Genomic DNA, 57671 nt, shown 5'->3' on the forward strand with positions numbered 1-57671 from the left:
GCCTGGCGGCTTTAGCGCGGTGGTCCCACCTGACCCCATGCCGAACTCAGAAGTGAAACGCCGTAGCGCCGATGGTAGTGTGGGGTCTCCCCATGCGAGAGTAGGGAACTGCCAGGCATCAATTAAGAAGAACCCCGTACCGTAAGGTGCGGGGTTTTTTGCGTCCTAAATTTAGGTGGAAATAGCGTGCAGCACGGCGTGTTTACCTATCCTAAAGTCTCCTCCTTTCGTGAAACTTTCTCACCTTTCACCAGCAGACTCGACATTTACGCGATTCCTGGTTATTGTCAGCTATCTGGATGTCTAAACGTTTATACGTATGCTGTGAGGATTTAAGGTTATGCCGATTCGGGTGCAGGACGAGCTACCAGCCGTCAATTTCTTGCGTGATGAAAATGTCTTTGTGATGAAGGCATCGCGCGCTACAGGTCAGGAAATTCGTCCCCTGAAGGTACTTATCCTTAACCTGATGCCGAAGAAGATCGAGACGGAAAACCAGTTTTTACGTCTGCTCTCTAACTCCCCACTGCAGGTTGATATTCAGCTATTGCGTATAGATGCACGTGAATCCCGCAATACCCCATCAGAGCATCTCAACAACTTTTACTGTAACTTCGAAGACATCCGTGAAGAAAACTTCGACGGTCTGATCGTGACAGGCGCACCGCTGGGACTGGTTGAATTTAATGATGTTGCCTACTGGCCGCAGATCGAACAGGTTCTGGAGTGGGCGAAAGATCATGTCACCTCCACGCTGTTTGTCTGCTGGGCGGTGCAAGCCGCGCTCAATATCCTGTACGGCATTCCGAAGCAAACCCGCAGTGAAAAACTGTCTGGTGTCTATGAGCACCACATTGTTCATCCTCATGCCCTGCTGACGCGCGGGTTTGATGACTCCTTCCTCGCACCACACTCTCGCTATGCCGATTTCCCGGCAGGGTTGATTCGTGATTACACCGATCTGGAAATCCTGGCAGAGACAGAAGAGGGCGATGCCTACCTGTTTGCCAGCAAAGACAAGCGAATTGCCTTTGTCACCGGCCACCCGGAATATGATCCCGACACGCTGGCGAGTGAGTTTTTCCGTGATGCAGAAGCCGGATTAAACCCGGACGTACCCTATAACTATTTCCCGCAAAACGATCCTCAGAACAAACCGCGAGCCACCTGGCGTAGCCATGGCAACCTGCTGTTTACCAACTGGCTCAACTACTACGTCTATCAGATCACACCGTTCGATCTGCGGCATATGAATCCAACGCTGGATTAATCTTCTGTCGATCCTCTCCCTGTAGCGTTTCAGCTCTCCAGATAAGGCACCTTCGGGTGCCTTTTTTATTTCCGAAACACACTCCGTATATTGAGTATTTTTTAATAATAGTAAATTCAATCAGTTAAATGTATTTATTATTAAAAATGGAAATAGTTTTTGATTTAATGAAAATGCGAGGTAGTCTTAATCTTGCTGAACGAAAATCACACGACCATTTTTCGTGCGCGTGCGTAAATGCATTCGGATCAATGACGAGGAGCAGTGCAATGAATCAACAGGCAGCCATTATCGATGAATTGACCTTCACCCAACCGCATAATGAGCAGGAAAAGCAGATCCTGACGCCAGATGCCGTTGAGTTTCTTACCGAGCTGGTGACCCGCTTCACGCCAAAACGTAATAAGTTACTGGCGGCACGTATCCGGCAGCAGCAAGACATTGATAGCGGGAAGCTGCCTGATTTTATTTCGGAAACCACTTCCATTCGTGATGGTGAGTGGATGATTCGCGGTATTCCGCAAGACCTGCAGGATCGCCGCGTTGAAATCACGGGTCCGGTCGAGCGCAAAATGGTGATTAACGCGCTGAATGCCAATGTGAAGGTCTTTATGGCGGATTTCGAAGACTCGCTGGCACCTGACTGGAGCAAAGTAATTGAAGGCCAGATCAACCTGCGTGACGCGGTAAATGGCACCATCAGCCACACCAATGAATCAGGCAAAATTTATCAACTTAAGCCCAACCCGGCGGTGCTGGTCTGCCGCGTGCGTGGCCTGCATTTACCGGAAAAACACGTAACCTGGAATCGCGAAGCAATCCCTGGCAGCCTGTTCGACTTTGCGCTCTATTTCTTCCACAACTATAAAAACCTGCTGGCAAAAGGCAGTGGCCCCTATTTCTACCTGCCGAAAACCCAGTCCTGGCAGGAGGCTGCCTGGTGGAGCGAGGTGTTCAGCTACACAGAGGATCGTTTTGATCTGCCGCGCGGTACGATCAAAGCCACACTGTTGATTGAAACCCTGCCTGCCGTTTTCCAGATGGATGAGATCCTGCACGCCCTGCGCGATCATATCGTCGGCCTGAACTGCGGTCGCTGGGATTACATATTCAGCTACATCAAAACCCTGAAGAATCATCCGGACCGCGTCCTGCCAGACCGCCAGGTGGTCACCATGGATAAATCATTCCTCAACGCTTATTCGCGTTTGCTGATCAAAACCTGCCATAAGCGCGGCGCGTTTGCGATGGGCGGGATGGCAGCGTTCATTCCCAGCAAAGACAGCGAACGTAACAGCCAGGTGCTGAACAAAGTGAAGGCCGACAAAGAGCTTGAGGCCTGCAATGGCCACGACGGCACCTGGGTTGCGCACCCTGGGCTTGCGGATACGGCAATGGACGTTTTCAATCGCGTACTGGGTGATAACAAAAACCAGCTGCATGTGACCCGTGAGGACGATGCGCCCATCACCGCGGCTCAACTGCTCGAACCTTGTCAGGGAGAGCGTACCGAAGCGGGGATGCGCGCCAATATTCGTGTCGCTGTGCAATACATCGAGGCGTGGATCTCCGGCAACGGCTGCGTGCCAATTTACGGTCTGATGGAAGATGCTGCTACCGCTGAGATTTCGCGTACCTCTATCTGGCAGTGGATCCACCATCAGAAAACGCTCAGCAACGGCAAACCGGTGACCAAAGACCTGTTCTGTCAGATGCTGTCGGAAGAGATGCTGGCCATTCAGGAAGAGCTGGGCGAGCACCGTTTCAGCAGTGGGCGCTTCGACGCCGCCGCGCGCCTGATGGAACAAATCACCACCTCAGATGAATTAATCGACTTCCTGACGCTGCCCGGCTACCGCCTGCTTGCTTAATCCACCACATAACAATATGGAGAATCTGCACATGAAAACCCGTACCCAACAGATCGAAGCATTACAAAATGAGTGGACTCAAGCGCGCTGGGAAGGCATTGAGCGTCCTTATAGCGCAGAAGAGGTGGTGAAGCTGCGTGGCTCGGTAAACCCTGAATGTACCCTGGCGCAGCTGGGGGCGGCCAAAATGTGGCGTCTGCTACATGGCGAATCGAAAAAAGGCTACATCAACAGCCTCGGTGCCCTGACCGGCGGCCAGGCGTTGCAGCAGGCGAAAGCGGGTATTGAAGCGGTCTATTTGTCTGGCTGGCAGGTCGCGGCGGACGCGAACCTGGCCTCCAGCATGTATCCGGATCAGTCGCTCTATCCGGCTAACTCTGTTCCGGCCGTGGTCGAGCGGATCAATAACACCTTCCGTCGCGCGGATCAGATCCAGTGGGCGTCCGGCATTGAGCCGCAGGATCCGCGTTTTGTGGATTACTTCCTGCCGATTGTCGCCGATGCAGAAGCGGGCTTTGGCGGCGTGCTGAATGCTTTTGAACTGATGAAATCAATGATTGAAGCGGGGGCCGCAGCGGTTCACTTTGAGGATCAGCTGGCGTCGGTGAAGAAATGTGGGCACATGGGCGGCAAAGTGCTGGTACCGACCCAGGAAGCGATCCAGAAACTGGTGGCCGCCCGTCTGGCCGCCGACGTGATGGGCGTCCCGACGCTGGTGATTGCGCGTACCGATGCCGATGCCGCAGACCTGATCACCTCTGATTGCGATCCGTACGACAGCCAGTTTATTACCGGTGAGCGCACCAGCGAAGGGTTCTATCGCACCCATGCGGGTATTGAACAGGCAATCAGCCGCGGGCTGGCCTATGCGCCGTATGCCGACCTGGTGTGGTGCGAAACCTCCACCCCGGACCTGGCGCTGGCGAAACGCTTTGCCGATGCCATCCATGCGAAATTCCCCGGCAAACTGCTGGCCTATAACTGCTCGCCATCCTTTAACTGGCAGAAAAAACTGGACGACAAAACCATCGCCAGCTTCCAGCAAGAGCTGTCGAACATGGGCTACAAATACCAGTTCATCACGCTGGCGGGCATTCACAGCATGTGGTTCAACATGTTCGACCTGGCACATGCTTATGCACAGGGCGAAGGCATGAAGCACTACGTCGAGAAAGTGCAGCAGCCGGAATTCGCTGCCAGCCAACGAGGCTATACCTTTGCCTCGCACCAGCAGGAGGTGGGCACGGGCTATTTCGATAAGGTCACCACCATCATTCAGGGCGGCGCCTCTTCCGTGACTGCACTGACGGGATCGACCGAAGAAGCACAGTTCTGATGTCATTTTCCCCTCTCTCCTTTGGGGAGAGAGCTGGGATGAGAGGGGAATGTATGTCGCGTGGCCTGGAGTTACTGATTGCACAAACCATCCTGCAAGGCTTCGACGCGCAGTATGGTCGTTTTCTGGAAGTGACTGCTGGTGCACAGCAGCGTTTTGAACAGGCGGACTGGCACGCCGTCCAGCAGGCGATGAAGCAACGTATCCACCTTTACGATCATCACGTGGGCCTGGTGGTGGAGCAACTGCGCTGTATTACCGGCAACGCCAGCACCGATGCTGCTTTTCTGCTGCGCGTGAAGGCGCACTACACGCATTTGCTGCCGGATTATCCACGCTATGAGATTGCGGAAAGCTTTTTCAACTCCGTCTATTGTCGGCTGTTTGACCACCGCTCCCTGTCCCCGGAGCGGTTGTTTATCTTCAGCTCTCAGCCGGGGCAACGTTTTCGTACTCTGCCGCGTCCGCTGGCGAAAGCATTTTTTCCCGATCAGGGCTGGGATGCATTACTGACCAAAGTCTTAACCGACCTGCCGCTGCGCCTGCCATGGCAAAACCGGGTTCGTGATGTGCAGTACGTTATTGCCCATCTGACCGAGGCGATGGGTGCAGATAATCTGCAAAACAGCCATCTTCAGATCGCCAACGAATTGTTCTATCGCAATAAAGCCGCCTGGCTGGTCGGGAAGCTGATTACGCCTGACGCAACGGTCCCGTTTTTGCTGCCGATTCACCGCAGCGATGAGGGAGAACTGGTTGTCGATACCTGCCTGACCACCAGCCCTGAAGCCAGCATTGTTTTTGGCTTCGCACGCTCCTATTTCATGGTTTACGCCCCGCAGCCGGGCGCACTGGTGGAGTGGCTGCGCGAGATCCTGCCGGGTAAAACCACCGCCGAGTTATATATGGCAATTGGCTGTCAGAAGCATGGCAAGACCGAGAGCTATCGGGAATATCTGCACTATATCGCCCAAGCGGATGAGCAGTTTATCGAGGCACCCGGCATTCGCGGTATGGTAATGCTGGTATTTACGCTGCCGGGTTTTGATCGGGTGTTTAAGGTGATTAAGGATAAGTTTGCCCCGCAAAAAGAGATGTCTGCCGCCCACGTGCGCGCCTGCTACCAGCTGGTGAAGGAGCACGACCGTGTCGGGCGGATGGCGGATACCCAGGAGTTTGAGAATTTTGTCCTCGATAAACGGCAGATTGCCCCAGAACTGATGGCGCTGCTGCTGCAGGAAGCACCAGACAAAATCACCGATCTGGGCGATAAAATTGCCATCAGTCATCTCTATATCGAACGCCGGATGGTGCCGCTCAATATCTGGCTGGAGCAGTCAGAGGGGCAAGTTTTGCACGATGCGATTGAAGAGTACGGCAACGCAATCCGCCAGCTGGCGGCGGCCAATATCTTTCCCGGTGACATGCTGTTTAAAAACTTCGGCGTGACTCGCCACGGGCGGGTGGTGTTCTACGATTACGATGAAATTTGCTATATGACGGAAGTAAATTTCCGCGATATCCCGCTGCCGCGTTATCCGGAGGATGAACTGGCCAGCGAGCCGTGGTACAGCATATCGCCTGGGGATGTGTTCCCGGAAGAGTTTCGTCACTGGCTATGCGCCGACCCACGTATCCGACCGCTGTTTGAAGAGATGCACGCCGATCTGTTCCGTGCTGACTACTGGCGAAGCCTGCAAACGCGCATCCAGAACGGGTATGTGGAGGATGTCTATGCTTACCGCCGCAAGCAGCGGTTTTGTATCAGGTATGCGGCTTAACGCCCGGTTCACCGGGCATTGAAGACTTAACGCATCCCACCGTACGCCAGCGTCACTTCCTTCGCCGCCTTAATCACCAGCGCACCCAGCTCCGTCACCCGATCGTCGGTAATGCGCGAGATCGGCCCAGAAATGGAGATCGCCGCAAACGGCTCGCGGTGCTCGTCATAAATACAGGCCGCCAGACAGCGCAGGCCGAGGGCGTGCTCTTCGTCATCAAAGGAGTAGCCGCGTTTTCGCGTCAGGGCCAAATCCTCTTTCAGATGCACCGGTGAAACCAGCGTCGCATGGGTATAGGCGTGCAGCCCTTTACGGTGCAGCAGACCGGTAACCTGCTCTTCGCTGAGCTGGGCTAAAAACGCTTTACCCGCCCCGGAGGCGTGCATCGGTAGCTTACCGCCGATGGGCGCCGACATGCGCATCAGCTGCGTACACTGCACCTGATCGATAATGATCGCCTGGTGATCGCTCTGGTCGAGGACCGCCAGATTCACCGTCTCGCCGGAATCTTCCATCAGCGTACGCAGAATGGGATGCACAATGGCAAGCAGGTTGCGGCTCTGTAAAAAGCTGCTGCCGACGATAAACGCATGGGCACCCACAGACCAATGACCAAGCTCACCGACCTGGCGCACAAAGCCCAGCTGCTGCATGGTGGTCAGCAGTCGATGAGTGGTGGAGTTCGGCAAACCGGCCTGCTGAGCCAGCTCCGTCAGCGCCACGCTGCTGTGCGATTCGGCTATCCATTCCAGCAATTTTAAACCGCGCGTCAGGGACTGGACTTGCCCGCCCGGTTGGGGGGTGGTGGTGGCGGGTTTTCTGCCGCGTTTAGCGGGAACGGTGGCGACCATAGCAAGCTCCTTTTCTGTATCGTGGAAATCATTTTCGTTTTATTTGGCTGTTTTGCAACCGTTATCCGCACTGATCGGAGGAGTAATAGTGAACATGTCTCATGTTACCGCGCTGTGACTTCTCCCCTATCAAAGATTATGCCAGTATGGTCTGCTGGCCTTTTGGCCTGGTTGAGCGTCGTCGGGAGCAAGTGTGAGTAGCAAAGTAGATCAACTGCGTGCGCAGTTAAATGAACGCATTCTGGTGCTGGATGGCGGTATGGGTACCATGATCCAGAGCTATCGTCTGAGTGAAGACGACTTTCGCGGCGACCGCTTCGCCGACTGGCCCTGCGATCTGAAAGGCAATAACGACCTGCTGGTGCTCAGTAAGCCAGAGGTGATCGCTGCCATTCATTACGCCTACTTCGAGGCGGGCGCGGATATCGTTGAGACCAACACCTTTAACTCGACAACCATCGCCATGGCGGATTATCAGATGGAATCCCTGTCGGCGGAGATCAACTACGAAGCGGCGAAACTGGCGCGTGCCTGTGCCGATGAGTGGACGGCCCGTACCCCGGACAAACCGCGCTATGTCGCCGGTGTGCTCGGTCCGACCAACCGCACTGCCTCTATCTCACCGGACGTTAACGATCCGGCATACCGTAACGTCACCTTTGACCAGCTTGTCGCCGCGTATCGCGAATCGACCAAAGCGCTGGTGGAAGGCGGTTCCGATCTCATTATGATTGAAACAGTCTTTGACACCCTCAACGCCAAAGCCGCGATCTATGCGGTGAAAGAGGAGTTCGAAGCGCTGGGCGTTGACCTGCCGATCATGATTTCCGGCACCATTACCGACGCCTCGGGGCGAACCCTTTCCGGGCAGACTACCGAAGCGTTTTACAACTCCCTGCGTCACGCTGACGCACTCACTTTCGGGCTGAACTGCGCGCTGGGGCCAGATGAACTGCGCCAGTATGTGCAGGAACTGTCGCGCATTGCTGACTGCTATGTTACGGCCCACCCTAACGCCGGTCTGCCGAACGCCTTTGGCGAATACGATCTCGATGCCAACACCATGGCGGCACAAATTCGTGAATGGGCAGAATCTGGCTACCTGAATATCGTCGGTGGATGTTGCGGCACCACGCCGGAACATATCGCCGCCATGAGCAACGCGGTGGCGGGTCTGCCACCACGCAAGCTCCCCGACCTGCCGGTTGCCTGTCGTCTGGCCGGTCTTGAGCCGCTGAACATTGGCGATGACAGCCTGTTTGTGAACGTGGGTGAACGCACCAACGTCACCGGCTCCGCCAAGTTCAAACGCCTGATCAAAGAAGAGAAATACAACGAAGCACTGGACGTTGCTCGCCAGCAGGTGGAAAGCGGCGCGCAGATTATCGACATCAATATGGATGAGGGGATGCTCGACGCCGAAGCGGCGATGGTGCGTTTCCTCAACCTGATTGCCGGTGAGCCGGACATTGCCCGCGTGCCGATTATGATCGACTCCTCGAAATGGGAGGTCATCGAAAAAGGGCTGAAATGTATTCAGGGCAAAGGCATCGTCAACTCCATCTCGATGAAAGAGGGTGTAGAACCTTTTATCCATCATGCGAAGCTGGTGCGCCGCTACGGTGCTGCTGTGGTGGTGATGGCGTTTGATGAAGTCGGCCAGGCCGATACCCGCGAGCGCAAAATTGAGATTTGCCGCCGCGCGTACAAAATTCTGACTGAAGAGGTCGGCTTCCCGCCGGAAGACATTATCTTCGACCCGAACATCTTCGCGGTCGCAACGGGCATCGAAGAACATAACAACTACGCACAGGATTTTATTGGCGCCTGTGAAGACATCAAACGCGAGTTGCCGCATGCGCTGATCTCAGGCGGCGTCTCCAACGTCTCGTTCTCGTTCCGTGGCAACGACCCGGTGCGTGAAGCGATCCACGCGGTGTTCCTCTACTACGCCATCCGTAACGGTATGGACATGGGCATCGTCAACGCCGGACAGCTGGCGATTTATGACGATCTGTCTGCGGAACTGCGTGACGGCGTTGAGGATGTGATCCTTAACCGTCGCGACGACGCCACCGAGCGCATGCTGGAGCTGGCCGAAAAATACCGCGGCAGCAAAGCCGATGAAAGCGCCAATATCCAGCAGGCTGAATGGCGTTCGTGGGACGTTAAAAAGCGTCTTGAGTATTCGCTGGTGAAAGGCATCACCGAGTTTATCGAGCTGGACACCGAAGAAGCGCGTCAGCAGGCGGCTCGCCCCATCGAGGTGATTGAAGGCCCGTTGATGGACGGTATGAACGTGGTCGGGGATCTGTTCGGCGAGGGCAAAATGTTCCTGCCACAGGTGGTCAAATCTGCCCGCGTGATGAAGCAGGCGGTGGCTTACCTCGAACCCTATATCGACGCCAGTAAAGAAAAAGGCTCCAGCAACGGTAAGATGGTGATCGCCACCGTGAAAGGCGACGTGCACGACATCGGCAAGAATATCGTCGGCGTGGTGCTGCAGTGTAATAACTACGAAATTATCGATCTGGGCGTGATGGTTCCGGCAGATAAAATCCTTAAAACCGCGCGCGAAGTGAATGCCGATCTGATTGGCCTATCCGGGCTGATTACCCCGTCGCTGGATGAGATGGTCAACGTGGCGAAAGAGATGGAGCGTCAGGGCTTTACCCTGCCGCTGCTGATTGGCGGTGCGACAACCTCCAAAGCGCACACGGCGGTGAAGATCGAGCAGAACTACAGCGGACCAACGGTGTACGTGCAGAACGCCTCGCGCACGGTTGGCGTGGTGTCGGCGCTGCTGTCGGATACCCAGCGCGACGATTTTGTCGCCCGAACCCGCAAAGAGTACGAAACGGTGCGCATTCAGCACGCCCGTAAAAAACCACGCACTCCGCCGGTGACGCTGGCAGCGGCGCGCGACAACGATCTGGCCTTCGACTGGCCAAGCTATACGCCACCGGTTGCCCACCGTCTGGGCGTGCAGGACGTGACCGCCAGCATCGAAACGCTGCGTAACTACATCGACTGGACGCCGTTCTTTATGACCTGGTCGCTGGCAGGCAAATATCCACGCATCCTCGAAGATGAAGTGGTGGGTGAAGAAGCCCAGCGCCTGTTTAAAGATGCCAACGATCTGCTCGATCAGCTGAGTGCGGCGAAAACCCTGAATCCGCGCGGTGTGGTCGGGCTGTTCCCGGCGAACCGCGTCGGCGATGACATCGAAATCTATCGCGATGAGTCCCGCACTCACGTACTGACGGTCAGCCATCATCTGCGTCAGCAAACCGAGAAAGTCGGCTTCGCCAACTACTGCCTGGCCGATTTTGTCGCGCCTAAGCTGAGCGGCAAAGCAGACTACATCGGTGCGTTTGCCGTCACCGGCGGTCTGGAAGAAGACGCGCTGGCGGACGCGTACGACGCGCAGCATGATGATTACAACAAGATCATGGTCAAAGCGATTGCCGACCGTCTGGCCGAGGCGTTTGCCGAATACCTGCACGAGCGGGTGCGTAAAGTGCACTGGGGTTACGCGGCAAATGAAAACCTCAGCAACGAGGAACTGATCCGCGAGAACTACCAGGGGATCCGTCCGGCACCAGGCTATCCGGCCTGCCCGGAGCATACCGAGAAAGGCACTATCTGGCAGCTTCTGGATGTCGAAACCCATACCGGGATGAAACTTACCGAATCCTTCGCCATGTGGCCGGGCGCGTCGGTTTCCGGCTGGTATTTCAGCCATCCCGACAGCAAATACTACGCCGTGGCGCAGATCCAGCGTGACCAGGTGGAAGATTATGCCCGTAGGAAAGGGATGAGCGTGTCTGAAGTGGAGCGCTGGTTAGCGCCGAATCTCGGCTACGACGCCGACTGACCCGGCTTATTTGCCAGCCTGCACCTGGGCTGTCCTCACTCGGGTCACGTACTTCGTGTACGCTCCCCTCGCTGCGGGCAGTCCGTGTGCAATCTGACTGCACCGCCTACGGTCAGGGCTCGCTTCACGTTTCCTTACAACAAACAGGGCACCTCAAAGGTGCCCTGTCTCTTTATTACGTTTAACCCCTTATACTGAAAGAAGGTTCCGCGTAGGCCGGGTAAGGCGCAGCCGCCATCCGGCAATACAGCGCGTAATGAGCCTCAGGAGACCCAATAACAATAAGGAGGACCACTCTTAATGCTGACTCTGCTTCATCTGCTTTCTGCCGTGGCGTTGCTGGTCTGGGGCACGCACATTGTCCGCACCGGCGTGATGCGCGTTTTTGGCGCCCGCTTACGTACCGTCCTCAGCCGTAGCGTTGAGAAAAAACCGCTCGCGTTCTGTTCAGGCATCGGCGTCACGGCGCTGGTGCAAAGCAGCAATGCCACCACCATGCTGGTCACCTCGTTTGTGGCGCAGGATCTGGTGGCGCTGGCCCCTGCGCTGGTCATTGTCCTCGGAGCCGATGTCGGGACCGCGCTGATGGCGAGGGTCTTAACCTTCGACCTCTCCTGGCTGTCGCCTCTGCTGATTTTCGTCGGGGTGATCTTCTTCCTGAGCCGCAAGCAGACCCGCGCCGGACAGCTTGGCCGCGTCAGTATCGGCCTGGGGCTGATTCTGCTGGCGCTGGAGCTGATTGTTCAGGCCGTTACGCCCATCACGCAGGCGAGCGGTGTGCAGGTCATTTTCGCTTCGCTGACCGGCGATATCCTGCTGGATGCGTTAATTGGCGCGGTCTTTGCGGTGATCAGCTACTCGAGCCTGGCGGCGGTGCTGTTAACCGCCACCCTGACCACCGCAGGCATCATCTCGTTCCCGGTCGCGCTGTGTCTGGTGATTGGCGCTAACCTCGGCTCTGGCCTGCTGGCGGTGCTCAACAATAGCGCCGCCAATGCGGCTGCCCGCCGCGTGGCGCTCGGTAGTCTGCTGTTTAAGCTGGTGGGGAGTCTGGTCATTCTGCCGTTTGTGAACCCGCTGGCGAATGTGATGGATAACATGCCGCTGCCGACATCCGAGCTGGTGATCTACTTCCACGTTTTCTACAACCTGGTGCGCTGCGTGGCAATGGTGCCCTTTGCTGAGCCGATGGCGCGATTCTGTAAACGGGTGATCCGTGATGAACCGGAGCTGGATGCACGCCTGAAGCCCAAGCATCTGGATACCTCAGCTCTCGATACCCCGGCGCTGGCGCTGGCGAATGCTGCCCGCGAAACGCTACGGATAGGCGATGCGATGGAGCAAATGCTGGAAGGCCTGAAAAGGGTGATGCACGGCGAACCGCGCGAGGAGAAAGAGCTGCGTAAAACCGCCGACGATATTAATGTGCTCTATACCGCGATCAAACTCTATCTGGCGCGGATGCCAAAAGACGAACTGGCGGAAGAGGAGTCTCGCCGCTGGGCAGAGATCATCGAGATGTCGCTCAACCTCGAACAGGCGTCCGATATCATCGAGCGTATGGGCAGTGAAATCGGCGACAAATCGCTGTCCGCGCGGCGGGCATTTTCGCTGGAAGGGCTCAAAGAGCTGGATGCGCTGCACGATCAGCTGCTCACCAACCTGAAGCTGGCGATGTCTGTTTTCTTCTCCAGTGACCTGGCCAGCGCCCGTCGCCTGCGCCGCAATAAGCACCGTTTCCGCATCCTTATCCGCCGTTATTCCCATGCCCACGTTGATCGTCTGCATCAGCAGAACGTGCAAAGCATTGAGACCAGCTCCCTGCACCTGGGGCTGCTTGGCGACATGAAGCGTCTGAACTCGCTGTTCTGCTCGGTGGCCTACAGCGTGATGGAACAGCCGGATGCGGACGATGAGCGGGATGAGTATTAAGCTGGAAAGCGCCTCGCAGAACTGACGGGCGAGGCGTGAATAAACACGCTCCCTGGATTAATGTTATACCCTGAACAGGGTGTATAAAATTTTATACAGGGATGTGTTATGCTGTCAGGAAGACCGACATTACGACCCATAGCATGGGTCGGAAGCGCATTCGATGATTTGCGCTGTTTTCCCGAAGAGGTCCGTAAGGATGCGGGATATCAGTTGCATCGTCTGCAGGCAGGGTTAGAAGCGGCAGACTGGAAGCCCATGCCAGAGCTGGGCAGAGGTGTAGAAGAAGTCAGGCTTCGCGGCTATTCAGGCGCTTTCCGGATAATCTATCTTGCCCGCTTTGAACAGGCTGTTTATATCCTGCACTGTTTTATGAAAAAAACTCAGCGCACATCGGGGCACGATAAACGTATCGCGAAGGTGCGTTTTCAGAGTGTGATGGCAGAGCAAAGGAGCTGAAAATGAGTCATGCCGTTGATAATAAAATTCGCCATATTACTGCTGCCGATGCAAATGTCTTTGCCGATCTTGGATTTGAGGCGAATGAAGCGCAACGTTTGCAAGAGGATGCACAGAAAGAGGTCGAGCAACTCTTACTTATCAAGCGACAGCTAATGCAGGAAATTTCAGCCTGGATAGCCGAGCATAACCTCCGCCAGGCTGAAGTCGCAGAGAAACTCAATGTCTCGCGACCACGCGTGTCAGATGTCGTAAATCTTAAAACCAGTAAGTTCACTCTCGATACCCTGGTCATGATGCTCAGTAAACTTGGGAAACCTGTCTCAGTGATAGTAGGCTGATCTTTTTACCAATCCGAACCTAAGGTATATTTCGCCCCTACAGGAGAAATTATGCTGCCAACTCAATCCACCCGATTAAACAAATACATTAGCGAGAGCGGGATCTGCTCGCGCCGCGAGGCTGACCGTTACATCGAGCAGGGCAACGTGTTTATCAACGGTAAACGCGCCACTATCGGCGATCAGGTTGTCGCGGGCGATGTGGTCAAAGTGAATGGTCAACTGATTGAGCCCCGGGACGACGAAGACCTGGTGTTTATCGCGCTGAATAAACCGGTTGGCATTGTCAGCACCACGGAAGATGGCGAGCGCGACAACATTGTCGATTTCGTTAACCACAGTAGCCGTATCTTCCCGATTGGTCGCCTGGATAAAGACTCGCAGGGGCTGATTTTCCTCACTAACCATGGCGATCTGGTAAACAAGATCCTGCGTGCCGGTAACGACCACGAGAAAGAATACATCGTCACCGTGAACAAGCCGGTGACGGACGATTTTATTCGTGGGATGGGGGCGGGCGTGCCGATCCTCGGTACGGTCACGAAAAAGTGCAAGGTGAAGAAAGAAGCACCGTTTGCGTTCCGCATTACCCTGGTACAGGGCTTAAACCGCCAGATCCGCCGCATGTGCGAACACTTTGGTTATGACGTGACGAAGCTGGAGAGGACGCGGATCATGAACGTCAGCCTGTCGGGGATCCCGCTGGGCGAATGGCGTGACCTGAGCGGCGATGAGCTGATTGAGCTGTTTAAGCTTATTGAGGATTCTTCTTCGGAAGCGAAGCCAAAAACCAAAGCAAAACCGAAAACCCAGGCGCAGACGATCAAACGCCCGGTGGTCAAAGCCCCGCAAGCGGAAGATAAAAGCCGGGGCAAACCCGCCGGGAACGGTAAACGCTTTGTTCAGCCAGGGCGCAAAAAGAAAGGGCGCTAATCAGCGCCTTCCACGTGGTGAGGTATTGGCAGACCAGGAAAATGTGGCTTCTTTATCCACTTTATACGCCTGGTCTTTTTTAATCTTACGGGCTTTTTTAGCCTCAACGTCACGCTGCGCCATCAGTTTATCGATGTACTCTTTTTTGATGTGATTGGTTTCGGCATTGGTCAGCAGTCGGCCATGGGCGATGCGGGCGCGGTCGAGAAGCGTCTTAAGTTCGCGCTGCTCGGCTTCGGTCATCTCTTTCTGAGTCAGTCGTGGTATAGCCATTGAAAAAAGCCTCCTGATAGGGAGGCTCCAGTGTAAAGCAAGTCCCGCAAATTAACTCTGTTTCACCGCATCTTTTTTCTGTTGTTCATCGATGGGTTTACCCGACCAGTAACCGGCCAGCAGCGAGCCGGACAAGTTATGCCAGACCGAGAACAGCGCGCCCGGCAGTGCCGCCAGCGGTGAGAAGTACATTTTGCCCAACGCCGCAGCAAGACCCGAGTTTTGCATTCCCACTTCAATCGCCAGCGTGCGGCAGGTGGATTCGTCAAAGCCAAACAGCTTCCCGCCCCAGTAGCCACCGAGCAGGCCGATAGTGTTATGCAGCACCACGGCGATAATCACCACAAAGCCGACCGAGGCGATATGGGCTGCGGAACCGGCCACCACGGCGCTAATGATTGCCAGAATGCACGCCATCGAAAACGCCGGCAAATACGGCTCAACGGCTTTGACCAGCCGCGGGAACAGGTGATGGATAACCAGCCCCAGTGCAATCGGGATCACTACGATCTGCAGAATGCTCAGTAGCATGCCCATCACATCCACCTGAATGTGGGCATCCACGTACAGACGTGTCAGCAGCGGCGTGGCAATCACGCCCACCAGCGTCGAGACCGAGGAGATGGTCACCGACAGGGCGACATCGCCTTTCGCCAGATAGATCATCACGTTGGATGCCGTCCCGCTGGCTACGCTACCGACCAGTACCATTCCGGCGGAAAGGTCCGGCGGCATCTTAAACGCCATCGCCAGTAACCATGCTGCCAGCGGCATGACCAGGTAATGCAAAAATATCCCCGCCGCAACCGGGGCCGGGCGCGACAGCACGCGTTTAAAGTCGTCGATTTTCAGGTGCACGCCCATCCCGAACATAATCAGCATTAGCAGCGTGCTGACCCACGGGCCAATGGCGGTGAAGGAGGTCGGCGTGTAATACGCGAGTACAGAGAGCAGCAGTGCCCATAACGGGAACAACCGGGTGAGGACGGATAACATACGGATTCCTTGCAATTGTGTTGTGAAATTTAGTTATAAAAAAGCCGGGTTCGAGCCCGGCTTATAGGTATTGTTTATCGTGCTAATTAATTTTATTCAAACAAATTATGATGAAGTTTCTGCACGACCTGCTCCGCTTCGTGGCCCGGCACCAGGAAACACAGGTTGTAACTCGATGCGCCGTAGCAAATCATGCGGATGTTAAACGGATCCAGCACGCCAAACACCTCTTTGCCCACGCCGCTGGCGCGAGAAAGTTCGTTGCCGATAATGGCGACCAGGGCGAGATCTTCTTCCACCTCGACGCGGCACAACTCCGAGAGCTCCATCAGCAGGGATTGCGTCAGCAGCGTATCACCGGTGGACGTTGAGCCCGTGGTATCCAGGGTCAGGGCAAGGTTCACTTCAGAGGTAGTGACCAGATCTACAGAGATATTGTGGCGCGCCAGGATGCTAAACACTTCGGCCAGGAAGCCACGGGAGTGCAGCATGCTCAGGCTGTGCAGGGTTACCAGGGTCTGCTTACGGCGCAGGGCGATCGCGCGGAACAGCGGTGGGTTTTCGGTGGTGTTGCACACTCGGGTTCCGCCCGCTTTAGGATCCTTACTGGAACCAACGAAGACCGGAATATCACTGCGCACGGCCGGCAGCAGGGTGGCCGGATGCAGCACTTTGGCGCCAAACGTCGCCATCTCGGCGGCTTCTTCAAAGGCGATCACATCGATGCGTTTTGCCGTCGGCACCACGCGCGGGTCGGTGGTGTAGATACCCGGCACGTCGGTCCAGATATCCACCCGGGAAGCTTGCAGGGCTTCGCCCAGCAGTGCGGCGGTGTAGTCGCTGCCACCGCGACCCAGCGTGGTGGTGCGGCCTTTGGCTTCGCTACCGATAAAGCCCTGGGTAATAACAATGCCTTCTGCCAGACGCGGCGCCAGTTGCTGAGCGGAGAGCTCGGCAAGGGTGGCAACATCCGGCTCGGCGCGCCCAAAGCGATCGCTGGTGCGCAGCACTTTACGCACGTCAAACCACTGCGACATAACGTTACGCTCGCGCAGCACTTCAACAAACAGCAGGGTCGACATCAACTCACCGTGGCTAACCAGCTCATCGGTCAGGGCGGTGGAGGTCGCCAGCGAGGCGGCTTCAGCCAGGGTGATGATATTTTCCAGCAGGCGCTCAATTTCTTCACTGATGACGCTCGGGTTGCGCAGACGGTCAAGAATGTCGAACTGAATTTTGTGCAGCGCTTCGAGCTTGATCTGGCGCTCGCTGGCTTCCAGCCCCTCTGCAAGTGCAACCAACAGGTTGGTTACGCCAGCCGAAGCAGACAATACCACCAGGCGGGTATTTGGATCGGCCAGCACCACGTCGGCGCTGCGGTTCATGGCATCGAAATCTGCCACGCTGGTACCGCCAAATTTGGCGACAACAAAACTCGTCATAACAACCTCATGTCAGGGAAGGAAAAAAGCGACCATGGCACGAGGACAAACAAGTTTTACCGGTGCAGGCGCAAATACCGTGTGTATAAATAAAATGTGCAGAGGATCCTGTCAACGCCGGGATTATGCGGATTTTTCATGCTGTCTACCATATGAGTAACAGGACTAATAACAGCTATACTTTCGGGGCTTTTGCAGCGTGCTTGATACAGGCCAGGGCAATGGCATAAAAACCATCACAATTTTTAGCGCCAGAGGCTACAATCGACCGAGGTCACAATTCTCAATTCAGAAGAGTATTGCTATGAAAAATATCAATCCAACGCAGACTTCAGCCTGGCAGGCATTACAACAACACTTCGACGAAATGAAAGACGTCACCCTCGCGGAACTGTTCGCGAAAGACGCCGATCGTTTCAACACCTTCTCCGCGACCTTCGACGATCAGATGCTGGTGGATTTCTCCAAAAACCGCATCACCGCAGAGACGCTGACAAAACTGCAGGATCTGGCGAAAGAGACCGATCTGAGCGGTGCCATCAAATCCATGTTCTCCGGTGAGAAGATCAACCGCACCGAAGACCGCGCCGTGCTGCATGTCGCGCTGCGCAACCGTAGCAATACGCCGATTATCGTTGATGGCAAAGATGTGATGCCGGAAGTCAACGCGGTGCTGGAGAAGATGAAGACCTTCTCTGAAGCGATTATCTCTGGCAACTGGAAAGGCTATACCGGCAAAGCGATCACCGACGTGGTCAACATCGGTATCGGCGGCTCCGACCTCGGCCCATTCATGGTGACCGAAGCGCTGCGTCCGTATAAAACGCATCTCAACATGCACTTTGTCTCTAACGTCGATGGCACCCACATCGCCGAAGTGCTGAAAAACGTCGATCCAGAAACCACCCTGTTCCTGGTGGCGTCCAAAACCTTCACCACCCAGGAAACCATGACCAACGCCCACAGCGCGCGCGACTGGTTCCTGAAAACCGCAGGTGATAACAAGCACGTAGCGAAACACTTCGCAGCGCTGTCCACCAATGGTAAAGCGGTAGGCGAGTTCGGTATCGACACCGCCAACATGTTTGAGTTCTGGGACTGGGTTGGCGGTCGCTACTCTCTGTGGTCCGCTATCGGTCTGTCGATCATCCTCTCCGTGGGCTACGACAACTTTGTTGAGTTGCTGTCTGGTGCGCATGCGATGGACAACCACTTCGCCACCACGCCAGCAGAGAAGAACCTGCCGGTACTGCTGGCGCTGATTGGCATTTGGTACAACAACTTCTTTGGCGCAGAAACCGAAGCGATCCTGCCGTACGACCAGTACATGCACCGCTTCGCGGCCTACTTCCAGCAGGGCAATATGGAATCCAACGGTAAATACGTTGACCGTAACGGCAACGCCGTGGATTACCAGACCGGCCCAATCATCTGGGGCGAGCCCGGCACCAACGGCCAGCATGCGTTCTACCAGCTGATCCACCAGGGCACCAAAATGGTTCCGTGCGATTTCATCGCTCCGGCCATTAGCCACAACCCGCTCTCTGACCACCATCCGAAGCTGCTGTCGAACTTCTTCGCCCAGACAGAAGCGCTGGCGTTCGGTAAAGCGCGTGATGTGGTTGAGCAAGAGTATCGCGATCAGGGTAAAGATCCGGCCACGCTGGATCACGTCGTGCCGTTCAAAGTGTTTGAAGGCAACCGCCCAACCAACTCCATCCTGCTGCGCGAAATCACCCCGTACAGCCTGGGTGCGCTGATTGCCCTGTATGAGCACAAAATCTTTACTCAGGGCGTCATCCTGAACATCTTCACCTTTGACCAGTGGGGCGTAGAGCTGGGCAAACAGCTGGCGAACCGCATTCTGCCTGAGCTGGGTGATAGCCAGGATATCAACAGCCACGACAGCTCGACCAATGGCCTTATTAACCGTTATAAAGCCTGGCGTGCATAATTGCGTCATACTGAAAAATGCCGGCTAAATGCCGGCGTTTTTTTATCGGATAATTCCTGTTGTCCGTTATCCCACGCAAAATTCTATTATGAGGTTTATCTTAAAATACAAAATGACCTAATAATAACCGGGGTTTATTTTAGGATAATACGCATATTTTTAATATCTCAATATCCTGATTTGTAACGATTTATACAAATAAAAGGCGCCCGCTGTTTATCTGTTATCCAATTATCTGAAAACCCTCCGCTTATTTCCAGGCACGGCAAACCCACTGCCTGAGTTGTGTATACTCATTTCCGCCTGAATATTCTTTTGGGCAATTCTCCATTCATTCAATGAAGGGAAATTGAAATGAAAAAAGTACTGTATGGCATTTTTGCACTAACTGCGCTTGCGGCGACGTCTGTGTATGCGGCTCCGGTTCAGGTCGGGGAAGCAGCAGGCTCGGCTGCGACGTCTGCGTCTGCGGGGATCTCGACCGCAACCAGCGCCAGCACCGTAAGTTCGGCCGTGGGGGTCGCTCTGGCGGCAACCGGTGGCGGTGATGGTTCCAATACCGGGACCACAACCACCACGACAACCAGCACCCAGTAATTCGGGTGTACTAACTCTAACCACACTTCGGTGTGGTTATTCCGCCCCTTCGGAGAAGCGTCGTGAAGCGACCCGCCATCATCCTTTCTTGCCTGCTTTTACAGGCGTGCTCGGCCACTACTCAGGGCATGGGCAATACACTCTGGGACAGCCTGTTCGGCACGCCGGGCGTGCATCTGACCGACGATGACATTCAGGGCATGCCTTATGCCAGCCAGTACATGCAGCTTAACGGCGGGCCGCAGCTGTTTGTGGTGCTCGCGTTTGCCGAAAACGGACAGCAGAAGTGGGTGACGCAGGATCAGGCGACGCTGGTGACCCAGCATGGCCGCCTCGTGAAGACGCTGCTTGGCGGCGATAACCTGCTGGAGGTGAATAACCTGGCTGCCGATCCGCTCATTAAGCCTAATCAGATCGTTGACGGTGCCAGCTGGACGCGAACCCTGGGCTGGACGGAGCACAAGCAGGTGCGCTACGCCACCGCGCGCTCGGTATTCCGCTGGGACGGCACCGACAGCGTCAAAGTCGGCAGCGATGAAACCCGCGTGCGGGTGCTGGAAGAAACGGTGAGCACTGACCAGGCGACGTGGCACAACCGCTTCTGGGTGGATGATGACGGGCAGATCCGTCAGTCGTTACAGTACCTGGGCGCAGACTTCTTCCCGGTAAAAACCACCCTGATCAAGGCGGCGAAATCATGAAAATAAGAGCCAGCGCCGCAGCGCTGTGCATGCTGATGGCGCCGCTGGCGTGGTCGGCGGGCACGGTACAGGTCTACCTGTCGGGCCAGAAAGAAGCAAAAACCTTAACCCAAACGGCCCATCTTATCGATCTGGTCGGGCAGCCACGATTGGCTAACAGCTGGTGGCCGGGGGCGATTATCAGCGAGCGACAGGCAACCGTTCTGGCCGAGCAGCAGCATCAGGCGCTGCTGGCACGCTTAACAGGCATTGCCGGGCAGGAGTCGGGCGATGACGCGGCGGCAATCAACGCTCTGCGTCAACAGATGCAGGCGCTTAAGGTGACAGGGCGGCAGCAGGTGAATCTTGATCCCGATGCGGTGCGCGTGGCAGAGGGCGGTAACCCGCCGCTGGAAGGAGACTACAGCCTGTGGATTGTGGCGAAACCCAGCACCGTGACGGTGATGGGGCTGGTCAGCCGTCCGGGCAAAATGCCCTTTACCCCCGGGCGTGACGTGGCGAGCTATCTTGACGATCAGCACCTGCTCAGCGGCGCACAGCCCAGCTATGCCTGGATTGTCTACCCGGACGGGCGCAGCCAGCAGGTACCCGTGGCCTACTGGAACAAACGCCATGTGGAACCCATGCCCGGCAGCATCATTTTTGTCGGCGTGGCCGATCATTTCTGGACGAAGCGATACGACGGCCTTAACGCCGACATGATTCGCTCCCTGACGCAGCGGATACCGGATTAATGAAAAACACCTCTCTCTACAGTCTGCTGGCGCTGTGCGTTAGCGCGGCCTGTCATGCAGAAACCTATCCGGCGCCCATCGGACCATCCCAGTCGGATTTTGGCGGCGTGGGCCTGCTGCAAACCCCGACCGCGCGTATGGCGCGCGAAGGCGAGCTGAGTCTTAACTACCGTGATAATGACCAGTACCGCTACTACTCCGCCTCTGTGCAGCTGTTCCCGTGGCTGGAAACTACCCTGCGCTACACCGATGTGCGCACCCGGGAGTACAGCAGCGTCGAGGCCTTCTCGGGCGATCAAACCTACAAAGATAAAGCCTTCGACCTGAAGCTGCGCCTGTGGGAGGAGAGCTACTGGATGCCTCAGGTCTCGGTGGGCGCACGGGATATCGGGGGTACCGGTCTTTTCGATGCAGAATACATTGTCGCCAACAAAGCCTGGGGACCGTTCGACTTCTCGCTGGGGATGGGCTGGGGTTATCTTGGCACCAGCGGCAACATTAAAAACCCGCTCTGCTCCTACAGCGATAAATACTGCTACCGCGACAACAGTTACAAACAGGCGGGCTCGCTCGACAGCAGCCAGCTGTTCCACGGCCCGGCCTCGCTGTTCGGCGGCGTCGAGTACCAAACGCCGTGGCAGCCGCTGCGCCTGAAGCTGGAGTACGAAGGTAACAACTACCAGCAGGACTTTGCCGGTAAGCTCGATCAGAAGAGCAAGTTTAACGTCGGCGCCATTTATCGCGTTACCGACTGGGCCGACGTTAACCTGAGCTACGAGCGCGGCAACACCTTGATGTTCGGCTTTACGCTGCGCACCAACTTTAACGATCTGCGACCGGCCTATAACGACAATGCCCGGCCGAAGTACCAGCCACAGCCGCAGGATGCGATCCTCCAGCATTCGGTGGTGGCCAATCAGCTGACGTTGCTGAAATACAACGCGGGCCTGGCCGATCCCAAAATGCAGGTCAAAGACGATACGCTGTACGTCACCGGTGAGCAGGTGAAATACCGCGACTCCCGGGAGGGGATCGAACGTGCCAACCGGATCGTAATGAACGATCTGCCGGACGGGATCCGCACGATCCGGGTGACGGAAAACCGGCTGAATATGCCGCAGGTGACCACCGAAACGGACGTGGCGAGCCTGAAGCATCATCTGGAAGGCGAGCCGCTGGGCCACGAGACCGAGCTGGTGCAACAGCGCCGCGAGCCGGTGGTGCCAGACACCACCGAGCAGGGCTGGTACATGGATAAATCCCGCTTCGATTTCCGGCTCGATCCGGTGCTGAACCAGTCCGTTGGCGGGCCAGAAAACTTCTATATGTATCAGCTCGGGGTAATGGCGACGGCGGATCTGTGGCTGACGGATCATCTCCTGACCACCGGCAGCCTGTTTGGCAACCTCGCCAATAACTACGACAAATTCAACTACACCAATCCGCCGAGCGACTCAAAACTGCCGCGCGTGCGTACCCACGTGCGTGAGTATGTGCAGAACGATGTCTACGTGAACAACCTGCAGGCTAACTACTTCCAGTATCTGGGCAATAATTTCTACGGCCAGGTGTACGGCGGTTATCTCGAGACCATGTACGGCGGGGCAGGGGCCGAAGTGCTGTACCGTCCGGTCGACAGCAACTGGGCGTTTGGCGTGGACGCCAACTACGTGAAGCAGCGCGACTGGCGTAGCGCGCAGGACATGATGAAGTTCACCGACTACAGCGTGAAGACCGGCCATCTGACGGCTTACTGGACGCCATCTTTCGCTCAGGACGTGCTGGTGAAAGCCAGCGTCGGGCAATATCTGGCGGGAGATAAGGGCGGCACCTTAGATATCTCGAAACACTTCGACAGCGGCGTGGTGGTGGGCGGCTATGCCACCATCACTAACGTCTCGCCGGACGAGTACGGGGAAGGGGACTTCACCAAAGGGGTATACGTGTCGATTCCGCTGGATCTGTTCTCGTCAGGCCCGAGCCGCAGTCGCGCCGGTATTGGTTGGACGCCGCTCACCCGCGACGGGGGCCAGCCGCTGGGGCGTAAATTCCAGCTGTATGACATGACCAGCGATCGCAGTATTAACTTCCGCTAATAGCGTTTATTCACAGTCTAACCCTCCCTCTGAAGACACATTGAGGGAGGGCAAAGGATTCATTCAATAAAAGGTAAAATAATCAACCCTAACTCCTGCACAAAAATCCTGTCTTTTTCTCGTTCATGAGTTTCCAATTATCAATTGATATCTGAATTTCACATAGGATCAGAAACCTCTCCGCACATCTTTTATTAGAATCACTTATAACCTCGGCTCTATAATTAAAAGATTTATATCGCGCTAATTTGTTATTAAGTGATATATAAAACCAATCGGGAAGGGTGGCAATTAGATAACAAATAAATTATTCAGTACGTGAATTTATTAATAGCCAATCATATCCTCGATGACCAGGGAAAGGGATGTGAAATTACCCCTTGCAGTAAATTAACTGACTCAGGAAAGGGAACGGTATGGATACTCGAATTAAGGAAGCAGTAAAAGGCCACGATCTTCTAAAGTTAATCGGCAATACGCCAGTAGTGGATGTATTTAAAGACAAATATCCGCATTCAGATATTAAATTAAAACTCGAGTCTTACAATCCCGGAGGGTCTATAAAGGACCGTGTTGCATATCAAATAATAATGGATGCTGAAATAAAAGGACTCATCAGCATGGGTGATGAACTTGTTGAAGCCACATCGGGTAATACGGGGATTGGTATCGCGTGGATAGGGAAACTAAAAGGATATAAAGTAACAATAATTACAAGTGACAAGATCAGCAATGAAAAATTGGCACTGCTTAAGTTTTATGGTGCAAACGTTATTATAATGCCTTCTGATGCTTCATTGGAGTCTAATGATACACTATGTAAACGTTGCGAGACGTTATGCGGCAGAAAAAGGCCGTTATTTTTGCGATCAGTTTTATAACCATTCAAATTATTTGGCTTATGTTTCCCTCGTTGCTTCTATTATGATGCATGGCATCATATCGAAAATATATCTGCGAACAACACAGAAAGTGATGTCTACGATGTTACCGGATATCTGTGTCAGTCCGGAGATGTATTTGCCAGGAAGCGCACGTTAGCAAAAACTGTAGTTGGTGATGTAATTTGCATCAATGACGTTGGCGCTTATGGATACGCTATGAGTTCGAATTTTAACTCTCGAGTCAGACCGGCTGAGTATCTCCTGAAAAGTAATGGAGATATTAAACTAATACGTCGACCTGAAAACGTTGATGACATTCTCTCTACCTGCATTCTGGACTAAATCATGTATCTGGCAGTTTCTAATCTGTTTCCTATTTTTGTCGCCTTTGTTTTAGGGTTTAACCTGAAAAGAGTTTACTCTCAACTTAATATTAGCATGGTTGAGATAATTTCTAACGCCTGTCTTTACGCCCTTCTGGTTCTGATGGGGATAACCGTTGGGCTAATCCCTGACATTATGGATAAACTCAGCCTTGTTGGCATGAGTGCATTCTGCCTTGCAACCGCATCCTCACTTTCAATAGCCGTGGTCTTAAAAATTTTTCATGTGCGTACCCGTACGGTATCCGGCGAGAATCAATCGAGTGATGTAGCTGATTCCGCTACTTTCGATATCATGGGATACATCAAAGATCCCCTACTGCTGGCCGGCCTGGTAATTATTGGATTTCTGGTAGGCTATAAAAGCCTGATACCAAATATCAATTATGATTACATTATTTCTTCATTACTTTATTTACTCATATTCATCATCGCAGTGAAGCTTTCCTACTCTGGACTAAACCTTCGGGAGATATTTCTTAATAGACAAAATATCATTATGACATGTTTGACAGTAATCGCTTCATACCTTGGGGCCGCGATGGCTGCGTGTTTTTTACCTTTATCTCTTTCGCATAGTCTGGCAGTAAATTCAGGATTTGGTTGGTATACATTGTCAGGCATCTTATTGACTAAAATGGGTGATCCACTATTAGGGTCTGTAGCGTTTCTGTGCGATCTTTTCAGGGAGGCTATTGCTCTTCTTCTTATACCGACGCTTTCAAGAATTGGTAATGGCAATATCGCAATTGGTGTCGCAGGGGCAACCGCGATGGATGTGACCTTACCGATCATTGAAAAACACTGCGGAGTCTCTTATGTCCCCGTGGCATTGCTATCAGGCGGTATTATTACAGTCATCGTACCCTTCCTAATCCCATTTTTTTATTCGCTTTAGGCGTATGGGTATCGCTTTAATGTCAGCGTTATTTTACCGGTGAGCAGCGGCCATCCTCACGCAATACCGGGCCTGCATTCGCTCTTTTCGTCGGCCCGGTAAGCGCAACGCCACCGGGCAAAGATCCCTGTCGCATAAAACATAAACAAAAAATATAGATCCCCGTCACATTTTTGCGTTATACAGGAACCTCGCCCTGGAGAATGAGGTGCTGTATGACATCCCTGACTCGCCCACGCGTTGAGTTTATCTCAACCATTCTGCAGACCGTGCTCAATCTGGGTCTGCTGAGCCTTGGCCTGATCCTGGTCGTCTTCCTCGGTAAAGAGACGGTGCATCTGGCTGATGTGCTTTTTGCCCCTGAGCAAACCAGCAAATACGAGCTGGTTGAAGGGCTGGTGGTTTACTTTCTTTACTTCGAATTTATCGCCCTGATTGTGAAGTACTTTCAATCTGGCTTTCACTTCCCGCTGCGTTACTTTGTTTATATCGGCATTACCGCGATTGTGCGGCTGATTATCGTCGATCATAAATCCCCACTCGATGTGCTGATCTACTCGGCGGCAATCCTGCTGCTGGTGGTCACCCTCTGGTTGTGCAACTCGAAGCGCCTGAAACGGGAATAAAAAAATGGCGGCCCGAGGGCCGCCGAACAACAGTCACAAGTTGGATTGATACATTAAGGCAAAGTTGAGGGTTGCAGTGGCATAACAATGAAACTTAACCTTTCACACCTCCCGCGGTCAGACCGTTCACCAGCCAGCGCTGCGCCAGCAGGAACACGACAGTGATCGGGATGGCAGAGAGCACAGCGGCGGCGGCAAAGTCGCCCCACAGGTAGTTTTGCGGGTTCAGGTATTGCTGCATACCGACCGCCAGCGTGTAGCTGTCCACATCACGCAGCAGCAGAGAGGCGACCGGCACCTCGGTAATGGCGGCGATAAACGACAGAATAAAGACCACCGCCAGAATCGGCACTGACAGCGGTAGCAGCACCAGACGGAATGCCTGCCACGGTGTTGCCCCATCCAGTGATGCCGCTTCTTCCAGCGAATTGTCGATGGTTTCGAAATAGCCTTTGATGGTCCAGACGTGCAGGGCGATACCGCCGAGATAGGCGAAGATTACCCCGCCGTGGGTGTTCAGACCGATGAACGGCACGTACTGGCCGAGGCGGTCAAACAACGCGTACAGCGCCACCAGCGACAGCACCGCCGGGAACATCTGGAAAATCAGCATCCCTTTCAGCAGCGTTGCTTTCCCCGGGAAGCGCATACGGGCAAACGCGTAGGCGCAAGTGGTGGAGAGCGTCACGATACCAATTGCCGTAATGGTGGCGACCTTCACCGAGTTCCACAGCCATAACAACACCGGGAACGGCGGCGGCGTGACGCGACCGTCCGCATGTTCCACGCTGAAGCCTAATGCCAGTTTCCAGTGCTCCCAGGAGATTTCATCCGGGATCAGGCTGCCGGTGGCGAAGTTGCCTGAGCGCAGGGAGATGGCGATAACCATCAGCAGCGGGAACATAATTGCCGAGATAAAAATCAGCAGGCCCAGATGCGTGGCGAAGAGGCGCAGCTTTTGAGATTTGGGTTGTACCATAGACATGTTCTGGGCCCTCCTTAGTCAAATTTCATGCGTGTGGCTTTCAGGTTAACGATAGCCAGCGCGCCTACCAGCAGGAAGATCAGCGTGGCAATCGCCGCCGCCAGACCGAAGTCCTGGCCGCCGCCGCCTTCAAAGGCAATGCGGTAGGTGTAGCTCACCAGCAGGTCGGTATAACCTGCTGGAGTGGTGGTGCCGAGTCGGTCTGGCCCGCCGTTGGTCAGCAACTGGATCAGCACGAAGTTGTTAAAGTTAAAGGCGAAGCTGGCGATCATCAGCGGCGTCAGCGGCTTGATCAGCAGCGGGAGCGTAATCTTAAAGAAGTTCTGGAACGGGGTCGCGCCGTCCATTGCTGAGGCTTCATACAGATCGTCGGGAATCGCCTTCAGCAGGCCCATGCACAGGATCATCATGTACGGATAGCCGAGCCAGGTGTTGACGATCACAATCATGGTGCGGGCGGTGGTCGGGTCGCTGAACCAGGCCGGTTTGATGCCAAATAGCCCGCTCAACATCATGTTGATTTCACCAAAGCTCTGGTTGAACAGCCCTTTGAAGATCAGAATCGAAATGAACGAGGGAACGGCATACGGCAGGATCAGCAGGACGCGGTAAATCGCTTTGCCTTTCAGCGATTCCCACTGAACCAGGCAGGCCAGAATCATGCCCACGGCCACGGTCAGGATCACGGTCAGCACCGAGAAGACCACGGTCCAGATAAAGATGGCGAAGAACGGTTTCTTAATCCCTTCGTCGGTGAAGACGCGGGTAAAGTTGTCCCAGCCGATGGTCACGGTATAGCCCGGGCTGAGTTTATCGTCGCCCCAGTTACCGTCGGCATTGACCGACTGGTAGAAGCCGATATCGTTGTTCGGGCGGTACTTCACGCCGGACTGGTTGTTAGTGAGCGTGCCGTCATCGGCCAGCGCGTACAGCGGCTGGGTGCCGGAGAACTGGCGCAGGGAGCTCATAATGACTTTACTTTCGTCCGGCAGCTCGGCGGTCAGCTGAGTCAGCGCCTGGCGGTTCTGGGTGATGATGCGCAGATTCGCGCGCTCGCCTTCAGGCAGGGCGGCGGCCTCTTTCAGGGCCAGCTTTTGCTCGCCGCCAAATTTGAAGGCGTCAGAAACGTAGGTTTTACCCGTCTCGTCATCGCTTAGGGCCAGCTTCCACTCATCACCCGCCGGGTACAGGCCAAAGTTGAAGGTTTTACCGGCCTGGTAAGAACGGTCCATCAACACCTGCTGGGCGCGCTCTTGCGCGAGCTGGTTGGTGCTGCTGTAGTTGGTGAAGGCAATGGCGATGGTGCAGATCAGTGGGAACAGGACGAACAGCCCCATCCCGGCCACGCCCGGATAGACATAGCGCCAGGCATACGCTTTCCGGTTCGCGAAAATATACAGGCCAACCGAGCTTAAGATCAGCGTCATGGCGGCAAACAGGTACTCCCCCTGGGCGTACATCAAAACAACAAGGTAACCCACCAGCAGGCACAGCAGACCAATCACTGACCATTTCAGCGTGTCGCTTTGCCACCAGCGTTTCTTTTTAATGACATCCATGGGGTTTCTTCCTCTACAACAATTAAATAACCCTCACCCCAACCCTCTCCTTGAGGGAGAGGGGGCGGTTTTCTCCTTCTCCCTCAGGGAGAAGGCCGGGATGAGGGGGTTACAGCCTGTCTTACTTCGTAATACGGCCCTGCGCATCTTTCAGCGAAGCTTCTACGGTCTGACGACCGCTGGCTGCGTTGATGACTGCGGTACGAGTGGCATACCAGAAGGCGGCCATCTGCGGGATGTTCGGCATGATTTCGCCTTTCTCGGCGTTACCCATGGTCGCGGCGATGCGTGGATCTTTCGCTAACTGCTCCTGGAAGGATTTCAGTGCCACTGCGCCCAGCGGTTTGTCCTTGTTTACCACGTCCAGACCTTCGTTGGTCAGGAGGTAGTTTTCGAGGAACTCTTTCGCCAGCTCTTTGTTCGGGCTGGCGGCGTTGATGCCCGCGCTCAGCACGCCAACGAACGGTTTAGACGGCTTGCCTTTGAAGGTTGGCAGCAGCGTGACGCCGTAGTTGATTTTGCTCTTGTCGATGTTGGCCCATGCCCACGGACCGTTGATGGTCATCGCGGTTTCGCCTTTGTTGAACGCTGCTTCTGCAATGGAGTAGTCAGTGTCGGCGTTCATGTGTTTGTTCTTGATCAGGTCAACCAGGAAGGTCAGACCGGCTTTCGCGCCTGCGTTATCCACGCCGACATCTTTCACGTCATATTTGCCGTTAGCATACTTGAACGCATAACCGCCATCGGCAGCAATCAGCGGCCAGGTGAAGTACGGCTCTTGCAGGTTGAACATCAGCGCGCTCTTACCTTTCGCCTTCAGCTCTTTATCCAGAGCCGGGATCTCTTCCCAGGTTTTTGGCGCATTCGGTACGAGGTCTTTGTTGTAAATCAGGGACAGTGCTTCAACCGCGATTGGATAGGCAATCAGCTTGCCGTTATAACGTACCGCGTCCCAGGTGAACGGGAACAGTTTGTCCTGGAATGCTTTATCCGGGGCCACTTCAGCCAGCAGGCCGGACTGAGCGTAGCCGCCAAAGCGGTCATGCGCCCAGAAGATGATGTCCGGGCCATCGCCCGTCGCCGCAACCTGCGGGAACTTCTCTTCCAGTTTGTCCGGGTGTTCAACGGTCACTTTGATGCCGGTGTCTTTCTCGAATTTTTTACCCACTTCGGCCAGGCCGTTATAGCCTTTGTCGCCGTTAATCCAGATAACCAGCTTACCTTCTTCAATTTTGGCGAGCGCTGGGGCGGAAATCATCATTGCTGCCAGGGCGGACAAAGCGAAAACGCGTGCGCCAGTCTTGATATTCATATCTGCCATCCTTTTTGGTGATGTGCTGTGGATACACTGAGGTAGTTCAACGTTGCTCAGTCTCCTTATTTGACATCCTCTTTCCATCCTCCTGGCCCCTACGCCCCACCCCTGCTTTGTGTGATCTGCGTTGCATAAATTTAAGTTATGTGTTCTGGCGCACACAAAAGTACGCTGAATTTTGCCAGTGACATCACGAATTTAGCCTCAGCCCCTCGGCGGCGGCGGCTTAGGCCGCTCTCTCATCCTCCCGCCTCCTCCCCCATAAAAAAGACGAGGGGTGGAGGATTCACGTAAGTAATGAATACCCCATAGTGAACTTATCTTGAATGTTTCTGTCCGCGACAGGTTGTAACGAAGGGAGTAGGGCCATGGCGAGCGTAAAGCTGCGTAATGTAACGAAAGCCTGGGGTGACGTGGTGGTATCGAAAGATATCGATCTCGACATTCAGGAAGGTGAATTCGTCGTTTTTGTTGGCCCGTCAGGCTGTGGTAAATCCACACTGCTGCGCATGATTGCCGGGCTGGAAACGATCACCAGCGGCGATTTATTGATTGGTGATACCCGGATGAACGACGTCCCGCCTGCGGAACGCGGTATCGGGATGGTATTCCAGTCTTATGCCCTTTATCCCCACCTGTCGGTTGCCGAGAACATGTCTTTTGGCCTGAAACTCGCGGGTGCTAAAAAAGAGACCATTAACCAGCGCGTAAACCAGGTGGCCGAAGTGCTGCAGCTGGCGCACCTGCTGGAGCGTAAGCCGAAAGCCTTGTCCGGTGGACAGCGTCAGCGCGTGGCGATTGGCCGTACGCTGGTAGCGGAACCGCGTGTGTTCCTGCTCGATGAACCGCTTTCTAACCTGGATGCTGCGCTGCGCGTTCAGATGCGCATTGAAATCTCCCGTCTGCACAAACGTCTTGGCCGCACCATGATTTACGTCACCCACGATCAGGTCGAAGCGATGACGCTGGCCGACAAGATTGTGGTGCTGGATGCCGGTCGCGTGGCGCAGGTGGGTAAACCGCTGGAGCTGTATCACTATCCAGCGGACCGCTTTGTAGCGGGCTTTATCGGCTCGCCAAAGATGAACTTCCTGCCCGTAAAAGTCACCGCCACCGCGATTGAGCAGGTTCAGGTTGAGCTGCCAAACCGCCAGCAGGTGTGGTTACCGGTAGAAAGCACTCACGTTCAGGTGGGGGCAAACATGTCCCTCGGGATCCGCCCTGAGCATTTACTGCCGAGCCACATCGCCGATGTGACCCTCGAGGGTGATGTGCAGGTGGTTGAACAGCTTGGTCACGAAACACAGATTCATATCCAGATCCCCGCCATTCGTCAGAACCTGGTGTACCGCCAGAATGACGTGGTGTTGGTAAAAGAGGGTGCCAAATTCGCTATCGGCTTGCCGCCGGAGCGTTGCCATCTGTTCCGAGAAGATGGCACTGCTTGTCGACGGTTGCATCAGGAGCCTGGCGTTTAAGCAATCCCAATAATAAGCACGAAACCGTCAGGTGAAGTGTTCAAAGAAAAGCAATGATCTCAGGAGATAGAATAATGATTACTCTGCGCAAAGTTCCTCTGGCATTAGCAATTGCGGCAGGCATCTTGTCTGCCCAGGCTGGTGCTGTCGACTTTAAAGGTTATGCTCGTTCCGGCATTGGCTGGACCGGGAGTGGTGGTGAACAACAGTGTTTCCAGGCAACAGGTGCACAAAGTAAATACCGTCTCGGTAACGAATGTGAAACCTATGCTGAAATTAAGCTGGGCCAGGAAGTGTGGAAAGAGGGTGATAAGAGCTTCTACTTCGACACCAACGTCGCGTACTCCGTTTCTCAGCGTAACGACTGGGAAGCCACCGATCCGGCATTCCGCGAAGCAAACGTGCAGGGTAAAAACCTGATCGAATGGCTGCCAGGCTCCACCATCTGGGCTGGTAAGCGCTTCTATCAGCGTCATGACGTCCACATGATCGACTTCTACTACTGGGATATTTCTGGTCCTGGTGCAGGTATCGAAAATATCGACCTGGGCTTCGGTAAATTGTCTCTGGCGGCAACTCGCTCCACTGAAGCCGGTGGTTCTTCTGCGTTCGCAGATTTCGATGCTAATGGTAACCGTATTTACGACAACATCGTGCCGAACGATGTCTTTGATGTTCGTTTAGCGGGTATGGAAATCAACCCAGGCGGTACCCTGGAGCTGGGCGTTAACTACGGTCACACTAACCTGCCAGACGACTACTATCTGCAGCCGGGCGCCTCTAAAGATGGCTGGATGTTCACCGCTGAACATACCCAGAGCATGATGAAAGGCTTCAACAAGTTCGTGGTCCAGTACGCAACGGATTCCATGACCTCCAACGGCAAAGGCATCCCACAGGGTGCGGGCCTGAACAACAACGGTTCCCTGATCCGCGTGATCGACCACGGTGCAATCACCCTGGCTGACCAGTGGGATCTGATGTACGTCGGTATGTACCAGAATATCGACCTGGACAACAACAACGGTACCGAGTGGTGGACTGTCGGCGTACGTCCTATGTACAAATGGACACCAATCATGTCCACCTTGCTGGAAGTGGGCTACGACAACGTCAAATCTCAGAACACTGACGATAACAACAGCCAGTACAAAATCACCCTGGCACAACAGTGGCAGGCAGGCGACAGCATCTGGTCCCGTCCAGCAATCCGCGTCTTCGCAACCTATGCGAAGTGGGATGAGAAATGGGGTTACGCAAACAGCAGTGATACTGGCTTCACCAACGGTGTGGCTTATAACGACACATCTGCACGTACCTTCAGCCGCGGCGACAACGATGAGTGGACCTTCGGTGCCCAGATGGAAATCTGGTGGTAATACGTAACACCTGATGTATTGACCTAAAAGAGGGGCGTAAGCCCCTCTCTTCTTAGGGTGCTGCGCGCTATTGCCTGGCTAACGCAGTGCTTATGCAATCTGAGGTAATAACAATGAAAATGAAAAAAAGTCTCGTCGCGCTGTGCCTCGCTGCAGGGCTGCTGGCAAGCGTTCCAGCCGTTACCCTCGCCAGCGTCAATTTCGTCCCACAAAACACCAGCGCCGCACCTGCAATCCCCGGTGCCGCGCTACAGCAGCTGGTCTGGACTCCCGTTGATCAGTCCAAAACCCAGACCACCCAACTTTCTACCGGCGGTCAGTCCCTCAATGTACCTGGGATCAGCGGTCCGGTGGCGGCATACAGCGTGCCGGCTAACATCGGCGAAATCACCCTCACGCTGACCAGTATTGTCGACAAACAAACCAGCGTCTTTGCGCCGAACGTGCTGATTCTGGACCAGAACCTGACGCCATCGGCCTACTTCCCGAGCGAATACTTCACCTATCAGGAGCCGGGCGTGATGAGCGCCGATCGCCTGGAAGGGGTGATGCGCCTGACGCCAGCCCTGGGTCAGCAAAAACTGTATGTGCTGGTCTTTACCACTGAGAAAGATCTGCAGCAGACCACCAAACTGATTAACCCGGCGAAAGCGTATGCCAAAGGTACCGGCAATGCGGTACCGGATATCCCGGACCCACTGGCGCGCCACGTCACCGACGGTGAGCTGAAGCTGAAAGTCTCCACCAATAACGCTTCCAGCGTGCTGGTTGGCCCGCTGTTTGGTTCATCCGGTACGGGCCCGGTCACCGTAGGTAATACCGCAGCGCCTGCTCCGGTCTATGCTGCGCCAGTTGCGGCACCTGCTACTGCTGCAACGGCCACCGCTGTTGCCCCGGCCCCGGCGAAGAAAAGCGAGCCGGTGCTGAACGACACTGAAAGTTACTTCAACAACGCCATTAAACAGGCAGTCGCCAAAGGTGACGTCGATAAAGCGCTGAAGCTGCTCGATGAAGCCGAGCGTTTAGGCTCAACCTCTGCCCGTTCCACCTTTATCAGCAGTGTAAAAGGCAAGGGGTGATCGTTTCCCCGCAATGCTGATTTTGTCAGTAGTTTAGTGCGCCCTCCCGGGCGCACTTTTTTTGTGTGAACCGATGCTGTTGCATCTCTGTTGCGATAATGATCGCTAACTCACGTTTGCCCGCCACCCACCCGCGTTTCTGCGATACAATAGCGTCACGTTATGTATCGGAGAGTCTGGCATGTCACACCCCGCGCTAACGCAACTGCGTGCGCTGCGCTATTTTGACGAAATCCCTGCGCTGGATCCGGCGCAACTCGACTGGTTGCTGCTGGAAGATTCCATGACCAAACGTTTTGAGCAGCAGGGTAAAAAGGTCACCGTCACTCTCATTCAGGAGGGGTTTGTCACGCCTGACGCCGTGGCGGATGAGCTTCCGTTGCTGCCGCAGGAAGCCCGCTACTGGCTGCGGGAAATCTTGCTCTGTGCCGATGGTGAGCCGTGGCTGGCCGGGCGCACCGTGGTGCCAGAGTCCACCCTGACGGGGCCTGAGCTGGCGCTGCAGCAGATGGGCAAAACCCCGCTCGGACGCTATCTGTTCACCTCATCCGAACTGACCCGGGATTTTATTGAAATTGGTCGCGATGCTGGCCTGTTAGGGCGCCGTTCCCGTCTGCGATTAAGCGGTAAACCGTTGATGCTGACAGAGCTGTTTTTACCGGCATCGCCGCTGTACTAAGAGGAAGAGAAAATGGAGTGGAGTCAGAGGCAGAACAAGCTGTTGGCGTATCACCGCCTGATGCGTACCGATAAGCCCATCGGTGCGCTACTGCTGCTGTGGCCAACGCTGTGGGCGCTGTGGGTGGCCAGCCCCGGTCTGCCGCCGCTGTGGATCCTGGCGGTGTTTGTGACAGGCGTCTGGCTGATGCGCGCCGCAGGTTGCGTGGTGAACGACTATGCCGATCGTAAATTTGACGGCCATGTGAAACGCACCGCCAATCGCCCGCTGCCGAGCGGCGCAGTCACCGAGAAAGAGGCGCGCACGCTGTTTGTGGTGCTGGTGCTGTTGTCGTTCCTGCTGGTGTTAACCCTTAACACCATGACCATCCTGCTCTCGGTCGCCGCGCTGGCGCTGGCCTGGGTGTATCCGTTTATGAAGCGCTACACCCATTTGCCGCAGGTGGTGCTGGGCGCGGCCTTTGGCTGGTCGATTCCGATGGCGTTTGCCGCCGTCAGCGAGTCAGTGCCGCTGAGCTGCTGGCTGATGTTCCTGGCGAATATTTTGTGGGCAGTGGCCTACGATACCCAGTACGCGATGGTCGACCGGGACGATGACCTGAAAATCGGTATCAAATCGACCGCCATCCTGTTTGGCCGCAACGACAAGCTGATTATCGGCATCCTGCAGGTTGCGGTTCTGGTGCTGATGGCGCTGATCGGTTACCTGAACGGGTTGACCTGGGAATTCTACTGGTCAGTGCTGGTGGCGGGGTTACTGTTTGCGTATCAGCAAAAACTGATCGCGAAGCGCGAGCGTGATGCCTGCTTTAAAGCGTTTCACAATAACAACTACGTCGGCCTGGTGCTGTTCCTCGGGCTGGCGATGAGTTACTGGGCGTAAAAAAATGCCCGGTGAAGATCAATGTAAAAAGGCAGCCTTTCGGCTGCCTTTTTTATGTTTGCACCCTCTCCCACAGGGAGAGGGCCGGGGTGAGGGCATCAGACCACACCTTTATGCACTATTCGCCCTGCGTCGCGCTCTCAATCGTTAAGCGCACGTCCGAGGTAATCAGGTCTGCCAGCATCTGGTAAACCTTCATCGTCTCTTCCGGCTCGGCGTCACCGCTGTCACTGATATACCCTTCGTCACGCAGCGTTGACACCAGCGAACTGAATACCGCCTTGTCGAAGAACTCCGGCGCATTGATGCCGTGCAGCATCGACAGGCGCTGTGCCAGGGTGCGGCTCTCTTTCTCCAGCGTCCCGCGGTTGATTGACGGGTTGGCGCTCAGCAGCCAGAAGGTAATGGCGTAGCGCTGCACCGTTTCGCGCGCGCCCGCAGCCAGCAGCTGCAGGGTGCGTGAGCGAGACGGGTTGATTTGCAGCTCGTCGTTCTTCAGCGTAATCAGTCCCTGGCGGATCAGCTCTTCGATCTGCTGATCCAGCACCTCGGCCAGTTCATCATTGCGCCAGCGCAGGAACAACTCTGCTTTCAGCATCGGGTAAAGCACTTCGACATGGTGCAGCAGCGCCTGTCGGGTGATGTGACGATGCTGGGTGATGATCGCCGCCATCAGCGAAGGCAGCATCAGCATATGCGCAATGTTATTGCGATAGTACGTCATCAGCACCGCCTGCTCGCGCGGCAGAATGATGATATCGCCGATGGTGTCTTTCTCGACCTCGAACTTGTTCATCTGCAGCGCGTGCTCGATAAGATCGCTGGCGCTGGCGGACGGTACCGTCACGTCTGAGGCATACGGCACGTTACGCATCAGGTTCAGGTAGCAGTCGAGCTGCTCGGTCAACTGCTCGCGGGTGAGCGAACGCTGGCGAGAACCCAGCAGCGCGGTACAGCACAGGTTCATGGCGTTAGCCGCACCGGCGTTGTTGATTCGCACCATCAGCTCGTCGGCAATACTGTTAACCGTTGGCGTCAGCCACGCTGGACGCACCGCTTCAATCGGGTCGATGGACTCGCGCCACTCCGGCACCCGGTTGTTGAGGTAGGTCATCAGCGGCATCGGCTCGCCGAAGTTAACGTAGCCCTGACCCAGATTGCGCAGCTTGCTTAAGCCCCGCACCATCTGCAGCAGGCTCTCTTTCTCTTTGGTCGCGCCGCGCAACTCTTTGGCGTAAGTGCCCACTTCCATCACGTGCTCGTAACCGATGTAGATCGGCACCAGAGTGATTGGACGGGTACCGCCGCGCAGCATCGCCTGAATGGTCATCGACAGGGTGCCGGTCTTCGGATCGAGCAGACGCCCGGTACGGGAACGACCGCCTTCAACGAAATACTCGACCGAATAGCCGCGGCTGAACAGCTCGCCCAGATATTCGCGGAATACGGTGGAGTAGAGCTTGTTGCCTTTAAACGTACGGCGAATGAAGAACGCACCCAGACGGCGGAAAATCGGGCCTGCTGGCCAGAAGTTCAGGTTAATACCGGCCGCAATGTGCGGTGGCACCAGCCCCTGGTGATAAAGCACATACGAGAGTAGCAGATAGTCCATGTGGCTACGGTGGCAGGGCACATAAACAATCTCATGGCCATCGTGGGCCAGCTGGCGTACACGCTCGGCGTTGTGCACGTGGATCCCCTGATACAGACGGTTCCAGGTAAAGCTCAGGATACGGTCGCTCAGGCGGATCATCTCGTAAGAGAAGTTGGCGGCAATTTCTTCCATCAGCGCGATGGCGTTTTGCTGCGCCTTCTCGTGGGAGATTTTTTTGCTGCGCGCTTCGTCTTCGACGGCACGGGCGATCGCTTTCGACGCCAGCAGTTTGTTAAACAGATCCTGGCGAGCCGGCAGGCGTGGGCCTACTGCAGCAAGGCGCTGGCGGGCAAAGTGCATACGTGCCACGCGCGCCAGCTTCTGGGCGATGGTTTTATCGGTGCCGTGCTCATCAGCCATGTGACGCAGTGAGACCGACGGCGAAAAACGCACAAAGCTGTCGCGGCCCAGCCAGTTGACGGCGAAAAATTTCTGCACCCCGTTGAGCATGCGCAGCGGCGGGTTTTCTTCGCCTTTGTCGCGACCCGGACGGCGGCCAAACATCACCGATACCGGCACCATCTGCACATCCAGATCGGGATTGCTGCGGTGCAGGTCGAGGTAATCATGGAACAGCTTGATCGACTCTTCTTTCGGTGTGTACCAGGTGAATACGCGCGGACCGCCGTGAATGAAGATATAGCGCGGCAGCAAGGTGCCGTCGATCTCCAGCGGTTCCAGCGGATCGGGAAGATCGTGCGCCAGGCATTGGGCGCGCAGCGTCAGCAAGTCGGCCTTAGAGTTATAAGGCAACACGTACATAATTGGACGTGAGGTATCGAGCCCTAATTCCAGTGCGGGTTCCGCGGGAATGGACTTGCTTTTTACCAGGACGCTTAATGGTAAATTAAGTAATTTGTAGTAAATTCGTGGCCAGCCAGACATAAACGATGTAAAGCCTCTGGTTAAAAATGCAATTGCGGCGCAAGGATAACAGAAAGCGCGCAAAATTTCTGTTGTTACCCGTCATACTTCGGGCGGCGGCGCGACGCGCCTAAGCCACAGTTAATGACGCTTTTTTTGAAGAAAGGTTTCTTTTTAATGGCTAATAATACCACTGGGTTCATCCGTATCATCAAAGCTGCCGGTTATTCATGGAAAGGCATCCGTGCTGCCTGGGCTAATGAAGCCGCTTTTCGCCAGGAAGGCGTTGCCGTTTTCGCGGCAATTATTATCGCCTGCTGGCTGGATATTGATGCCATCACCCGCGTATTACTGATTGGCTCGGTGATGTTGGTGATGATAGTCGAAATTCTTAACAGTGCGATCGAGGCGGTGGTCGACCGGATTGGGACTGACCATCATGAACTGTCGGGCCGGGCAAAAGATATGGGCTCTGCCGCTGTGCTGATGTCGATACTGGTGGCGGTATTCACCTGGGGCACTCTGTTATGGGGACATTTGCGATAAGCCTTCAGAAACTGAGTAAGTCTCTGGTTTTTTGTGCGGTTTGTTGTTCCAAAATCACCTTTAGCTGTATATACTCACAGCATAACTGTATATACACCCAGGGGGCGGAATGAAAGCGTTAACGGCCAGACAGCAAGAGGTGTTTGATCTCATTCGGGATCATATCAGCCAGACGGGAATGCCACCGACACGTGCAGAAATTGCACAGCGGTTAGGCTTCCGTTCTCCAAACGCTGCTGAAGAACACCTTAAGGCACTGGCGCGTAAAGGTGTGGTTGAAATTGTGTCCGGCGCTTCTCGTGGTATTCGTCTGCTTGTCGAAGCAGAAGAGGGCCTTCCGCTCGTGGGTCGCGTGGCTGCCGGGGAACCGCTGCTGGCGCAACAGCACATCGAAGGCCACTATCAGGTCGATCCGGGCATGTTCAAACCCAGCGCAGACTTTTTACTGCGCGTGAGCGGCATGTCAATGAAAGACATCGGTATTCTGGATGGCGACCTGCTGGCAGTGCATAAAACCCAGGACGTGCGTAACGGTCAGGTGGTGGTTGCGCGTATCGATGATGAAGTGACCGTTAAGCGCCTAAAAAAACAGGGCAACACGGTTCAGCTTCTGCCGGAAAACAGCGAATTTACGCCGATTGTCGTCGACCTGCGTGAGAGTAACTTCTCCATCGAAGGTCTGGCGGTGGGCGTCATCCGCAACGGTGAGTGGTTATAATCTCTTCCTGACAGGCTACGGTTTCGCCGTAGCCTGCTGTTTTTCTCTCTGGTTATTCCTATGTCTCTTCTGACTGCTTCCGATAAGGCGTTATGGCGTCTTGCGTTGCCAATGATCTTCTCCAACATCAGCGTTCCTTTGCTGGGACTGGTGGATACGGCAGTGATCGGCCATCTGGATTCCCCTGTCTATCTCGGCGGCGTGGCGATTGGCGCTACGGCGACCAGCTTCCTGTTTATGCTGCTGCTGTTTTTGCGCATGAGCACCACCGGACTGACATCCCAGGCGTATGGCGCAAAAGACCCTCATCGGCTGGCGCGGGCGCTGGTGCAGCCGCTCATTATGGCGCTGGCTGCCGGATTGCTGATTATGCTGCTGCGCACGCCGCTTATCGATCTGGCTCTGCATATCGTCGGTGGCAGTGAAGCCGTACTGCTGCAGGCGCGGCGCTTCCTTGAGATCCGCTGGCTCAGCGCCCCGGCCTCGCTGGCGAACCTGGTGCTGCTCGGTTGGCTGCTGGGCGTTCAGTATGCTCGCGCGCCAGTGATCCTGCTGGTGGTGGGCAATCTGCTCAATATCGTGCTGGATCTGTGGCTGGTGATGGGGCTCAAGATGAACGTGCAGGGCGCTGCCCTGGCGACCGTCGTCGCGGAATACGTAACCTTCTTTATTGGCCTGTGGATGGTCTGGCGGGTGCTTGCCCTGCGCGGTATTTCGTGGTCGTTGCTGAAAACCAGCTGGCGCGGCAACGTCCGCCGATTACTGGCGTTGAACCGCGACATTATGCTGCGCTCGCTGTTGCTCCAGCTGTGCTTTGGGGCGCTGACGGTAATGGGCGCGCGGCTGGGGCCAGAGATTGTAGCGGTAAACGCCGTGCTAATGACGCTGCTGACCTTTACTGCCTATGCGCTGGATGGCTTTGCGTATGCAGTTGAAGCGCACTCCGGGCAGGCTTACGGCGCGCGCGAAAGCGGTCACTTGCGTGAAGTCTGGCGGGCGGCCTGTCGTCAGTCTGGCCTGGTGGCGCTGGCTTTCGCGCTCCTGTATGCCCTGGCAGGCGAGCAGATTATTGCCCTGCTGACGTCGTTGCCCGCGCTGCGAACGCTGGCGAGCCATTACCTTATCTGGCAGGTCATTTTGCCGGTGGTGGGGGTCTGGTGCTACTTGCTGGATGGCATGTTTATTGGCGCAACGCGCGGTGCGGAGATGCGCAACAGCATGGCGGTGGCGGCGGCCGGGTTTGGCCTGACGCTGTTGACGCTGCCGTGGCTGGGGAATCACGGTTTATGGCTGGCGCTGTGCGTCTTTCTCGCCCTGCGAGGGTTGTCGCTGGCGTGGATCTGGCGTCGACACTGGCGCAACAACACCTGGTTTCGGTAGCGGCTTCGTCTGCGTTAATGGTAAAAGATTCCGAATAACGAACCGAGTGCCGCAGGCTTATCTATAATTATCATCACGTCCAGCATGAAACGTATCGCACGGACGAAATACCTGTCCTACACGACCGAACGAAGAGGAATCGATGATGAATAAAGACCAAGTCGGCGGTAACTGGAAACAGTTGAAAGGTAAAGTTAAAGAACAGTGGGGCGACCTGACTGACGATGACATGACTGTCATTGAAGGGAAACGTGACCAGCTGGTCGGTAAAATTCAGGAACGCTATGGATATGAGAAAGAACGGGCGGAAAAAGAGGTCGGTGACTGGGAAACCCGTAACGACTACCGCTGGTAATTAACCTATACCCGCAGGTACACGGATGTACGCCCAGGGCGGCCTCAGGCCGCCCCTTTTTTTGCTCATTTAACGCGGTTTTTTCTTCGTCAGAATGGAGTGGTCATGCTGGCAGTTGTCCTGGTGACGGCAGGCTTCCACTTCTACACAGCGGCTGCATAGCCCGTGCGCTTCGATGATGTTATGACGCAGGGCAAATCCCATCTTCGCCGCCAGCGTATGCATGATGTCCTCTACGCCCTCCGCTCCCTCTTCCTTCACGCTGCCGCAGCGATCGCAGATAAACATGGCTGAGGTGTGTGTAGGCTGATCAAACAGATGGCACAGGACATAGCTGTTGGTCGATTCCACTTTATGCACAAAGCCCTGCTCAAGCAGAAAATCGAGCGCGCGATAGACCGTTGGCGGTTTGGCCTGCGGCTCGCTGACGCGCAGCAAATCGAGCAGATCGTAGGCGCTGATCGCCCCTTGCTGCAGGCTCAGCAGGCGGAGCACTTCAAGGCGCTGTGGGGTCAGGCGCACATTGCGTTGCGCGCACAGCTTTTCGGCTTGCGCTAACAGCTCCTGCTTTGTGGTCGTTTCCATGTTGCACCTCGAATCTATGGAATAGCAAACCGCCACTCTACCATGTTCTGCCTGAAACGCCGAGATCGGCCGGGTATGCTATACCTGACGCAAATCCACATGGGGAACAACACGATGAAAAGACCCGATTGTATTCAACACTGGCGCGACCTGGAAGGTGCTGATAATTCAACCTATCCCGACAGCCCCGAGCTATTTGCCATCGGTGCGCCGCTGGCCCGCACGCTGGGGCTGCGGCGCATTGGCATCCACCACGAGCGCCTGCCGCCAGGACGCCGCACCTCATACCCGCATGCCGAAAGCGACGAAGAAGAATTCATCTACGTGCTGGAGGGTTATCCGGAAGCCTGGATCAATGGCCACCTGTGGAAACTGGAGCCAGGGGACAGCGTCGGTTTTCCTGCCGGAACCGGCGTATGTCACACCTTTATCAATAACACCCCCGACGAGGTGAGGTTGCTGGTGGTGGGCGAAGCCAATAAAAAACAGAACCGTATTTATTACCCGTTGAATCCCGTCTACGCCGCCACTCGCGAGGATCGTTGGGTGGATCACCCGCCGCAATTTTTTGGTCCGCACGACGGAAAACCTGGGCGAAAGTAAAAACCTCTTCTATACCTGGTGAAAGGAAATAAATATTAACAAAATCAATCTAATACGAATGGTTGAGACGATTTTTTAGACCTAATACTTTTGTCACAGCGGATGTTTGTTCCTGCCTGCTAATGGCTGGCATGGGTTTGTACACACAAGCAGACAAGTCGAGCATACCGTGAAAAAACCTTATAACTTTGCTGTGGCTGGAGTAGCTGTCTCTGTCTTAATCATTAATCAGGCCGAAGCGGCTAATACCTGGACAGAAGCGCGAAATGACGCGATGGGCGGGACAGGGGTCGCTTCGGCACACTATGGCAGCGGGGTACTGATTAACCCGGCGCTGCTGGCTAAATCGAAACAGGATGATGATATTACGGTCATTTTGCCGTCGGTCGGCGTGCAGGTGAGCGATAAGGACAATTTGCAGGATGAGATCGATCAGATCAGCGATCAGATCAGTTACTACGAAAATGTGATTGATAATTTGACAACCCAGGCATTACTGAGGGACCCCCAGGGCACCGTCAGACAGCTTCAACTCGCGGCCACCACGCTTGCCGACGAGCTGGAATTCCTCGACGGCAAAACGGCGCACGGCAACGCCGGGGCAGGGATCGCGGTCAGTATCCCTGGTGCGAATATCTCAATGGCGTTTGTTGCGAAAGCGTATGCCCATGCCCGCATTAGCTCGGAAATTGACCCGCAGGATATCGTTTTTTTGCGCAACATTGAGAACAGCTCCGGGATGACCAGCCAGATGGCTTTCAGTGCGGCGGTGAACGGCAGCGATGTGATTACGCAAAACCTCAACTCTACCGCCTCCGGCAGGGCGGCGATTGTCTCCGACTACGGTATTGCCGTGGCCCGTCAGTTTGAGATGAACGGCATCCCGGTTTCCGTTGGCGTGACGCCGAAGCTGCAGCAAACCTGGCTGTATAACTACACCACCTCAATTTATACCTACGACAGCAGCGATTTTAGCAGCAGCCGTTACCGTAATGACGACACCAGTTTCAATGTGGATGTCGGGCTGGCGGCCGATTTCGGTGAGTACTGGACAGTAGGCCTGAGCGGGCAGAATCTGATATCCCATGATATTGATACCAACGATATTCGCATCCTCAACGGGCGCACCGGCGAAGTGGTGAGCTATCAGGATACCTACCAGGTACGGCCGCTGGTGACGGCGGGCGTGGCCTGGCACACCGACTTGCTTACCCTTAGCGCAGATGCCGATCTGACGGAAACGAAAGGCTTTAAGAGTGAAGCGAACTCGCAGTATGCCGGCGTGGGGGCTGAAGTGTCCCTGCTGGGCTGGCTGGCGGTACGCGGGGGTTTTCGCGCTGATGTGAAGGGCAACGACAGCAACGTCTTTACCGGCGGTCTGGGCTTTGCACCGTTTAGCACCGTGCATATCGATTTGACCGGTATTTACGGCGAAGACGAAACCTGGGGCGCGGGCGCGCAGTTCAGCGTGACCTTCTAGCGATCCGGAGGCGCTCGGCCTCCGGCGTTTCTTTATGCTATAGTAGCGCCCCTTTTTCACCAGGTGCTTAAAACTTCGCCATGTCGTCAGAAAACACGTCACTTTATTCCGCTCATCGTTTTTCCGTCGCGCCAATGCTCGACTGGACGGATCGCCATTGCCGCTACTTCCTGCGCCAGCTTTCGCGTCATAGCTTGCTCTATACCGAGATGGTGACCACCGGGGCGATTATTCATGGCAAAGGCGACTATCTGGCCTACAGCGAAGAAGAGCATCCGGTCGCCCTGCAGCTGGGTGGTAGCGATCCGGCGGCCCTGGCGCACTGTGCAAAGCTCGCCGAGGAACGTGGTTACGACGAGATCAATCTGAACGTCGGTTGTCCCTCTGACCGCGTACAGAACGGTATGTTTGGCGCCTGCCTGATGGGCAACGCCCAACTGGTGGCCGACTGCGTGAAAGCGATGCGCGATGTGGTCTCTATCCCGGTCACGGTTAAAACCCGTATCGGTATCGACGACCAGGACAGCTATGAATTTCTGTGCGATTTCATCAATACCGTATCTGGTCAGGGCGAGTGCGAGATGTTCATCATCCACGCCCGCAAGGCCTGGCTTTCGGGTCTGAGCCCGAAAGAAAACCGCGAGATCCCACCGCTGGACTATCCGCGTGTGTATCAGTTGAAGCGTGATTTCCCGCAGCTGACGATGGCCATTAATGGCGGGATCACCTCGCTGGAAGACGCTAAAACCCATCTGCAGCATATGGATGGCGTGATGGTCGGGCGCGAGGCTTATCAGAATCCGGGGATTATGGCGGCGGTGGATCGCGAGATCTTTGGCGTCAATGGCACCGACCGCGATCCGGTTGAAGTGGTGCGCGCGATGTACCCGTACATTGAGCGCGAGCTCAGCAACGGTACCTATTTGGGGCACATCTCCCGCCATATGCTGGGCTTGTTCCAGGGGATCCCCGGTGCACGTCAGTGGCGACGTTACCTGAGTGAAAATGCGCATAAAGCCGGTGCCGATATCGAGGTGCTGGAGCAGGCGCTGCGCCTGGTGGCCGATAAGCGATAATTTTCACTAAAAGTTGGTTAAATTCACCACGCCCGGCAGCGCACTGCCGGGCGTTTTTCTTTCATATCAATAAGTTATTTCTGGCACGTTTCTTGTAATACTCAGCGTATCGTTGTAACGCCTTGTGGGAGAGAGCCATGCTTGAACTACTTTTTGTGTTGGGATTTTTTGTGATGCTGATGGTAACGGGCGTCTCGCTGCTGGGGATTATTGCCGCGCTGGTTGTTGCGACGGTAGTCATGTTTATCGGTGGGCTCTTTGCTCTGATGCTGAAGCTACTGCCGTGGTTACTGCTGGCGGTGGCGGTGGTGTGGGCGATACGGGCAATTAAATCGCCAAAAGTCCCACGGTATCAGCGCAATAACCGCTTTCGTTACTAAGGTATTGCGCCCTTCGTCACATCCTTGCAACTTTTACGGCAGCATTGCTTAGAACGGAATAGGATTTAGTTATCGAATCTGTCACTATTGCCGGCGTTAAAGAATTCATCGAGCTGTACCCTACATACAGCCGAACAAAAAAAGAAAGGGCTTCCCACGGGAAGCCCAATTTCTTTCTTCCCCGTCATCATTCCTGCCGTAGATGCGTTGGCTGCTTTCATTCACCCCAGTCACTTACTTGAGTAAGCTCCCGGGGATTTATTCAATTGCCGCCTTCCTGCGACAGAAATGATTTAGGGGAAGACAAAACTTATGGGATCAGCAAACTCGATCCTTGGGTCGCACGACTCTCCAGCACCTCGTGCGCGCGCTGCGCCTCGGCCAGCGGATACTTCTGCGCTTCTGCGACATCCACCTTTATCACGCCGCTGGCAATCAACGAGAACAGCTCATTGCTGGCTTCAACCAGTTCCTCATGGGTGGTGATATAGCCCTGCAACGACGGTCGGGTGGCAAACAGCGAACCCTTCTGATTGAGGATCCCCAGATTGACCCCGGTCACCGGGCCAGAGGAGTTGCCGAAGCTGACCATCAGCCCTCGGCGCTGCAAACAGTCCAACGACGATTCCCAGGTGTCTTTACCCACCGAGTCATAGACTACGCGCACTTTTTTCCCGCCGGTTATCTCTTTAACCCGCTCAACGACGCTCTCTTCCCGGTAGTTGATCACCTGCCAGGCTCCGGCCTGCAGCGCACGCTGCGCCTTTTGCGCGCTACCCACCGTGCCGATCAGTTTTGCCCCCAGCGCTTTTGCCCACTGGCAGGCAATCAGCCCGACGCCCCCGGCGGCGGCATGGAACAGGAAGGGTTCATCGGGTTTGATTTCATAGGTTTTGCGCAGCAGATAGTAAACGGTCAGCCCTTTCAGGAACGAGGCAGCAGCCTGCTCAAAGGAGATCGCGTTGGGCAGAATGGCGGCTTTCTCGGCGACAACGTTATGCACTGAACTGTAGGCCCCGAGCGCAGACTGGGCATAGACCACCCGATCGCCTTCCTTTATATGCTTCACCGCGCTGCCCACTTTCACCACCACGCCTGCGGCTTCGGTCCCAAGACCACTCGGCAGGGCGGGCGGCGGATACAGCCCACTGCGGATGTAGGTGTCGATGTAGTTAATGCCAATCGCTCTGTTTTCGACCTGGATTTCGTGCTCTCCTGGCGCAGCGGGTGTAAACGTCACTGCCTGTAAGACTTCCGGTCCACCGTGCTGGTTAAATTCGATGCGCGTTGCCATTTATCCTCCAAAATTGTGCTAATCTGTCGACCCCAATTTCTATCTCGGTAACTCCCTTCACTATGGCAGGAAATAAACCCTTCAACAAACAGACTGAACCCCGTGACCGCGATCCGCAGTTAGCCGGATTAAAAGTCCCGCCGCACTCGATCGAAGCGGAGCAGTCGGTGTTGGGCGGTTTAATGCTGGACAACGAACGCTGGGACGATGTTGCCGAGCGCGTGGTCACTGACGATTTCTATACCCGTCCGCACCGCCATATCTTTACCGAGATGGCCCGTTTGCAGGAAGCGGGCAGCCCTATCGACCTGATCACCCTGGCGGAATCGCTGGAGCGTCAGGGGCAACTGGACTCCGTTGGCGGATTCGCCTATCTGGCGGAGCTATCGAAAAATACCCCAAGTGCGGCGAACATCAGCGCTTATGCCGACATCGTGCGTGAACGTGCCGTCGTGCGTGACATGATTTCTGTCGCCAACGAGATTGCAGAGGCCGGTTTCGATCCGCAGGGCCGCAACAGCGACGAACTGCTCGATCTGGCCGAAAGCCGGGTGTTTAAAATTGCCGAAAGCCGCGCCAATAAAGACGAAGGTCCGAGGAACATTGCCGAAGTCCTCGATTCGACCATTGCGCGTATTGAACAGCTATTCCAGCAGCCGCACGACGGGGTGACCGGGGTTAATACCGGTTATGACGATCTGAACAAAAAGACCGCGGGTTTGCAGCCGTCGGATTTGATTATCGTCGCCGCGCGTCCATCGATGGGTAAAACCACGTTTGCGATGAATATCGTTGAAAATGCGGCGATGTTGCAGGATAAACCGGTGCTGATCTTCAGTCTTGAGATGCCATCGGATCAAATCATGATGCGTACTCTGGCTTCGCTGTCCCGCGTGGACCAGACGCGTATACGTACCGGTCAGCTCGACGATGAAGACTGGGCGCGGATCTCCGGCACCATGGGGATCCTGCTGGAAAAACGGAACATCTATATCGATGACTCTTCCGGCCTGACGCCAACCGAAGTACGATCCCGCGCGCGCCGTATCGCTCGCGAGCACGGCGGCATCGGTCTTATCATGATCGACTACCTGCAGCTGATGCGCGTCCCGTCGCTGTCCGACAACCGTACGCTGGAGATTGCCGAGATCTCGCGCTCACTCAAGGCGCTGGCAAAAGAGCTGCAGGTTCCGGTAGTGGCGCTGTCGCAGCTTAACCGCTCTCTGGAACAGCGCGCCGATAAGCGCCCGGTTAACTCCGACCTGCGTGAATCCGGCTCCATTGAGCAGGACGCCGACTTAATCATGTTCATCTACCGTGATGAGGTTTATCACGAGAACAGCGACATGAAAGGGATCGCAGAAATTATTATCGGTAAGCAGCGTAACGGCCCGATTGGCACGGTACGTCTGACCTTTAACGGACAGTGGTCGCGTTTCGACAACTATGCCGGTCCTCAATATGATGATGAGTAATTTCTAAGGAATGTAAATGCAAGCGGCAACTGTTGTCATTAACCGCCGCGCTCTGCGACACAACCTGCAACGCCTGCGTGAACTGGCGCCTGCCAGTAAACTGGTTGCAGTCGTGAAAGCGAACGCTTACGGACACGGTCTTCTCGAGACCGCGCGAACGCTCCCCGATGCTGATGCCTTTGGCGTCGCCCGCCTTGAAGAAGCCCTGCGCCTGCGCGAAGGGGGTATCACCCAACCTGTCCTGCTGCTCGAAGGCTTCTTTAATGCCGCCGATCTGCCGACCATTTCAGCGCAAAAACTGCACACTGCGGTGCATAACCAGGAGCAGCTGGACGCCCTCGAAACCGCAGAGCTCAGCGAACCGGTGACCGTGTGGATGAAACTCGACACCGGTATGCACCGTCTCGGCGTGCGTCCGGAGCAGGCCGACGCGTTTTATCAGCGCCTCAGCCAGTGCAAAAACGTTCGCCAGCCGGTCAATATCGTCAGCCATTTTGCCCGCGCTGATGAGCCGGAATGCGGCGCAACCGAACAGCAGCTCGACATCTTTAATACCTTCTGCGAAGGCAAGCCGGGAATGCGCTCTATCGCGGCATCCGGTGGCATTCTGTTGTGGCCGCAGTCGCATTTCGACTGGGCGCGCCCGGGCATTATTTTGTACGGCGTCTCTCCGCTGGAGGGCAAACCCTGGGGGCCGGATTTTGGTTTTCAGCCGGTGATGTCGCTCACGTCCAGCCTGATCGCCGTGCGTGAACATAAAGCCGGTGAGCCGGTCGGCTACGGCGGCACCTGGGTGAGCGAGCGCGACACCCGTCTGGGCGTGCTGGCGATGGGCTACGGCGACGGTTATCCCCGCGCGGCCCCCACCGGTACGCCGGTGTTGGTGAACGGTCGCGAAGTGACGATTGTTGGACGCGTGGCGATGGACATGATTTGCGTTGACCTCGGGCCAGAGGCGCAGGAAAAAGCGGGCGATCCTGTTACCCTGTGGGGTAAAGGTTTACCCGTTGAGCGAATCGCTGAAATAACGAAAGTAAGTGCTTACGAACTTATAACGCGGCTGACGTCGCGGGTGGCAATGCACTACCTTGACTGATGGCCACGCCCTCTCTTAGGTGAGAGGGCTGTCGTCTGCACCCCATCCTCATTAACATCCTCTCGATCTTCTCCCGCTTCCGGTTTATTGTTGAATTCCCTGCCTCATTATTATCCGGAGAACCATCGCGTGTTCCAGAAAGTCGACGCCTATGCTGGCGACCCCATCCTCTCCTTGATGGAGCGTTTCAAAGACGATCCGCGAGGCGATAAAGTTAACCTCAGTATTGGTCTGTACTACAACGAAGCGGGCATCATTCCGCAACTGCAGGCGGTGGCAAAAGCCGAAGCGCGGCTCAATGCTCATCCGCACGGTGCATCGCTGTATCTGCCGATGGAAGGGCTGAACAGTTATCGCAATACCATTGCCCCGCTGCTGTTTGGCGCGGATCATCCGGTGCTGGTGCAAAAACGTGTGGCGACCATCCAGACGCTGGGGGGGTCCGGTGCCCTGAAAGTGGGTGCTGATTTCCTGCAGAAATATTTCCCGGGATCCGCCGTCTGGGTCAGCGACCCGACCTGGGAAAACCACGTCGCCATCTTTGAAGGCGCGGGCTTTGCCGTCAATACCTATCCGTGGTTCGACACCGCAACCAATGGCGTACGTGTGCAGGCGTTGCTGGAAAAACTGAGCACGCTGCCGGAGCGCAGTATTGTGTTGCTGCACCCGTGCTGCCACAACCCGACCGGTGCCGACCTGACCAACGACCAGTGGGACGCGGTTATCGAGGTGCTGAAAGCGCGTAACCTGATCCCGTTCCTCGACATTGCCTATCAGGGCTTTGGCGCGGGGATGGAAGAGGACGCCTACGCCATTCGCGCCATTGCCAGCGCAGGCCTGCCGGCGCTGGTCAGCAACTCGTTCTCTAAAATCTTCTCGCTGTATGGCGAGCGCGTTGGTGGCCTGTCTGTGGTCTGCGAAGATCAGGATGCGGCCGGTCGCGTGCTCGGACAGCTAAAAGCTACCGTGCGTCGTATCTACTCCAGCCCGCCAAACTTTGGTGCGCAGGTGGTGGCAGCGGTACTGGGTGACGAGGAGCTGAAAGCCGAGTGGCTGGCGGAAGTCGAAGCGATGCGCAAACGTATTCTGGCGATGCGCCAGACGCTGGTCGATGTGCTGAAAGAGGCGGTGCCTGGGCATAACTTCGACTATCTGCTGCATCAGCGCGGTATGTTCAGCTATACCGGCTTTAGCGCCGGACAGGTTGACCGGCTGCGCGACGAGTTTGGCGTCTACCTGATTGCCAGCGGCCGCATGTGCGTGGCTGGCCTCAATACGAGCAACGTACAGCGCGTGGCGCAGGCCTTTGCTGCTGTAATGTAAGTACTTACTCTCACCGCTTTTCATGCGTGAAGAGCGGTGAGTAAGCGTCAATCCGCGCAGTGTGATATCCCTCTTTTTATTGCGGTTAATATAAAAAATTCCTTTCTTTCCCCTTCTGCCGGGGTTATGTTCGATGTGTTTTTGACCAACCGCTCAAAATAAAAAATAACAGATTGAATATTCAGGGGAAAATATGCGCAAGATCACACTGGCGCTCAGCGCCACCTGCTTATTGTTCTCGCTTAGTCATCCTGTCGTGGCCCAGGCCTCTTCACCCACGCCGTTATACAGCGGGACAACCGCCGCCAGGCTGGCGGAACAGGCCCCAATTCACTGGGTTTCCGTGGCCCAGATAGAAAACAGCCTGATGGGACGCCCGCCGATAGCGGTGGGGTTTGATATCGACGATACCGTGTTATTTTCCAGCCCCGGCTTCTGGCGAGGTAAAAAAACCTTTTCGCCCGACAGCGAGGCGTATCTCAAAAATCCCGCTTTCTGGCAGCAGATGAATAACGGCTGGGATGAATTCAGTATTCCGAAAGAGTCCGCCCGCGCGCTCATTGCTGTTCACCTGAAACGCGGCGACCAGATCTGGTTTATTACCGGGCGTAGCCAGACCAAAACCGAAACCCTCACTAAAACCCTGCAGGACGCATTTTTGATCCCGGCGGCGAACATGAACCCGGTGGTGTTTACCGGGGAGCAATCCCGGCAGAACAGCAAAGTGGCGTCGCTTGTGCAGAAACAGATCAAAATTTACTACGGTGATGCCGACAGCGATATCACTGCCGCCCGCGAGGCGGGGGCCAGAGGCATCCGCGTGCTGCGCGCTTCAAATTCCACCTATAAGCCGCTGCCGCAGGCGGGCGCGTTTGGCGAAGAGGTGATCGTCAACTCCGAATACTGATCCGGCTACGGGGCATTGATTATTATTTAAGCGGATTTGCCTGCTTCGGGTTTTACCTTTCGCCGTATTGCTGCACACTTAGAAGGACTCATCCCGACCAGAGGAACAAAGATGACCATTTCGGAGATACTTCAGTACTGCATGAATAAGCCTGGCGCCGAGCAAAGCGTGCACAGCGACTGGAAGGCGACGCAAATTAAGGTCGCAGATGTGCTTTTTGCGATGGTGAAGGATGTGGAGGGGCGTCCGGCGGCGTCGCTGAAAACCAGCCCTGAGTTAGCCGATCTGCTGCGTCAGCAGCACACCGATGTGCATCCGAGCAAGCACCTGAATAAAGCGCACTGGAGCACGGTTTATCTCGACGGTTCGTTGCCGGATTCGCAGATTTACTATCTGGTGGATGCTTCTTATCAGCAGGCAGTAGCGCTGCTGCCGGAGATGACCCGACAGCAGCTTTCGGTATGATTAATTCAACAGCGGTTTGAGGAAGCGGGCAGTGTGCGATGCTTCGCACTCTGCAACGGTTTCTGGCGTACCGGAGACCAGAATCTCACCGCCGCCGCTGCCGCCTTCCGGGCCGAGATCGACAATCCAGTCCGCGGTTTTAATCACGTCCAGGTTGTGCTCAATCACCACAATGGTGTTGCCCTGATCGCGCAGCTGGTGCAGAACCTCGAGCAGCTGCTGAATGTCGGCAAAGTGCAGACCGGTGGTCGGCTCATCCAGAATGTACAGCGTCTGCCCGGTGCCGCGCTTCGACAGCTCACGCGCCAGCTTCACGCGCTGGGCTTCGCCGCCGGAGAGCGTAGTCGCAGACTGACCCAGACGAATATAGGTCAGGCCGACGTCCATTAGCGTCTGCAGCTTACGCGCCAGCGCCGGAACGGCATCAAAGAACTCGCGTGCTTCTTCAATGGTCATATCCAGCACTTCGTGGATGGTCTTGCCTTTGTACTTAATTTCCAGCGTTTCGCGGTTATAGCGCTTGCCTTTGCACTGGTCGCACGGCACGTAAATGTCCGGCAGGAAGTGCATTTCAACTTTGATCACCCCGTCGCCCTGACAGGCTTCGCAGCGTCCACCGCGCACGTTAAAGCTGAAACGACCTGGTGTATACCCGCGCGAACGGGATTCCGGCACGCCGGCAAACAGTTCACGAACTGGCGTAAACACGCCGGTATAGGTCGCCGGGTTTGAACGCGGCGTACGACCGATAGGGCTTTGGTCGATATCAATGACTTTATCGAAATGCTCCAGCCCGTGGATCTCGCGATACGGCGCGGGTTCGGCCAGCGTCGCACCGTTCAGCTGGGTTTGCGCAATCGGGAACAAAGTATCGTTAATCAGCGTCGATTTACCGGAACCCGACACCCCGGTGATGCAGGTAAACAGGCCCACTGGCAGGGTCAGGGTCACGTCTTTCAGGTTGTTGCCCCGGGCCCCGGTCAACTTAAGTACTTTTTCCGGATCGGCGGCGACGCGCTGTTGTGGTACGGCGATCTGGCGCTTGCCGCTCATGAACTGGCCGGTCAGCGATTCTGGCACCGCCATAATGTCGTCGAGCGTGCCTTCGGCCACCACCTGCCCGCCGTGCACCCCGGCACCAGGGCCGATATCAATAACATGATCCGCCGCGCGGATCGCATCCTCGTCGTGCTCGACCACAATCACCGTGTTGCCGAGGTTACGCAGGTGGATCAGTGTTCCGAGCAGGCGTTCGTTGTCGCGCTGGTGCAGGCCGATGGATGGCTCATCCAGTACATACATCACCCCCACCAGCCCGGCGCCAATCTGGCTCGCCAGACGGATACGCTGCGCTTCACCGCCGGACAACGTTTCTGCCGAGCGGGAAAGCGACAGATAGTTAAGGCCGACGTTGACCAGGAACTTCAGGCGATCGCCGATCTCTTTCAGGATCTTCTCAGCAATTTGCGCACGCTGGCCCGCAAGCTTCAGGTTGTTGAAAAAGTCCATCGCATGGCCGATGCTCATGTCCGAGATGGTAGGCAGCGGCGTATTTTCAACATACACGTGGCGCGCTTCGCGACGCAGACGGGTGCCGTCGCAGGTGGCGCAGGAGCGGTTGCTGATAAACTTCGCCAGCTCTTCGCGCACTGCGCTCGATTCCGTCTCTTTATAGCGGCGCTCCATATTGTGCAGCACGCCTTCGAACGGATGACGGCGCACTGACGTATCGCCGCGATCGTTCATATACTTGAACTCGATATTCTCTTTGCCGGAACCGTACAACACCACTTTATGCACGGTCGGGCTCAGGCTGCCCCACGGGGCTTCGACGTCGAACTTGTAGTGTTCAGCCAGCGACTTCAGCATCTGGAAGTAGTAGAAGTTGCGCTTATCCCAACCGCGAATCGCGCCACCTGCCAGCGACAGCTCTGGATTCTGGATAACGCGATCCGGATCGAAATACTGCTGTACGCCCAGTCCGTCGCAGGTTGGACACGCGCCCGCTGGGTTGTTGAACGAGAACAGGCGGGGCTCCAGCTCGCGCATGCTGTAGCCACATATTGGGCAGGCGAAGTTGGCAGAGAACAGCATTTCGTCCGCCTTCGGGTCGTCCATATCGGCAACCACCGCCGTACCGCCGGAAAGATCCAGCGCGGTTTCGAATGATTCCGCCAGCCGCTGGGTCATATCCTCACGCACCTTAAAGCGGTCGATAACCACTTCGATGGTGTGTTTCTTTTGCAGCTCCAGCTTTGGCGGATCCGACAGATCGCACACTTCACCGTCGATACGGGCGCGGATATAGCCCTGACTTGCCAGGTTCTCCAGCGTTTTGGTGTGCTCGCCTTTACGCTCTTTAATGATCGGCGCCAGCAGCATCAGGCGTTTGCCTTCCGGCTGTGATAGCACGTTATCCACCATCTGGCTGACGGTTTGTGCCGCCAGCGGAACGTCGTGATCCGGGCAGCGCGGCTCACCCACGCGGGCATACAGCAGGCGCAGGTAGTCATGAATTTCAGTAATGGTCCCCACGGTGGAGCGTGGGTTATGAGATGTCGACTTCTGTTCAATGGAGATGGCAGGCGACAGACCTTCTATATGGTCGACGTCTGGCTTTTCCATTAGCGACAGGAACTGGCGCGCATAAGCAGAGAGCGATTCAACGTAGCGACGTTGCCCCTCGGCATACAGCGTGTCGAAAGCCAGTGACGATTTGCCTGAACCCGACAGCCCGGTGACGACGATCAGCTTGTCGCGCGGGATGATAACGTTGATATTTTTGAGATTGTGGGTGCGGGCGCCCCGAACTTCTATCTTATCCATTCACCTTTCCCGGTAGGTAGATACACGGAATGCCTGGTTTGCTTGAAGGACAACCGGCAGAAACGATTAATTATGACACAATTTAACCTGTTTGAATATACAGTATTGGAATGCAAATTCTGATTACCTGTGCAACAATGTAAAGTTCGTGAGAACTCTGGAAGATGCTTCGAAACTATCGGAACACCACGTGGAAATGGTACACTCGCGCGTTACACTACTAAGAAACGAATTCAGGAGACACGATCATGGCCAGCAGAGGCGTAAACAAGGTGATTCTCGTCGGTAATCTGGGCCAGGACCCGGAAGTACGCTACATGCCGAGTGGTGGTGCAGTTGCCAACATTACGCTGGCTACTTCCGAATCCTGGCGTGATAAAGCGACCGGTGAGATGAAAGAGCAGACTGAATGGCACCGCGTTGTGCTGTTTGGCAAACTGGCAGAAGTGGCCGGTGAATATCTGCGTAAAGGTTCTCAGGTCTACATCGAAGGCCAGCTGCGTACCCGCAAATGGACCGATCAGTCCGGCGCAGAAAAATACACCACAGAAGTAGTGGTCAACGTCGGCGGCACCATGCAGATGCTGGGTGGCCGTCAGGGCGGTGGCGCACCGGCAGGCGGCGGTCAGGGTCAGGGTCAGCAGCAGCAGGGTAGCTGGGGTCAGCCTCAGCAGCCACAGGGCGGCGGCAACCAGTTCAGCGGCGGCGCACAGTCTCGTCCGCAGCAGCAGTCTGCTCCGGCGCAGTCTAACGAACCGCCAATGGATTTCGACGACGACATCCCGTTCTGATAACCGCAGAACCTGCGTTGCGCAATAAACAAAAACCCAGACATCGGTCTGGGTTTTTTGTTTCTGGCATTGCTATCAGGTGTACATCATTGGCCAGTCTGGTGGCGTATGGCTCATTGCCTCAACCATCACTTCTTTGACGTTGTGCAGAATAGTGGCGACATCCAGCAGAGTGATCCCCAGTAACCCGGTCGCGAACCAGCAGGCCGCAGCCAGGCCCATGCAGGTGCTGACCACTGCCAGCGCGGCGTAATCCGCTTTACGAAATTGAATATTCAGCGTGCTGGCCAGAAACATCAGCATTGCGCTCAAAAATTCCCAGCGCGCAAGCATAACGCCGGTGGTAATGGTTGCCATAAAAACCGATCCTCAAAGGTATCCGCCGCCAGGGATAGCGCGACGTTGCCCACAGGTTGTGGCAGACTGGCTATCGGCAGACTCAAATTCACAATAATGAAACATTGTTTCTTGTTGCACAAGATGTGTGAACTATATCACGTTTGTTCTTTTATTCACCAGTAGTGGACGCGGTAAAAACGCGCTTTTTTTAACCGCTTAAAGGTTGTGGCTATTTCGGATGGCGTTTGTTGCGCGTGGGTCGCCGCGCGAGGAAGACGATGGGCTCCAGGCGTGCGAACGAAACGTGAGGAAAAGGATGGCTACGGTTGATTATTTATAAATCATGTAAATCAGCTACAGCTTTAAATAGCCTAAATTTTCACGATAATGTTGTATTTTTTTCACCCTACCGTTAGTTTGACTTAATCAACGATCCTCTGTCGTGTTATCTTGAAACCATCCGTTCAGAATGGATAATTATTTTACTTAATAAAAACGAAACGAATACTTTCAGTTTGGCTTACGGACAAATATTATCGGCATAACCAAATATTAGGTTATTGAGGGTAAAAGTCAGTTGCTAACTTCGCATGATTCATGCAACGTAATCACCTGTTTAACAAAGCATCCGGCCTTCATGACTATAGGCACATTAAAAGCAGGGATATAGGGCGGAAATGAATCATAGCGCGCGGAGCAAGGTGCTGAAAATAGCGGGGGTCATCATGGTGGTTTTACTGCCTGTGATGCTTTCGCTATGGTTTGCTCAGCAACGCGCCATCAGCGAAACCAGCAGTCATCTTCGCTCATTTGCCGAACTCGCCTTAGATAAAACTGAGCTGGTTATTCAGCAGGTCGATTTAGCACGCAACGACGCCATAAAATATGCGGGTGATATTTGTACGCCAGCCCATCGACAACATATGCTAAATATTGTTCGTGGCCGTCTGTACATTGCCGATTTAATTTATGCGAAAGATCGTCACTTTGTTTGCTCAACATTAAGTACCCCGCAAAACGCTTACATCATCCCTGAGGCTAATTACAAACGTGCGCCGGATGTCTCCATCTATTATTACCGCGACACGCCTTTCTACGCTGGATATAAAATGACTTATATGCAGCAAGGTAATTACGTGGTGGTGGTCAATCCGCTGTCTTATAGTGAAGTCATGTCATCCGATCACTCCCTGGCATGGGGTGTATTTGACACGGTAACCAATACCTTTTTCTCGGTCAGCGAACAGGCAAACGAAAGTATATTACATAAGCTCGTGGATGATAATGAAACCATCTTCCAGCATGAGGGGCGCTTTTACACCGTGGTTCAGTCACAGAAGCGACCTATCGCCGCGATTGTTTCGACGACCAGTAAACAATTTTATGCCGCCTTCTTTCATCAGGCGACCCTAACCCTGCCGCTGGGGATGTTATGCAGCATCATTATTTTATTACTGTGGTCGCGAACACGACGCGAATTAAATTCGCCGGGCCGCTTATTACATCGCGCCTTAAATAAACGCCAGCTTTGCCTGCACTATCAGCCGATTATCGACATTAAATCCAATCAGTGCGTGGGAGCAGAAGCCCTGCTGCGTTGGCCGGGCTTTAATGGGCCGGTGATGAGTCCGGTGGAGTTTATTCCGCTGGCGGAAAAAGAGGGGATGAGCGAGCGCATTACGGATTACGTAGTGGAAGAGCTGTTCAGCGATCTGGGCCATTTCCTGGCCTGCAACCCACACCTCTATATTTCGATTAACCTCTCCGCGACGGATTTCCACTCTTCACGCCTGATTGCGATGATTACCGATAAGGCCCGGCACTATTCGGTGCGCGCCCAGCAGATCAAAATCGAAGTGACGGAGCGCGGTTTCATTGATGTGCCGAAAACGACGCCGGTTATCCAGGCGTTTCGTCAGGCGG

General features: G+C 55.2%; 49 protein-coding genes, 1 rRNA gene and 1 pseudogene (1 of these 51 running past the window's edge). 39 read left to right on the top strand and 12 right to left on the bottom strand.

Annotation, left to right across the window (positions count from 1 at the left end; translation table 11 throughout):
- Window position 1: 1 nt before the first annotated feature.
- The 5 genes from rrf to aceK all read left to right on the top strand — a co-directional run bounded on the left by rrf (window position 2) and on the right by aceK (window position 6258).
- Window positions 2-117 (top strand): 5S ribosomal RNA (rrf, locus tag M8013_RS02685).
- Between the two features lie 223 nt (window positions 118-340).
- Window positions 341-1270 (top strand): homoserine O-acetyltransferase MetA, encoded by a 930-nt coding sequence (metA, locus tag M8013_RS02690; RefSeq protein WP_271266294.1) that lies wholly within the window; start codon window positions 341-343, stop codon window positions 1268-1270.
- Window positions 1271-1539: 269 nt separating this feature from the next.
- Window positions 1540-3141: a malate synthase A gene (gene aceB, locus M8013_RS02695; RefSeq protein ID WP_271266295.1), complete on the top strand. Its 1602-nt coding sequence runs from the start codon at window positions 1540-1542 to the stop codon at window positions 3139-3141.
- A 31-nt stretch (window positions 3142-3172) separates the two neighbouring features.
- Entirely contained in the window at window positions 3173-4477 is a 1305-nt protein-coding gene (aceA, locus tag M8013_RS02700; RefSeq protein ID WP_271266296.1) for an isocitrate lyase, read from the top strand.
- A gap of 53 nt (window positions 4478-4530) precedes the next feature.
- Entirely contained in the window at window positions 4531-6258 is a 1728-nt protein-coding gene (gene aceK / locus M8013_RS02705) for a bifunctional isocitrate dehydrogenase kinase/phosphatase (protein ID WP_271266297.1), read from the top strand.
- Window positions 6259-6284: 26 nt separating this feature from the next.
- On the opposite strand, the gene iclR is transcribed toward aceK, so the two are convergent.
- Complete coding sequence (iclR, locus tag M8013_RS02710; RefSeq protein WP_271266298.1) at window positions 6285-7109, bottom strand: glyoxylate bypass operon transcriptional repressor IclR; 825 nt, start codon at window positions 7107-7109, stop codon at window positions 6285-6287.
- A 193-nt stretch (window positions 7110-7302) separates the two neighbouring features.
- Between iclR and metH the strand changes: the two genes are divergently transcribed.
- The 5 genes from metH (at window position 7303) to rluF (ending at window position 14651) form a co-directional block, all read left to right on the top strand.
- Window positions 7303-10986, top strand: a complete 3684-nt coding sequence (gene metH / locus M8013_RS02715) for a methionine synthase (protein ID WP_271266299.1) — start codon at window positions 7303-7305, stop codon at window positions 10984-10986.
- 300 nt (window positions 10987-11286) lie between these two features.
- The gene (locus M8013_RS02720) at window positions 11287-12918 is read left to right on the top strand and encodes a Na/Pi cotransporter family protein (protein ID WP_271266300.1); all 1632 of its coding nucleotides are present in this window, start codon (window positions 11287-11289) and stop codon (window positions 12916-12918) included.
- A gap of 108 nt (window positions 12919-13026) precedes the next feature.
- The gene (locus M8013_RS02725; RefSeq protein ID WP_271266301.1) at window positions 13027-13377 is read left to right on the top strand and encodes a type II toxin-antitoxin system RelE/ParE family toxin; all 351 of its coding nucleotides are present in this window, start codon (window positions 13027-13029) and stop codon (window positions 13375-13377) included.
- 2 nt (window positions 13378-13379) lie between these two features.
- Window positions 13380-13718: a helix-turn-helix domain-containing protein gene (locus tag M8013_RS02730; RefSeq protein ID WP_271266302.1), complete on the top strand. Its 339-nt coding sequence runs from the start codon at window positions 13380-13382 to the stop codon at window positions 13716-13718.
- A gap of 51 nt (window positions 13719-13769) precedes the next feature.
- Window positions 13770-14651, top strand: a complete 882-nt coding sequence (gene rluF / locus M8013_RS02735) for a 23S rRNA pseudouridine(2604) synthase RluF (protein WP_271266303.1) — start codon at window positions 13770-13772, stop codon at window positions 14649-14651.
- Here the strand turns inward: rluF and M8013_RS02740 are convergent, their stop codons facing one another.
- The 3 genes from M8013_RS02740 to lysC form a co-directional block, all read right to left on the bottom strand.
- Entirely contained in the window at window positions 14652-14924 is a 273-nt protein-coding gene (locus M8013_RS02740; protein ID WP_271266304.1) for a YjbD family protein, read from the bottom strand.
- 51 nt (window positions 14925-14975) lie between these two features.
- The gene (gene panS / locus M8013_RS02745; protein WP_271266305.1) at window positions 14976-15920 is read right to left on the bottom strand and encodes a ketopantoate/pantoate/pantothenate transporter PanS; all 945 of its coding nucleotides are present in this window, start codon (window positions 15918-15920) and stop codon (window positions 14976-14978) included.
- 92 nt (window positions 15921-16012) lie between these two features.
- Window positions 16013-17362 carry a lysine-sensitive aspartokinase 3 gene (gene lysC / locus M8013_RS02750; RefSeq protein ID WP_271266306.1) on the bottom strand — a complete coding sequence of 450 codons (1350 nt, stop codon included), beginning with the start codon at window positions 17360-17362 and terminating at the stop codon, window positions 16013-16015.
- Window positions 17363-17666: 304 nt separating this feature from the next.
- Here lysC and pgi point away from each other — a divergent pair, with 304 nt between their 5' ends.
- The 9 genes and pseudogenes from pgi to psiE all read left to right on the top strand — a co-directional run bounded on the left by pgi (window position 17667) and on the right by psiE (window position 26235).
- A complete protein-coding gene (gene pgi, locus M8013_RS02755) occupies window positions 17667-19316 on the top strand; it encodes a glucose-6-phosphate isomerase (RefSeq protein ID WP_271266307.1) in 1650 nt (549 codons plus the stop codon).
- Between the two features lie 354 nt (window positions 19317-19670).
- A complete protein-coding gene (gene yjbE / locus M8013_RS02760; RefSeq protein ID WP_271266308.1) occupies window positions 19671-19913 on the top strand; it encodes an exopolysaccharide production protein YjbE in 243 nt (80 codons plus the stop codon).
- A 62-nt stretch (window positions 19914-19975) separates the two neighbouring features.
- On the top strand, window positions 19976-20614 hold the full coding sequence (locus M8013_RS02765) for a YjbF family lipoprotein (protein ID WP_271266309.1): 639 nt from the start codon (window positions 19976-19978) through the stop codon (window positions 20612-20614).
- Complete coding sequence (locus tag M8013_RS02770; protein ID WP_271266310.1) at window positions 20611-21348, top strand: capsule biosynthesis GfcC family protein; 738 nt, start codon at window positions 20611-20613, stop codon at window positions 21346-21348. Before M8013_RS02765 ends, M8013_RS02770 begins: the two co-directional genes overlap by 4 nt.
- On the top strand, window positions 21348-23444 hold the full coding sequence (locus M8013_RS02775; RefSeq protein WP_271266311.1) for a YjbH domain-containing protein: 2097 nt from the start codon (window positions 21348-21350) through the stop codon (window positions 23442-23444). The genes M8013_RS02770 and M8013_RS02775 overlap by 1 nt, the downstream gene beginning before the upstream one ends.
- Before the next feature lie 416 nt (window positions 23445-23860).
- A complete protein-coding gene (locus M8013_RS02780) occupies window positions 23861-24325 on the top strand; it encodes a pyridoxal-phosphate dependent enzyme (protein ID WP_271266312.1) in 465 nt (154 codons plus the stop codon).
- A 42-nt stretch (window positions 24326-24367) separates the two neighbouring features.
- A pseudogene (locus tag M8013_RS23595) lies at window positions 24368-24670 on the top strand (diaminopimelate decarboxylase); the annotation flags it as partial.
- A gap of 3 nt (window positions 24671-24673) precedes the next feature.
- Entirely contained in the window at window positions 24674-25609 is a 936-nt protein-coding gene (locus M8013_RS02785; protein WP_271266313.1) for a LysO family transporter, read from the top strand.
- A 215-nt stretch (window positions 25610-25824) separates the two neighbouring features.
- Window positions 25825-26235 carry a phosphate-starvation-inducible protein PsiE gene (psiE, locus tag M8013_RS02790; protein WP_182273377.1) on the top strand — a complete coding sequence of 137 codons (411 nt, stop codon included), beginning with the start codon at window positions 25825-25827 and terminating at the stop codon, window positions 26233-26235.
- Window positions 26236-26329: 94 nt separating this feature from the next.
- On the opposite strand, the gene malG is transcribed toward psiE, so the two are convergent.
- The 3 genes from malG to malE form a co-directional block, all read right to left on the bottom strand.
- Window positions 26330-27220, bottom strand: coding sequence for a maltose ABC transporter permease MalG (malG, locus tag M8013_RS02795; protein ID WP_271266314.1), 891 nt, complete (start codon window positions 27218-27220; stop codon window positions 26330-26332).
- 14 nt (window positions 27221-27234) lie between these two features.
- Window positions 27235-28779, bottom strand: a complete 1545-nt coding sequence (gene malF / locus M8013_RS02800) for a maltose ABC transporter permease MalF (protein WP_271266315.1) — start codon at window positions 28777-28779, stop codon at window positions 27235-27237.
- Window positions 28780-28900: 121 nt separating this feature from the next.
- Window positions 28901-30091, bottom strand: a complete 1191-nt coding sequence (gene malE / locus M8013_RS02805) for a maltose/maltodextrin ABC transporter substrate-binding protein MalE (protein WP_271266316.1) — start codon at window positions 30089-30091, stop codon at window positions 28901-28903.
- Between the two features lie 371 nt (window positions 30092-30462).
- On the opposite strand from malE, the gene malK reads away from it, so the two are divergent.
- The 5 genes from malK to ubiA all read left to right on the top strand — a co-directional run bounded on the left by malK (window position 30463) and on the right by ubiA (window position 35591).
- The gene (gene malK / locus M8013_RS02810) at window positions 30463-31572 is read left to right on the top strand and encodes a maltose/maltodextrin ABC transporter ATP-binding protein MalK (RefSeq protein ID WP_271266317.1); all 1110 of its coding nucleotides are present in this window, start codon (window positions 30463-30465) and stop codon (window positions 31570-31572) included.
- A gap of 71 nt (window positions 31573-31643) precedes the next feature.
- On the top strand, window positions 31644-32951 hold the full coding sequence (locus M8013_RS02815) for a maltoporin (protein ID WP_271266385.1): 1308 nt from the start codon (window positions 31644-31646) through the stop codon (window positions 32949-32951).
- Window positions 32952-33064: 113 nt separating this feature from the next.
- Window positions 33065-34030, top strand: a complete 966-nt coding sequence (gene malM / locus M8013_RS02820) for a maltose operon protein MalM (protein ID WP_271266318.1) — start codon at window positions 33065-33067, stop codon at window positions 34028-34030.
- A 181-nt stretch (window positions 34031-34211) separates the two neighbouring features.
- Window positions 34212-34709 carry a chorismate lyase gene (ubiC, locus tag M8013_RS02825; RefSeq protein ID WP_271266319.1) on the top strand — a complete coding sequence of 166 codons (498 nt, stop codon included), beginning with the start codon at window positions 34212-34214 and terminating at the stop codon, window positions 34707-34709.
- 12 nt (window positions 34710-34721) lie between these two features.
- Window positions 34722-35591, top strand: coding sequence for a 4-hydroxybenzoate octaprenyltransferase (ubiA, locus tag M8013_RS02830; protein WP_271266320.1), 870 nt, complete (start codon window positions 34722-34724; stop codon window positions 35589-35591).
- A 118-nt stretch (window positions 35592-35709) separates the two neighbouring features.
- On the opposite strand, the gene plsB is transcribed toward ubiA, so the two are convergent.
- Complete coding sequence (gene plsB / locus M8013_RS02835; protein WP_271266321.1) at window positions 35710-38130, bottom strand: glycerol-3-phosphate 1-O-acyltransferase PlsB; 2421 nt, start codon at window positions 38128-38130, stop codon at window positions 35710-35712.
- 156 nt (window positions 38131-38286) lie between these two features.
- Between plsB and M8013_RS02840 the strand changes: the two genes are divergently transcribed.
- The 4 genes from M8013_RS02840 (at window position 38287) to M8013_RS02855 (ending at window position 41108) form a co-directional block, all read left to right on the top strand.
- The gene (locus M8013_RS02840) at window positions 38287-38655 is read left to right on the top strand and encodes a diacylglycerol kinase (RefSeq protein ID WP_271266322.1); all 369 of its coding nucleotides are present in this window, start codon (window positions 38287-38289) and stop codon (window positions 38653-38655) included.
- 109 nt (window positions 38656-38764) lie between these two features.
- On the top strand, window positions 38765-39373 hold the full coding sequence (gene lexA / locus M8013_RS02845) for a transcriptional repressor LexA (RefSeq protein WP_271266323.1): 609 nt from the start codon (window positions 38765-38767) through the stop codon (window positions 39371-39373).
- A gap of 60 nt (window positions 39374-39433) precedes the next feature.
- Window positions 39434-40753 (top strand): MATE family efflux transporter DinF, encoded by a 1320-nt coding sequence (gene dinF, locus M8013_RS02850; protein ID WP_271266324.1) that lies wholly within the window; start codon window positions 39434-39436, stop codon window positions 40751-40753.
- Window positions 40754-40898: 145 nt separating this feature from the next.
- Window positions 40899-41108 (top strand): CsbD family protein, encoded by a 210-nt coding sequence (locus tag M8013_RS02855; protein WP_271266325.1) that lies wholly within the window; start codon window positions 40899-40901, stop codon window positions 41106-41108.
- Between the two features lie 69 nt (window positions 41109-41177).
- Here M8013_RS02855 and zur read toward each other — a convergent pair whose 3' ends face one another.
- Window positions 41178-41693 (bottom strand): zinc uptake transcriptional repressor Zur, encoded by a 516-nt coding sequence (zur, locus tag M8013_RS02860; RefSeq protein ID WP_271266326.1) that lies wholly within the window; start codon window positions 41691-41693, stop codon window positions 41178-41180.
- 114 nt (window positions 41694-41807) lie between these two features.
- On the opposite strand from zur, the gene M8013_RS02865 reads away from it, so the two are divergent.
- From M8013_RS02865 to pspG, 4 genes are all read left to right on the top strand, one after another.
- Complete coding sequence (locus M8013_RS02865; protein WP_271266327.1) at window positions 41808-42296, top strand: cupin domain-containing protein; 489 nt, start codon at window positions 41808-41810, stop codon at window positions 42294-42296.
- A 169-nt stretch (window positions 42297-42465) separates the two neighbouring features.
- Entirely contained in the window at window positions 42466-43776 is a 1311-nt protein-coding gene (locus tag M8013_RS02870; protein WP_271266328.1) for a conjugal transfer protein TraF, read from the top strand.
- Between the two features lie 80 nt (window positions 43777-43856).
- Window positions 43857-44852: a tRNA dihydrouridine(20/20a) synthase DusA gene (gene dusA / locus M8013_RS02875; RefSeq protein WP_271266329.1), complete on the top strand. Its 996-nt coding sequence runs from the start codon at window positions 43857-43859 to the stop codon at window positions 44850-44852.
- Window positions 44853-44989: 137 nt separating this feature from the next.
- Complete coding sequence (gene pspG, locus M8013_RS02880) at window positions 44990-45232, top strand: envelope stress response protein PspG (RefSeq protein WP_271266330.1); 243 nt, start codon at window positions 44990-44992, stop codon at window positions 45230-45232.
- 310 nt (window positions 45233-45542) lie between these two features.
- Here the strand turns inward: pspG and M8013_RS02885 are convergent, their stop codons facing one another.
- A complete protein-coding gene (locus M8013_RS02885; RefSeq protein ID WP_271266331.1) occupies window positions 45543-46526 on the bottom strand; it encodes a quinone oxidoreductase in 984 nt (327 codons plus the stop codon).
- A 62-nt stretch (window positions 46527-46588) separates the two neighbouring features.
- On the opposite strand from M8013_RS02885, the gene dnaB reads away from it, so the two are divergent.
- From dnaB to M8013_RS02910, 5 genes are all read left to right on the top strand, one after another.
- Entirely contained in the window at window positions 46589-48001 is a 1413-nt protein-coding gene (gene dnaB, locus M8013_RS02890) for a replicative DNA helicase (protein ID WP_271266332.1), read from the top strand.
- 16 nt (window positions 48002-48017) lie between these two features.
- A complete protein-coding gene (alr, locus tag M8013_RS02895; protein ID WP_271266333.1) occupies window positions 48018-49097 on the top strand; it encodes an alanine racemase in 1080 nt (359 codons plus the stop codon).
- A gap of 129 nt (window positions 49098-49226) precedes the next feature.
- Window positions 49227-50420: an aromatic amino acid transaminase gene (gene tyrB / locus M8013_RS02900; protein WP_271266334.1), complete on the top strand. Its 1194-nt coding sequence runs from the start codon at window positions 49227-49229 to the stop codon at window positions 50418-50420.
- Between the two features lie 193 nt (window positions 50421-50613).
- Entirely contained in the window at window positions 50614-51327 is a 714-nt protein-coding gene (aphA, locus tag M8013_RS02905; protein ID WP_271266335.1) for an acid phosphatase AphA, read from the top strand.
- Between the two features lie 111 nt (window positions 51328-51438).
- Window positions 51439-51792, top strand: coding sequence for an MmcQ/YjbR family DNA-binding protein (locus M8013_RS02910; protein WP_271266336.1), 354 nt, complete (start codon window positions 51439-51441; stop codon window positions 51790-51792).
- On the opposite strand, the gene uvrA is transcribed toward M8013_RS02910, so the two are convergent.
- A complete protein-coding gene (uvrA, locus tag M8013_RS02915; RefSeq protein WP_271266337.1) occupies window positions 51793-54618 on the bottom strand; it encodes an excinuclease ABC subunit UvrA in 2826 nt (941 codons plus the stop codon).
- A 248-nt stretch (window positions 54619-54866) separates the two neighbouring features.
- Between uvrA and ssb1 the strand changes: the two genes are divergently transcribed.
- Window positions 54867-55409 carry a single-stranded DNA-binding protein SSB1 gene (gene ssb1, locus M8013_RS02920; RefSeq protein ID WP_271266338.1) on the top strand — a complete coding sequence of 181 codons (543 nt, stop codon included), beginning with the start codon at window positions 54867-54869 and terminating at the stop codon, window positions 55407-55409.
- 75 nt (window positions 55410-55484) lie between these two features.
- On the opposite strand, the gene M8013_RS02925 is transcribed toward ssb1, so the two are convergent.
- Window positions 55485-55766: a YjcB family protein gene (locus M8013_RS02925; RefSeq protein WP_271266339.1), complete on the bottom strand. Its 282-nt coding sequence runs from the start codon at window positions 55764-55766 to the stop codon at window positions 55485-55487.
- 659 nt (window positions 55767-56425) lie between these two features.
- On the opposite strand from M8013_RS02925, the gene M8013_RS02930 reads away from it, so the two are divergent.
- Window positions 56426-57671, top strand: the 5' portion of a protein-coding gene (locus tag M8013_RS02930) for an EAL domain-containing protein (protein ID WP_271266340.1). It continues 341 nt past the right edge of the window; the window shows 1246 of its 1587 coding nt (coding positions 1-1246); its start codon is at window positions 56426-56428; its stop codon lies beyond the right edge, outside the window.

Source organism: Silvania confinis, from assembly GCF_025564085.1.
Lineage (GTDB): Bacteria > Pseudomonadota > Gammaproteobacteria > Enterobacterales > Enterobacteriaceae > Enterobacter > Enterobacter confinis.

Excerpts from the sequence above, each read along its gene's own strand:
- uvrA (WP_271266337.1), bottom strand. The coding sequence starts at position 54,618 with ATGGATAAGATAGAAGTTCGGGGCGCCCGCACCCACAATCTCAAAAAT.
- dusA (WP_271266329.1), top strand. The coding sequence starts at position 43,857 with ATGTCGTCAGAAAACACGTCACTTTATTCCGCTCATCGTTTTTCCGTC.
- rluF (WP_271266303.1), top strand. The coding sequence starts at position 13,770 with ATGCTGCCAACTCAATCCACCCGATTAAACAAATACATTAGCGAGAGC.
- zur (WP_271266326.1), bottom strand. The coding sequence starts at position 41,693 with ATGGAAACGACCACAAAGCAGGAGCTGTTAGCGCAAGCCGAAAAGCTG.
- malF (WP_271266315.1), bottom strand. The coding sequence starts at position 28,779 with ATGGATGTCATTAAAAAGAAACGCTGGTGGCAAAGCGACACGCTGAAA.
- M8013_RS02780 (WP_271266312.1), top strand. The coding sequence starts at position 23,861 with ATGGATACTCGAATTAAGGAAGCAGTAAAAGGCCACGATCTTCTAAAG.
- M8013_RS02855 (WP_271266325.1), top strand. The coding sequence starts at position 40,899 with ATGAATAAAGACCAAGTCGGCGGTAACTGGAAACAGTTGAAAGGTAAA.
- M8013_RS02770 (WP_271266310.1), top strand. The coding sequence starts at position 20,611 with ATGAAAATAAGAGCCAGCGCCGCAGCGCTGTGCATGCTGATGGCGCCG.
- iclR (WP_271266298.1), bottom strand. The coding sequence starts at position 7,109 with ATGGTCGCCACCGTTCCCGCTAAACGCGGCAGAAAACCCGCCACCACC.
- malK (WP_271266317.1), top strand. The coding sequence starts at position 30,463 with ATGGCGAGCGTAAAGCTGCGTAATGTAACGAAAGCCTGGGGTGACGTG.
- ssb1 (WP_271266338.1), top strand. The coding sequence starts at position 54,867 with ATGGCCAGCAGAGGCGTAAACAAGGTGATTCTCGTCGGTAATCTGGGC.
- dinF (WP_271266324.1), top strand. The coding sequence starts at position 39,434 with ATGTCTCTTCTGACTGCTTCCGATAAGGCGTTATGGCGTCTTGCGTTG.
- M8013_RS02725 (WP_271266301.1), top strand. The coding sequence starts at position 13,027 with ATGCTGTCAGGAAGACCGACATTACGACCCATAGCATGGGTCGGAAGC.
- aphA (WP_271266335.1), top strand. The coding sequence starts at position 50,614 with ATGCGCAAGATCACACTGGCGCTCAGCGCCACCTGCTTATTGTTCTCG.
- aceB (WP_271266295.1), top strand. The coding sequence starts at position 1,540 with ATGAATCAACAGGCAGCCATTATCGATGAATTGACCTTCACCCAACCG.
- aceK (WP_271266297.1), top strand. The coding sequence starts at position 4,531 with ATGTCGCGTGGCCTGGAGTTACTGATTGCACAAACCATCCTGCAAGGC.
- M8013_RS02840 (WP_271266322.1), top strand. The coding sequence starts at position 38,287 with ATGGCTAATAATACCACTGGGTTCATCCGTATCATCAAAGCTGCCGGT.
- M8013_RS02740 (WP_271266304.1), bottom strand. The coding sequence starts at position 14,924 with ATGGCTATACCACGACTGACTCAGAAAGAGATGACCGAAGCCGAGCAG.
- plsB (WP_271266321.1), bottom strand. The coding sequence starts at position 38,130 with ATGTCTGGCTGGCCACGAATTTACTACAAATTACTTAATTTACCATTA.
- M8013_RS02910 (WP_271266336.1), top strand. The coding sequence starts at position 51,439 with ATGACCATTTCGGAGATACTTCAGTACTGCATGAATAAGCCTGGCGCC.
- M8013_RS02730 (WP_271266302.1), top strand. The coding sequence starts at position 13,380 with ATGAGTCATGCCGTTGATAATAAAATTCGCCATATTACTGCTGCCGAT.
- malG (WP_271266314.1), bottom strand. The coding sequence starts at position 27,220 with ATGTCTATGGTACAACCCAAATCTCAAAAGCTGCGCCTCTTCGCCACG.
- aceA (WP_271266296.1), top strand. The coding sequence starts at position 3,173 with ATGAAAACCCGTACCCAACAGATCGAAGCATTACAAAATGAGTGGACT.
- panS (WP_271266305.1), bottom strand. The coding sequence starts at position 15,920 with ATGTTATCCGTCCTCACCCGGTTGTTCCCGTTATGGGCACTGCTGCTC.
- M8013_RS02720 (WP_271266300.1), top strand. The coding sequence starts at position 11,287 with ATGCTGACTCTGCTTCATCTGCTTTCTGCCGTGGCGTTGCTGGTCTGG.
- malE (WP_271266316.1), bottom strand. The coding sequence starts at position 30,091 with ATGAATATCAAGACTGGCGCACGCGTTTTCGCTTTGTCCGCCCTGGCA.
- malM (WP_271266318.1), top strand. The coding sequence starts at position 33,065 with ATGAAAATGAAAAAAAGTCTCGTCGCGCTGTGCCTCGCTGCAGGGCTG.
- alr (WP_271266333.1), top strand. The coding sequence starts at position 48,018 with ATGCAAGCGGCAACTGTTGTCATTAACCGCCGCGCTCTGCGACACAAC.
- psiE (WP_182273377.1), top strand. The coding sequence starts at position 25,825 with ATGACATCCCTGACTCGCCCACGCGTTGAGTTTATCTCAACCATTCTG.
- dnaB (WP_271266332.1), top strand. The coding sequence starts at position 46,589 with ATGGCAGGAAATAAACCCTTCAACAAACAGACTGAACCCCGTGACCGC.
- M8013_RS02925 (WP_271266339.1), bottom strand. The coding sequence starts at position 55,766 with ATGGCAACCATTACCACCGGCGTTATGCTTGCGCGCTGGGAATTTTTG.
- M8013_RS02865 (WP_271266327.1), top strand. The coding sequence starts at position 41,808 with ATGAAAAGACCCGATTGTATTCAACACTGGCGCGACCTGGAAGGTGCT.
- lysC (WP_271266306.1), bottom strand. The coding sequence starts at position 17,362 with ATGACGAGTTTTGTTGTCGCCAAATTTGGCGGTACCAGCGTGGCAGAT.
- ubiC (WP_271266319.1), top strand. The coding sequence starts at position 34,212 with ATGTCACACCCCGCGCTAACGCAACTGCGTGCGCTGCGCTATTTTGAC.
- ubiA (WP_271266320.1), top strand. The coding sequence starts at position 34,722 with ATGGAGTGGAGTCAGAGGCAGAACAAGCTGTTGGCGTATCACCGCCTG.
- M8013_RS02775 (WP_271266311.1), top strand. The coding sequence starts at position 21,348 with ATGAAAAACACCTCTCTCTACAGTCTGCTGGCGCTGTGCGTTAGCGCG.
- lexA (WP_271266323.1), top strand. The coding sequence starts at position 38,765 with ATGAAAGCGTTAACGGCCAGACAGCAAGAGGTGTTTGATCTCATTCGG.
- yjbE (WP_271266308.1), top strand. The coding sequence starts at position 19,671 with ATGAAAAAAGTACTGTATGGCATTTTTGCACTAACTGCGCTTGCGGCG.
- metA (WP_271266294.1), top strand. The coding sequence starts at position 341 with ATGCCGATTCGGGTGCAGGACGAGCTACCAGCCGTCAATTTCTTGCGT.
- pspG (WP_271266330.1), top strand. The coding sequence starts at position 44,990 with ATGCTTGAACTACTTTTTGTGTTGGGATTTTTTGTGATGCTGATGGTA.
- pgi (WP_271266307.1), top strand. The coding sequence starts at position 17,667 with ATGAAAAATATCAATCCAACGCAGACTTCAGCCTGGCAGGCATTACAA.
- M8013_RS02785 (WP_271266313.1), top strand. The coding sequence starts at position 24,674 with ATGTATCTGGCAGTTTCTAATCTGTTTCCTATTTTTGTCGCCTTTGTT.
- M8013_RS02885 (WP_271266331.1), bottom strand. The coding sequence starts at position 46,526 with ATGGCAACGCGCATCGAATTTAACCAGCACGGTGGACCGGAAGTCTTA.